Source organism: Photorhabdus kleinii (assembly GCF_025384885.1).
Taxonomy (GTDB): Bacteria; Pseudomonadota; Gammaproteobacteria; order Enterobacterales; family Enterobacteriaceae; genus Photorhabdus; species Photorhabdus kayaii.
This window is the reverse complement of sequence record NZ_JAJAFY010000005.1, coordinates 1-57,671: the sequence shown is the minus strand read 5'-3', so window position 1 is coordinate 57,671 and position 57,671 is coordinate 1. Positions and strand designations below refer to the sequence as shown.

Genomic DNA, 57,671 nt, shown 5'->3' with positions numbered 1-57,671 from the left:
GTCTTAAAGAAAACGATTCAATACTTGATGCTTGCAAATATTTAAGTACATATTTTTTGTGAGAATTTGATGATGATATTTTCCAAGTCATATTGGAAATGCCACCATGAAGAGGCTCAACAATAAAATCATTACCGATAATATCATTTAATTTCGAGATACATGATGTTGTAGATTCTATCGGATCTCTTCCAATAAACTTCATGATTGAAAGATCTTTACCACCCTTGTAATAATCAATTTCACCAGCATCATCTTCACCTTGAACGTGTAAAGTAATACTGAAAAAATCATAGAATTGTTTATTAGTAAAAAGTGGTGCTGTAATCACTTTATCAACAAAATCTAGAGACTTGATCATCATTATGCGTTGTTCATAAGGTATAACAGGTTTCCTTTTATAAGCTTGAGTATCTTCGTCTGTGGCAACACCCACAATCAAAATAGCATTATCATCGCTTTGAGCTTTAGCTGATTTCAAAGCTCTAACATGGCTAGCATGTAATAAATCGAAAACACCAGATGTATAGATAACATTTCTCATAATTACATCTTCAATTACTTATGTGGAAAGTTATAACAAAACTCAGCAAGTTCCTTTTCAATAAAACTGATTTCAGAATTATATTCAGGATATTTGATTTTTAAGTTTGTATTGTTTATTGATATTTTTGGATCGAAGTATTTATGTTTATTAGTATGTTTGCTACTTTCAATACAGCAAAATTTACATACTTGTTGTACTGTTTCATCATATTTATAGATGAAATCTTCAAAAGATAATCGAAAGATTCTTTCGCTATCTTCTTGCTCAAATTTTTGATGTTCTCTGAGAATTTTAAACCAATTAATGTAGTTGTGAATATTTCCAGTCGGAATCCATTTTTCATCCCAAAGACATTTATTTAAAAGATATAAATCACGAGGATCACGATCAATAATGATAACTTTTAAATCATCAAAATATTTTAAATAGTGGTTAGTATCATTAGGTGGGATAAGTTGATCAAATATTACATATTCTTTCGAATCATAATTCGATGCATTAATTAAATTTCTCAAATACTTGCGGGTTTCAATATAAAAATTTTCTCTTGGATAAGAGTAATACATATTCTTGTTAAAAATTTTACTGTAGATTTTGGCACTACCTTCGTTTATTCCTAGAATTTTTTTCTGGTAGAATCTTTCAAGATAATATATAAACTTTCCAAAAGGTTTTTCATCAATGATATCTTGATGCCAAAAACCGTTCCACTCTATATCTATAATATTTCTTAAATATTCATCTGTAATTTCTTTAAATTTCTTATTAAAAAAGCGCTCATATGAATAAACATTACTTTTACTCAGAAAATCTACATATTTTATATAATTATTGATATGATAACTTGTAGTTAGGCGATTATTATTTTGGACAATACCATAGTCTAAATCTCTAAGTCCATGAGGATCTTGTAAAAACCTAAATTCAAAATTCCCGAATGAGTAAACATTAGAAAACTCTTTCAGTAAATCTGAAACAACACTTGAACCTGTACCGCCATAGCCAGTACATGTGATTACTTTTGGTCCTAACATTTATTTATTGGCTCCAGATATGGCTTTTACGATATCAAAGACATTGTGAACTGATTCTTCAAGTTCTTGTAATTTTTCAGGTGTAATAAATGATAATTCATTTTTAATCTGAGTTGTTGAAATGTCTTTAGTTCGTTCTAAATAAACAACTTCGCATATATCGTTCAAATCATCAAAATGACCTTTCCAATCATCTCCCATTCCAAGTATATCTACTTTATTGCTAATGATATCTACTCTTTTTTGTTCCCATGTATTTTCGGGAAGAACCATATCAACATATTTACAGGCTTCAACAATTTCTTTACGTTCTTCATAGGAAAAAAATGATTTTTTTCCCTTAAGTCGATTAAAATCATCAGTGGAAATTACAACGATTAAATAATCGCCAAGGGATTTTAATCGCTTCAAAAGGCGAATATGCCCTACATGAAAAAGATCAAATGTTCCATATGTTATAACTTTTTTCATGTTTTTTCCTTATGAAGTAATATTTCCTAAGAATTGATCGGTGAACCAAAATCGATTTAATAAATAATAAAAATATAGGAACGTGTAACTAGCAAATAACATACTGAATATTAATTTTTGTTTTATATATGAAGATATATATATATATATGATTGGAATTATATATTGCAACATAATATAGTTCCTGATAGCTATTTCTCTATTAAAAGATAGACAAATAGATAGTGATAATATTAACCCATATAACTTTAATAAATCTATATATACTTTATTTTTTACCTTATTTTTATAAAAACATAGAAATATTAATAAATGAGAGGAATATAAAAAAATGTACATATATATAGTTGATGTTGAGCGGCGTTCGTTGAAATATATATGTCGAGCTAATGTTTTCTGTATTATATAATAATCTCCAAATTTATCTACAATAAATTGACCAAAACCACTAAAGAATAATAGTAATGAAATAATAAAAATGGAAAATACTAATTTAATATTGATAAATCTGGAGAAAATTAATAATAATAAAAAAATAGCATTTGAACTATGAATGAGTATAGATGATATGAATAGAAGGCATGAAAGAAAATTTGCTTTTTCCTTTTTTAAATAAATACCGAGACCTAGTAAATAAAATGAGAAACCAAAAGCTTGCCTAAAATAATTAATTGTTCCTGTAAGCATTCCTTGGCTAAATAAAACAGTCCATATAAATATAATTATATGGGTTTTTATATTTTTTCCAAATATTGAATAAGCAAAAAATATATTTACCCCATAAATCAATGATAAAGTTAGTAAATATTTAGTTGGATCACTAGTAAACATTTTTACTGAAAATGTTATTACTGTGAATAATGGCTCGAAATTCCAATTGTTATAAAGAAAGTTTTCTACATACGCTTTAGTATCAGAACCAATTGAATAATCACGAAGTCCAAATAATGTTACGTATACGATAGTCAGAAATAAGGCGATAAAATTAGAAAAAAACTCATTTTTCACCATTGTTGTAAAAATGGCGATTAATAAGAAAATTAAGGACAAGCTTAATAAAAGAGTTGAACTATATTCAGATATCATCGCTAAAAATACTGTCCCAGTTTTTCGCTATATATGATATTTCAAAGTTGTTAGCTTCTAAATAACCTTGTTTTATAATTCTATTTCTTAAACTTTCATCACTAATTAAAAGATCAATCTTATCAGCTAAATCCTGTACGTTTGAGATATCGACTAATAAACCATTTACCATATCATTAATTAATTTTCTTCCACCAGTTGTTTTTGTTGAAATGACAGCACATCCTTGAGATTTGGCTTCAATTATACTTAATGGCATTCCTTCAAATAGAGAAGGTAATACACTTATTGTTGCTCTTCTAAGGTATTTCGTTATATTATTTGTTGGCTCATAAAATAAAATATTTTTCAATTCTAGTTTTTGAGCTAGCGATATAAATCTTTCTTTATCAGCTCCATCACCAATAATCTCTAATTTCCAGTCATTATGTTTGGGTTCAATTATTTTCCAAGCTCTTATTAAATCGTCAACCCCTTTCTCTTTGGTTACACGTCCAATAAAAGTTACAACTTTAGTGTACTCACCAATTTCTTTTATATAAGTTGGGATTGAACATGGATTAGAGATGAATGTTATTTTTTCATTTTTTACAACATCTGGTGTAGTATCGGTATTTTTGAATAGACAAACTACATCATCAAATACATCAAAAATCATACTTACTCGATGCTTAGTAGCATGACGGGACATATAAAAGTTTTCGAACTCATTATTTCCACCATGAGAAAAATAAACAAGCTTAATGCCTTTAAAAAAACCCAATTTTCGCCAGAAATAGATAGGTTCTATATAAGCTGATTTATTAACAATTAGGTATGAGTCTTTTGCTTCTTTTAAAATAGGAAGAATTAGAAATAAATTTATAGGTAAAGCTAATATTTTATTCTTAAAGATATATTTTTTTATTTTGAAATTTATATTTTGATCTAAGTCAAAATATGACTTGCCCGGAATAACTGATAATATTTTACAATCAAATCCTATCCCGGAAAAATAATTGGCCCATGAGCTAATTACTCTAACGACGCCACCTGCGCCAACCATACTTTCAGTCAAAAATACTAGCTTTTTAGTCATAATTTTTATTGTTTAATCTAAATTATCAATGATAAAATTGTGTATTCTTTGGCAATTTCCATATTTCACTTCGTTGAAATAACTATTAATTTTATGTCTTTCAGCTTTATAATAAGTTTCGATATATAGCAGTTTAGATATTTCAGAAATAAATTCATTCTGGCTCGTTGGTTTTGGTCCAGGTGTAACAGTTTGATAATCAAAATTTAAGCCTACATTATTCTCATATACTTTTAAGTCATAAGGTAAGAATAAAATAGGCTTATTTAATATTAGAAAATCAAAATAAATGCTTGAATAGTCTGTTATTAGTAGATCAAAGCCTGCTATAACATCCATAACTTCATTACAAATATTGGATGAGAAATCTCTTATCCAATTTGAATTTTTTACCTCTATATTTTGTAAGTGATGAGGCCTTAAACAAAGTAAGATCTTATTTTTTTCTAGGTATTCTTCAAGTTCATCTTGATTAAAATCTGAAAATGGGAAAAATTTTGTGTCTTCTCCAATCCAATCATCACCATAAATTCCTGCTCTCCATGTTGGTGCATATAAAATGGTTTTCTTATATTTGGGTAAGTCAGCGATATAATCACTGATTGAATGGTGGTTTTCAAATAATGCATCATTTCTGGGTTGCCCTAATGGTTTTATTTTTTCTTTAGTGATTAAGAAACTTTTAGAATAAACTGATGATAAATTTGAGCTTGTCGCAGAAAATAAATTGTAGTGTTTCGCGAACATTTTGAGAGTTAAAAAAATTCTTAATTTTTGTAAACCTGAGTATCCCATAATACCTACTTTTTTCAGCGGGATGCCATGCCATAAATTAATTAGAATTCTGGTCTTATGTCTAAATGGTGTTTTAAGAGGGAAACCACCATCAGTAACCCAGACTTTTGCATTTGATATTATTATTATATCTTTTATCTTTTTAGTTGTTATGAACTTATCACCATACTTTTGGATAAGTTCTTTTCTCAATTTATCATTGTTTATAATATATCTGACGTCAAGAATATTCTCTTTGAGTGAATATTCAAATAATGCTTTAGAATTGAATTTAATATTGTTTTTATCAAACGTAAAAATTACTAATTCTTTTTTTGGGCGATATAATAGAGGTAAAAGAAAGCAAAGGAGGTAATTAAATAAATATTTCATTGTAAATACGAATATACATTGTTAATGGGTATGCTGTCAGTACATATTTTCTATGGAGGATTTGACTATTATTTCTTGGTATTTAGGTGTGATAAATACATTGTTTTAATTTTAAACCAAAGTGATTTTTTATTGATGGTAAAGCTACCGCACTAGGTTTTTGGCTCCCAGAGTGCCTGTAATATTCGGAAATCTTATCTATTGCACTGATTTCTCAATACTTTTGTCTGTCTTAACAAAAAGTAATGGGGGATAAGATTTTGTAACTAGTTGGGGGGAGATTAGACTGTAAACTTATCTGGGTCAAGCTTAACAGCCAACTTGTTTAACTAATTGGTAGAATACAGTTCGTTGAAATCTGTATTACTGCTCATGGAATGGCGGTTAGATCTTACCAACAACGTATTATGATGCCTTGCTTTTCAACAGGTTTCCTTCTATTCCATTCGCCTAGGGATGTAGCAGTATTTCCGTGATATCCATTCGGTAGTAAAGCTTAATTGTGACATCATGCTTATTTAGCATTGTGATTGGTGAGATAACGATGTTCCTATTCTTCAACCCAAAATCTTTGAAGGTATAGGTAAATCCAGCGGTGATTGTTGTTTAAAAGTGAGGGAAGGAGAGAGTGGTTGGTGTAGGTTCGAGAATACTTGGCGATATATTATTGATGGCCAACAGAGCCTTAGTGATTTTCTTTAACTATAGCATTAAAACAAACTTAAACTTGCTGTGAATAGAATCACATTCATTTAAGCGTTAAGATCAGTTTTTTGATGTTAAGTGGATTTACAGCAGTCAGGAATGAGCCAGCGGAGACGCCTACACATAGGAGCAATAGCTTGATAGAGATGGGTTCATCTACCAGCAAATAAGCAAAGATGACCGCCCAGATAGCGTAAGTGATGTTTAAACTCATAGCACGGATGGGTTGAAGCATGCTGATTGCTTTGTAGTAGAAGAGGTACGATAGTGTAGCGACCAGAGAAGTGAAGAATAATAGGGAGTATAATTCTATATTTGAGAAGATATGTGCAGCACCAGGAAAAGAGTGAATGAATAATACGATGATGATTAAGTAACCCACCGAGGATGATAATTGTCTTATAAAATAAGCGATATCAGCAGGTATATCTTTATTCATGCCATAAGAGCTGATAACAACTTCAGAACTCCAGCCTAGTGCGCATATGAAAGCGAAAAGAAAGCCTATCCAGCCAGATATTGTCTGAGTGGATGCTGAGTAACCTAGTATCATAGTAGATACAACGGCTAATATTAATCCCAATATTCCGATAAGGTGAATACGATCTTTAAGTAGAAAAAAAGAAATGAGTGCGCCAATAGCAGGATAAGTGGCTGAAATGGTTGCTGTGTAGCTAATACCAATGTATTGAATAGCTAAGATATAACAAGACATGCCCATTGGGCCGCCAAATATAGCCGCTAGTATGATTATTCCATTTTTCTTGTTTTTGGGGATAAGGCATATCTCTTGGTATTTTCCTTTAACTATAAGATATATAAACATATATCCGCATGAAATCATATCATTCAGGAAAGCGAGTACAATGGGAATGAAAAAGTAAGAGGAAAGAGCAGTGTTTTTTAATAATAATGCGAAAAGTACGCCGCTTAGCCCCCAGAAAACACCAGAGGATAATCCATAGGCATTAGCTGTTACTTTACGGCTTGTGAACATAGCTATTTGGGTACTTTTTCATAAATTTATAGGCTCATATTAAGAGGCTAGCTTCATAATTTCCAGATGTTTAATCATTCTCCTTTGTTGAAGGAAGAAATGAAGGAAGTATAATGCATATGATATATACCCGTCATCTTTCAAGTTGCCTCTTTGTTGGCTGCACTCGCTCACCCCGGTCACATCGTTATCTATGCTCCCGGGGATTCACTCCCTTGCCGTCGCGATGCATCTTGAAATCCATTGGGTATATCTAATAATGAGGTTTTTGTTAGCTTGTTATTTTAATTTTCGAATTATATGATTTTTAATTGCTCATGTGTTAAAAATTTCATGGGCTTATTATTTGTCCAGCAGGCTAATGTCGGTGATATGATTTTCAGCCAGCTTCATGACATGAATGTATTTATAGATATTATTTTAAAAGGTCGTAAATATAATCTTTAGGATGAAAGTCAATAGGAGCATTGATAAGGATCTTCCTAATATTTTCGAAATCATAATTTTCACAAGATGTTTTTAGGTCATTTAATAGTGGATTTAATTTATCCCAGGTCAGAAAAATTTCATTGGCGGTCATGATTCTCGGGTGGTTGGTGCCAGAGACATTATCACCAATTAATAACTCTTCATAAAGTTTTTCACCGGGTCTTAATCCGGTAATTTTGATTTCGATATCGCCATGAGGATTAGTTTCATCTTTCACTGTCAGTCCAGAAAGATGGATCATTTTCCGGGCGAGATCATAAATTTTTACTGATTCTCCCATGTCCAGAACAAAAACATCGCCATTATTGCCCAGTGCCCCTGCCTGGATGACTAATTGGGCGGCTTCTGGGATCGTCATGAAGTAACGGGTAATTTCTTTGTGGGTGAGGGTGATTGGCCCACCACTTCTTATCTGTTTTTCGAACAGGGGAACAACGGAACCGGATGAGCCAAGGACGTTGCCAAAGCGAACCATTGAGAATTTTGTATGGCTGTTCTCTTTAGCGAATGCTTGTAATATCAGTTCTGCAAATCTTTTTGTTGCGCCCATTGTGTTTGTCGGGCGGACGGCTTTGTCGGTAGAGATTAATACAAATTTGTCAACTTTTTGGTTAATTGCTGCTTTAGCAAGTGAGAGGGTACCAAAAATGTTGTTATTAATGCCCTCTATGGTATTCATTTCTACCAGAGGAACATGTTTATATGCCGCAGCATGGTATATGGTATTAATGTTAAATTTATTGATTATCCTATTTATTTTGTCTGAATCTTTTATGTCGCCTAAAATTGCAGTAATGGTTATATTTAGATCTCTGTCTGCATTTATCTTTTGTAACTCTTTTTCTATTGAATAAAGGCAATATTCGGTTAATTCAAATAAGACTAGTTGAGAGGGTGACTGAGTAATGATTTGTCTGCATAACTCTGATCCGATGGAACCACCGGCACCGGTAATAAGAACGTTTTTGTTTTTGATGTTTTTACTGAGTAAACTTTGTAATGGGTTTACTTGTTCTCTTCCTAGTAGGTCGTTAATGGAAACGCGTTTCAGTGAGTTTATTTGAGCTTTTCCTTCAACCAGATCATTGAAACTTGGAATGGTGAGGATTTCACAATGTTCTTTTTGAAGTCTTTCAAGTATTTTTTTTCTATTAGATATTGATGCACTGGGTATGGCTAATAGTATTTTCTTTATATGATATTTTTCTACTAAGATTGTTATTTTTTCTGGAGCGAAGACATAAACCCCATGAATTGATAAATTATGTAATTTAGTATTGTCATCAATAAAAGCAATCGGGTTGAATTCTCTATGTTCTCTTAATATGGGTAAGAGTTGCCGACCAGATTCTCCTGCTCCATATATAATAACAGGCGCGCCTTTATATTTTAGTAAGTTACGTAGCGTTCTATAGACAAATCTTGTGCCGCAGAGTGAGATAACTAAAAATGAAAAATAGATAATTGGTACCGTTCTGGGTAAAAATGCTTGCTGGTATAAGGAAATTGCAGTCAATAGTAGAGTAGATAGAAATGAACCAATAATGGCCCATTTCAATATACTCATATTAACATATTTTAATATCGATCGATAAAAGCCAATTCTTAAGAAAATAAATAACGTGAGAGGTATGGCGAATATAATGGTTAACCAATGTTGTAAGCTATAGATGGGCACTTCTCTATCAAGGCGTAGCCACATACTTAGCCAGTATGAAATAATGATAATAAATATGTCTACAATCAGAAGAATGATGGTTTTGATTAATCTGTCTTGGTTAAAAAACATTTTTTTGTTTATCATTGTTAATTACCTAAAAACTACTTTGTAAATGGTTTTAAAGATAATCTTCAGGTCATAGAAAAATGACTTTTTATCTATATATTCTAAGTAGTATTTGGCTTTTATCGGCATAATAATGTCGATATAGGCTTGATGAGGATCTTTATATTGACTCAATATCTGATTTTCATCGATCATTTCTATGGAAGCCAAATCTGTTATGCCGGGTTTTAGCGATAATATTTTGTTTCTGACATCATCTGGATATTTGTCCATAAATTGTGGTACTTCGGGTCTTGGGCCGACTAAGCTCATTTTGCCGCGAACAACATCAATGAGTTGCGCTAATTCATCAATTTTATATTTGCGTATGAATTTTCCAGAGTTGGTAATACGGTGATCATTACCTATAGTAAGTTGTCCTTTTTGCTCTGATCCAGTGGTCATGCTCCTAAATTTGTGAATATAAAAATCTTGATTATATTGGCCTACTCGTTTTTGTCGGAAAAAAATAGGCCCTTTCGAATCCATTTTTATCCAGATGGCAATAGTTATTAAGATAGGAAATAATATAATGAGTCCAATAAGAGAAGAAATAAAATCAAATAGCCTTTTTATAGCTAAATAATATGTCATCATTTATGCCAAGATCTCTTTAATTGTGTTGATAACGTAGATTTGGTCTTCTTTTGTCATCTTGGTATATAAAGGAATGGATACAATTCTTTTAAAATTTTCTTCTGCGACTGGGAAGTTATTTTCATCAAGAGAGTAGGTATTTTTCCATATGGGTTGTTTATGCAGTGGGATAAAGTGGACAGAGCAGCCGATATTTTTTTCTGCCATTTTTATGATAAAGTCATCTCTTGATATTTTGGCTTCATTATTTAACCTGATGGTGTATAGATGCCAGGCGTGTTGGCTATTAGGTTCTTTAGGTTTGGTGGGTAAGATAATGGGCAGATCTTTTAGTTCGTCATCATAGAATTTAGCCATCTCCTCTCTTTTATTGTGAAAAGTGTCTATTTTTTGTAATTGATGGATGCCGATAGATGCACAAATATCTGGCATATTATATTTATAGCCCGGCTCAATGACTTCATAATACCAGGCAGGTATTTTAGATTGATATCTATCAAAGGCGTCTTTGCTAATGCCATGGAGGCGCATTATTTTTGCTCTTTTTATGATATCTGGATGTCTGGAGACTAGCATGCCGCCTTCCGCCGTCGTCATGGTTTTATTGGCGTAAAAGCTGAATACAGTGACATCGGTATTTAGGGTGCCAATTTTCTTTCCTTTATATAAAGTCGGAAATGAATGAGCTGCATCTTCAATGACTCGCAGATTAAATTTTTTAGCGATAGTAATGATGGCATCCATATCACAGGATAAACCGGCAAAGTGCACAGGTATAATCGCTTTAGTTTTGGTAGTTATTGCTTTTTCTATTGCTGTTGGATCAATATTCAGGCTGTCAGGTAAGGAATCAACAAAAATGGGATGAGCCCCCAGATAACGGACAACTTCTGCGGTTGCCGTAAAGGTATAGGTAGGAACAATGACTTCATCACCCGGCTGAATACCAATGGCTTCCAACGCTAAATGCAATCCCGCCGTGGCTGAATTTACCGCAATGGCTTCAACATCAGACTCTAAATATTGGGCAAAATCTTGTTCAAATCTTCTGGTTTTAGGTCCGGTGGTTATCCAGCCCGTTTTAAGTGAGTCAATGACTTCATCAATTTCAGATTGTCCAATTTCAGGTAATGCAAAAGGAAGGAATTTATTATTCATGATTGATGATTGCCTTTATGAAATTGTCTGCTAATACGGAATAAGCGTGATTTTCTAAAGCGTAAATTTTGCCTCGTTGCCCCATTTGGTTTAATTCGTCAGTTGATAACTCACTAAGCCTTAATAAGGCCTGAGCAATGTCTTCTGGTTTGCCTGATTTAACGGTGATACCACAATTCACGTCAGAAACAGGATCATTACCGGCATCAATTGCACATAAAATGGGTTTTCCAGCCATCATATAATCAATAAGTTTATTCGGGCTGATGCCAAATCTGAATAATGATTGTTTTTGTAGTCCTATATAAGCAATGTCAATTTTATTGAGTAATGTGGGTATTTGAGTTTTGGGGATCGGATCAAAGAATATAACGTTATTTGTTCCCAGTGATTGAGATTCTTTTATTAAATTATCCTTTTCAAGTCCCGTGCCGACTAATAAGAATGTCATCGGTTTATCATGAAGAAGTGAAGCGGTTTTGAGCAGTTTTTCTAGCGCATTTGGGCGTCCGTGGGCGCCGCTATAGCATACAATTTTATGCCCTTTATTTTTCTCTGTTACAATAAGTTTTTCTAGTGAACTGTTTAACGGAGTAGGTTGATTTATCCAATCCTCTACAACCACGCCATTAGGGATAATATGTAATTTATTGAGATCTAATCCATGTGCTTTCGTATGTTCTTGTACATTTGGGAGCATGGAAATAACTATATCCGCATATTTATAAGCCGCGTTTTCAGCAAGTTGGCATAATTGAATAAATGGATGTTTAGGTGACATTCCACCTAATTCTATGGGCGAAAGAGGCCATAAATCATGCAGTTCAAAGACCAGTTTTGCATTAGCTTTTTTGGCGAGACGTTTTGCAATCCATATATCCATAGGATATGTACTTGAAGCAATGACAATATCAGGTCGATATTTTTTGATTAAATTATGGCTATCAAGCCAAATTTGTCGTAAAAAAGAGAAGATATTTTTGACTCTGGATAATCCATTTCCGTTATAGCTCGGGGTGGGATACCAGATATATTCTAAGCCGTTAATATTTTCGGTGGTTTTTTTATTATTTATCAGTTTAGGTTGTTTTGTCCGAACATGAGAATAAGAGGCTGCGAGTAAGGTAATATTATGTCCCGATTTAACCCATTCTTGCCCTAAATGATATGGACGAAACTCCATACCTAGGTCCGGCGAACCCGCATAATGGTTTATATAGACGATATTCATAGTAATTTTTCTAATTCGTCAGCAATGCGTGTTGCAGCGATACCACCACCATACATGGATTGAACCGAGCTTATATCAATACCCATCATGTCATGAACTGATTGGGTTATTTTGTTACTTTCAGCCTCTGAGAGTTTATTCACGTCTGCTGCAATTAATTCTACCCATTCAGTTTGATCCCTCACGGTGACACATGGTTTCCGGAAGAAGAAAGCCTCTTTTTGGAGTCCACCGCTATCGGTAATAATCAGGGCGGTGTTTTTGAGTAGCCAGATCATCTCTAAATATCCCACTGGCTCAATTAAATGGACATCTAACTGTAAGCCGTATTGTGCTAACACTTTTTTAGTCCTTGGATGAATCGGCATGACAACAGTAACAATCCTTCTATGTATGTCGTTTAAGGCGTTCACTATTTCAGTTAAACGTTCCTGATTATCGGTATTTTCAGCACGATGGAGGGTAGTTAATATGAAGTTTTGTATGGAATCCAGTCCATTGGGTTTTTTGGCTGTTTGGCTGAAATATAAAGCGGCATCTTCCATGACATCACCGACTTTTCTGATATGAACGGGCTTTGAATTGAAGCCTTCTTTTTGTAGATTATTGACGGCGGTGTCTGTTGGACAGAAGAGAATTGAGCTGACATTATCGGTTAATATTCTATTGATCTCTTCGGGCATTTGCATATTAAAACTGCGTAGACCGGCTTCAACATGGATAATGGGAATATGTAATTTAGATGCGGCTAATGCGCCCGCTAAAGTCGAGTTTGTATCACCATATACCATAACGGCATCCGGTTTTTCTGTGATAAGGACTTTTTCAACTTCGATTAACATCTTTCCGGTCATTTCACCGTGCGAGCCGCCATGAATATTGAGTGTGTAATCCGGTTTGGGAATGGCTAATTCATTAAAAAATATATCAGACATATTACTATCAAAATGTTGACCGGTATGAATGATAATTTCTTTAAATTTATTATGATTTTTTAAAGCGCGAGATACCGGGCTGGCTTTAATGAATTGCGGTCTGGCGCCTAATACGGTAATAATTTTTTTCATATCGATTAACGTCCAATTTGTTGATAAAATTTGGTTAGTTTATTTTGTTCAATATCCCAATTGTATTTTTCATTGACTGCCAAGAGACCACTGTTACCCATTTCTTCTGCTATATCAGGGTTATTTGATAAGTAATCTATCGCATCAGCTATTTGCTTAGGGTTTAATGGGTCGACACAAATGCCACAATGGTTTTTTACAACAATATCTTTCCATAATGTGAAGTTTGAAGCGATAACAGGGATGCCGGCACTCATATATTCGAATATTTTATTGGGTTGGGCATCAATATGATTGGGGAGAGGGTGATATAGAACGATACCCGCAATAGATTTAGATAAAAGTTCCTTGGTTTCTATGCGATTTAAAAATCCCAGAGCATCTATTTTGTGCCAATTTTTCATGCTTTTTATTTTGTTCTCTAAATCTGTGTCAGAAAAATTGCCCGCTAATTTCATTTTTGTATTCGTCGTGAGGTGAGAGAGGGATTCAACCATCTCGGCTATACCTCTAATGTCGGAAATGCCGCCGACATAGCAGACTTGTTTTTCTTTTTCGTGCCAGTTGGCATGTTTATTATGCAACTCGCCTAATATGGGATAGTTATTAATGTCTATGGTGTTGTTATTGAGTTTTAAGAATTTGTCTCTTATTGATGGTGTAGCTGTAATAATGCCATCAAATTTAGGTGCAGAATACTTTTCGTAGAGGGTAAATAACTTAGAGATAATAACTCGGGTAAATTTATTTAAATAAGGCTTGCTAAAAATTTGTTTAGGGACATCTTCATGGGCATCAAAAATGACTATTTTACCTTTCTTTTTCAGTTTTAATCCGATAGGGATGAGTTCCGGATCATGAAAATGATATAAGTCAGCGTCTAGTTCTAATGCTTTTTTATAAACTTTATCGGTTGTTTTAAAGATTCTATTTAATCGGCCGGGTAATATACCGACATCGATGATAGCAATGTTATTCTTGACTTCATTATCTTTACCATCTGCGACAATAAGCGAGACCTCATGTTCTTTTTGTAAGGCATAACATTCTTTTAGGAAAATACGGATGTCGAAACGTGAATGTACCGAGGTCATGTGTGTAATTTTCATAAGGATATTTTGTTAGTTTTTGTAGGGAATAAAAATAATAATATGCTTAATGCCAGCAGCCCATAGGTCAGTAGCAGTGCTGTAATTGCTGAGTTTGATATTGTGTATACAAAGGGTAGATAGAGTGTCGTTGAAAATTCAAATGGAACCTTTTTTGAGCTCAGGTTCATGGCAAAGATTAATATATTAAATATAAAAAAGTTTATTATTAAACCCAGTGTACCGTATCTGGCGATACCGTCTCCAATAAAGCCAGTATTCGCTGAACCTGAGGTACCATAATAGATTTGAGAAACTATTTGAGGAGCTTCTGTCGTAAATTCACTATTGTTGTTGTAGATATAATCATAAAAGTAATAGGTATTTAATGTTGGTGTGAAGAATACTCTGCGTAGCCAATGTATCAGTGGATCATAAAAATCGAAAATAAAATATAATATCCCGGCAGCAAGGAATAAATAGAGAATGATATTTATCACCGAGTTACTTATCGATCTTGTTCCTTTTATATAGAAGAATAGAATGATAACGGCGAGATTCATGAATGCTATGCTTTTTAATCCTGAGGAGCTGTAGATTAAATAGGAAATCATAATGCTTATTGTAATGAGGACATATTTAATCGGACCTCTGATATAGAGTGAAGCTAATAATAGCAATGGTGAGATAACATATCCCCCATTGGTGATGATGTACATAGTGAGTAGCGGCGTGTTGTCTTTAAAGTGCTGTCTCACGGAATAAACTTTAAATATATTAGGAGGTATTAAACTTAATCCAGGATTACTCATGACGAATAAGAGTACAATAATACCACATCCTATTATCAGTATTTTATATAAATCCCACGGGATTTTTAGTTTCGGCATGGTTATTCTATCTATTATCCGAAAGAATAATATAGATGAGAAAAATAATATGTTTATTGTGCATACGAAAATGATTGAATAGACAGAAGCTGAATTAATCAGTGGGAATATAATTGATACCGGTATAATGTAAGTGATATAGATTAACCATAAAAAAACCATCACGGGATTTTTTTGATTGTTGAGTAAAATGAGTGGTAGAAATGATATCCAACAGAAAAAAATACTTAAGTAACCTTGTGGGGTAATATTATAGCCTCTTACCTCATGGAATGTATCTAATATAAGCACTGAATTCAGGTAGATAATAACCTGATAGATAAATATTTTCAGGATTATTTTAATATTATTTTGCATTTTTGCTGATAAAAAAGTAAATGGATGATAATACTAAGATAGACAGAAAATACATAGTGATGAATTGATAGTATGCCCAACTTGTAGGGCCATGTTTTATGTAATAGTACCCGCCATTAGCGGCGGAGTTATTCCAATTATTATATAAGTCTATTATTTTTTTATTTTTAAAATTTTGATTTCTACCTATTAGATCTTTTAAAAGAAGGGTATGTATTTTATGATATTTAATGTTGCTTGGATTGCCAATTAAATCATAGCTGGACCATTCGTTTTTTATGTCGAACTTAAATATATTATGACTGATTGATTGATATAATTTATCGGATATTTTGGTATTTTCATCTATATTTAGATAATTTTCAAAAGATTCAATACCATAAGTAGAGTAGACCATACCGTTTAATACAAAAGCTAATTGGTCTGAATTGGCTTGAGGATCAACATATTCTTCAATCCAGGGCATATTATCTAATGTTGTTAAACTTCCGCCTTTATGGATAGGCGCGAGTGATGATTGATATAGTAATTTCGAAGTCAGCAAATATTTATCATCACCAAAATAGTCATAAGCTCTTAATAAGAGAATAATGGCATAGGCATCGGTTAGCCCAGACCACCAAGGGGCATAGAGTTTATTATTTTTGTAGCCTTTATATGACCAATCAAAATCATATAAGTAATGACTTTCACCATGAAATAATTTTATATTATTAAATAACCAATCGGCTGAAAATTTAAAATTAGTAATTAATTCATTTTGATTGAATTGAGGTGGCGGTACATTCCATCCCGGTAAGGATGAATCGGTTCGCCATAATATATTGGTGTTATCTTTATTATTTAAGCCTAAAGAAGAGTATATCAGACCATAGTGGACAACATAAAATGGGGATAAGAATGGCTCTGGAATATGAGGTGAGTGAGATAAAGGAAAACCATTGCTATTAAATTCGCGTTGAGTGAATTTCCCTTTCATGACTAGGTTTCTCACATTGCCATTGAATTCGTCTAGCTCATAAGCATATTTATTGAATGTATAGCTGACAATCATCACGATAATGATATAGGGAATTATTTTTATTATGATTTTCTTCATGTTAACCTTCTTTATGCATGAAAGATAATTTTAAAATATAAGCCGTACTTGTCATATAAAGAACAAAACTTGTGAGTGAAAATAATAACAGGGTAAGGTAAATATCGCCTAATAGATATCCAGCAAGGAGGGCGATTAATCTTAATATAATCGATATTGTTTGAATAAATAAATTGCTTTTCTGATGTTCATAAATGGATAAATATATCGATAACGATGAATATATTATTTGTCCGCATAAGTGCGGTATTAAACATAATAGATATTTACCTGATTCAAGCCATTCTTCACCGAAAATAAAGCTTATGATCGGTATGCCCGTGAAGTATGTCACTATAGCGAATAAAATAGCAATGAGCGTTAGACAATAAAATGTCTTTTTTATTTTTAAGAAAGGTGATATAAGTTTGTCTTTTAAGTATCCTTGTAATATAGACGAAACGGTTTGGGTTAATAGTGTAATTGGAGCGCCTGATATTCTGGATGCAATTAAATAAAATCCTGCCGATTTTAGCCCATAGGTGGACATGATAAATAATTGGGGCAGCTCATTACTAAACGTGTTAATTGAAGCCGCAGGAAAATCATAAACTGGAAATCGATAATATTTCTTAGCCAGTAGTCTTATTTTTCTAAGTTCATGTTTGCTGATAATTAAACGATATTTGGATCTTTTACTTAAAAATAGGACACCTAATGATTGACCTAATATTTGGCCTAAGATGAGACTGCTTGCGCCTAAATGGGCAATGCCGCCAATGATTTGGGTGCTAATCATGGCAACTGTTTGCGTTATTTTAGTGATAGAGAGTGCATAGTATTGTTTTTCTCTTATACTATTGAAACTCACTGCCCGATAAAACCCATAAGTGATAATACCTAGTGGGATATAGTATATATAGTTTCCTATAATTATTTTTTCTGGTGTTTTAGATATTGCAAAAACAGTGATAACTATTAGGCTAATGGTTATTGGAATAATGCAAGATAATGTGACTAATGAATTAATTTCACGATTTTTTTCTGATGAACTTATTGAAAATTCATAACGAAGACAAGCACCAACGGCAAAAACACTTAAAAGCGATGAAAAGGAAGCATAAATACCTAATTCTTCCGGTGAAAATAGTCTTGTTAATACTGGCGTTGATAGTAATAATAATATCTGGCTGAATAATGATGAGAGTAATAAGCCAGATATATTCCTCAATAATTTATAATTCATGGATTTTAAATTGAACTGGCAATTTTATTAATTAAATCTACGGATAAATAAGGATGCATCGGCAAACTAATCACTTCTTGTGCAATTTCGTCACCAACAGGCAGAACACTATGGCTGGCCACCGCCGGTTGTTTATTGAGTGGAATAGGGTAATGCACGGCGGTTGGAATGCCTTGTTCTTTTAATTTGTGTTGTAATGCATCGCGGTTTTTAACCCGGATAGTATATTGGGCATAGGCGGAGAGATTATGTGGCTCAATATATGGCGTGGTCAGGATGCCGATGTTATTCAATGCCTGATGATAGTTTTCTGCCACCGTCTGACGTAATGCCATTTCTTCCTCAAATATCTCCAGTTTGGGCAGCAGAATAGCTGCTTGCAGAGTATCTAAACGGCTGTTCACCCCGACTCTGACATGATGATATCGTCGGTCTTGCCCATGACGGGCTATTTGACGAATAATTTTCGCCAGCTCTTCATCATGGGTGAAAATAGCGCCGCCATCGCCGTAACACCCCAACGGTTTGCTGGGGAAGAAACTGGTACATGAAATAGTCGTTAAGTTACAGGAGCGTTTGCCTTTATAAGTCGCGCCAAAACTTTGGGCCGCGTCTTCTATGACGGTCAGGTTATGTTTTGCTGCGATGGCATTAATTTCGTCAAAATCGGCACATTGGCCGAATAAGGAAACCGGAATAATCGCTTTGGTTTTCGGGGTAATTGCGGCTTCGAGTTGCGCCGGATCTAAATTATACGTGGTGGGCTTGACGTCAACATAAACCGGCACCCCGCCCAGTAACGCAACAGTTTCAGCGGTGGCAATGTAGGTAAAGCCGGGGGTAATCACTTCGTCGCCGGGTTTAATGCCAATCGCCATTAAGGCAATTTGCAAGGCGTCGGTGCCATTGGCGCAGGTAATACAATATGGCGCTCCGGTGTAGGCAATCAGCTTTGCTTCTAATTCGTCGACTTCGGGCCCTAAAATATATTTTCCGTGTGTTAATACTTTCTGGATATTCGCGTCAATTTTATCTTTAATTTTAAGTTGCTGTGCTGCCAGATCGGTAAATTGCATGCCTTTATCCTTGCTTATTTAATTCGCACGACAATATGGTTATTGAGTTGATAAACATGATGAGTATGAGGGCAGGCGGTAGTGGCTTGCCCGTGCAGCGGTAAATCGAGTTGTTCACCAAATTCACTCATCCAGCCAATTTGTTTGGCCGGCACACCTACCATCAGGGCATAATCGGGAACATCTTTATTTACTACCGCGCCGGCGCCAATAAAGGCATAAGCGCCAATGGTAGTGCCGCAAATAATGGTACAGTTGGCGCCTAAGGTGGCGCCTTTTTTTACCCGCGTGTTTCGATATTCACTTTTTCTTTCAATTAATGAACGGGGGTTATAGACATTGGTGAACACCATGCTGGGGCCACAAAATACCCCATCTTCCAGATGAACATTGTCATAAACCGAGACATTATTTTGTATTTTGCAGTGATTGCCGATGGTGACTTTATTGCCAATAAAGACATTTTGTCCTAAAGAACAACCTTCGCCGATTTGCGCGCCAGAACAGATATGGGTGAAATGCCAGATACGGCTGTTTTTCCCGATTTGCGCTCCTTCATCAACAATGGCACTGGAATGTATCATTACGTGTTCTGCTGACATGAAACCGGTTCCATTGATTTAATAGGTTAAAGGTAAAGAGATGGTTTTATTATCTCTGGCGGATAAATAGGCGGCGATAAGCAGTTCTAAGGATTTTAAGCCTTCCCGGCCATCGGTTATCGGTTTGGCGTCGCCTTTCATCACCTCAATGACATTTTTATAATAAAGCGGGTGACCAAAGCCATAAACGGAAGTGGTTTCGTAATTGGCGGCTTTGACTTGTTGGTCATACTCTTTTTCGTCAGCGAAATGCCATTCCTGGATTTCATTGACGGCTAAACCCCCCACTCTGACCGTGCCTTTTTCCCCTAAGAGGGTGATTGAACCTTCGAGATTTTGCGGATAAGTGCACATGGTAACGGCCATCGAGCCTAATGTGCCATCCCGCCAGCGGATATTGAGTACCCCGGTATCTTCCGTTTCGATATCTAAGTGGGTCGAGGTCATGGCCTGAACATCTTTGACCGGGCCGATTAGCCATTCAATTAAATCCACATAGTGGCTCGCCTGATTCATGAAGGCGCCGCCATCAAATTCCCAGGTGCCCCGCCAGGCGGCCTGGTCATAATAGGCCTGGGGACGGGTCCAGAAAACATTGAGGTGGACCAGGTGGATTTTGCCAAACCGTTTTTCGCTGACTGCCCGTTTCAGTAATTGCAAGGTGGCATTTAAGCGGTTTTGTTTGACGACAAAGAGGTGTTTTCCGGCTTTATCCGCGGCCTTAACCATGTTTTCCCCATCAGCTAATCGGGTGGCCATCGGCTTTTCGGTGACGACGTGAAAGCCTTTATCAAAACAGGTTATCGCCTGTGCTGGGTGAAGGCCGGATGGGGTGGTCAGGATAATGATATCCGCTGTGATGTTATCTAACATCGTATTTAAGTCGCTGAAACCCGGGACGCCGGTTTTTTCTACTGCTGTGTTTAATGCGTCTTGATCGTTATCACAGACGGCGACTAATTCGGCCGCTTCTTGATGTATTTCCAGAGAATTGAAATGATTTTTAGCGATCCGTCCACAACCGACTAAAGCAAATCTTATCTTTCTGTCGTTGATCGTGCTCAGCATAATCTTATCCTAAGTTAAGCTTTGATAATGTTTGTGTGATTGGGGGAGTATTTACCACGAGTATCGACGACTAATTTGGCGTGATTGATAATTAATTCATAATCAAATTTATCGTGATCGGTGGCTAAAATAACGCAGTCGAAGGTTTTGAGACTATTTTCCGTGATGGGCTGACTGATTAAATTAAAATGATGTTCACGCATTTTCGGAAAGACCGGGACATGCGGATCGGCATATTCAATATTGGCCCCTAATTCGCTTAATTTTTCCATAATATGTACTGAGGGGCTTTCTCTCATATCATCCACATTCTTTTTATAAGCGATGCCGAGGATTAATATGCGGCTGCCATTAATGGATTTATTCGCTTTATTCAGCGCTAATACGGTTTTGGTGACCACATAATCGGGCATGGAGGAATTGACTTCACCGGAGAGTTCAATAAAGCGGGTATTAATACCATATTCTCGGGCTTTCCAGGTTAAATAGAAGGGATCAATTGGAATACAGTGCCCGCCTAATCCGGGGCCGGGATAATAGGGAACAAAGCCGAAAGGTTTGGTTGCTGCGGCTCTAATCACTTCGTGGATATCAATGCCCATTTTATCGGCAACGAGTTTCATTTCGTTGACTAAGCCGATATTGACTGCCCGATGGATATTCTCCAGAAGTTTTGTCATCTCGGCGGCTTTGGTTGAACTGACGGGAACCACCTGGTCAATGGCGTGTTGATACACGGCGATACCGGCTTTTAAGCAGTTTTCCGTGTGGCCGCCGATGACTTTAGGAATGGTGCGGGTTTCGAAATCAGGGTTACCCGGGTCTTCGCGTTCCGGTGAATAGACCAAAAAGATGTCTTCACCGACGGTTAACCCGCTCTCTTCAACTCTGGGTAATAATTCTTCTTCGGTGGTGCCCGGATAAGTAGTACTTTCTAAAGAGAGGACTTGCCCGGCTCTTAAATACGGTTTTACCCTATCGGTGGTGTTAATCACGAAACTAATATCGGGTTCACGGTATTTATTTAACGGCGTTGGGACGCAAAGAATAATGGCATCGCATTGAGCGATGTTGGTGAAATCTGTGGTGGCTTCAAAACCGGTATTTATCGCGTGACTGATTTTGGCGGAGGGAATATGTTCAATGTAACTTTGGCCTTGATTGAGTTTATCTGTTTTTTCTTTATCAATATCGAAACCAATCACTTTAAAGCCGATATCGTTATATCGGAGCATTAACGGTAAGCCAACATAACCCAGGCCAACAATGGCAATGGTGGCGGTTTTATTATCAAATTTCTCGGTGAGAATGTTGAGTGAGGACATATTTTGCCTTTTAAGTAAAAATAAAACTTATGAAAATAAATTACATTTTGTTTTTAATAGGGTGCTATCTATTGCCATAAGTTTTATTTGGCAGGTGAAACTTTAACAAGCTTTTTAAATAGATTGTGTAAGATATATTACTGAAATAATAAATAAGGTAATAATAAAGCTACCGCACTAGGTTATTGGCTCCCAGAACTCCATAGAACGTTATAATTTTATCTACTGTTTTGATTTTTTAATGCTTTTGTCTGCTGTAATAGAAAAGCAATAAAATATAAGGTTTTTTAATGAATAACGGGGGAGGTTAAACCGTCAGACTCATTGGGTCAAGTATAAATAAAATTTATTTATTTAATAAATTTGTATAATAAGCTTAGCGGAAATCTGTATTACCGGCCATGAAGTGGTAGCCAAATAACCAAGCGTAAGCCGCCGAGTGGGCTGTCCTCAGCACGAACCCAACCGCGGTGCTGGTTAATTGCGGTTTCAACAATGGCTAAGCCAAGGCCAGTGCCACCGGATTCTCGATCGCGGGCTTCGTCTGTACGGTAGAAAGGGCGGAATATGTGTTCACGGTCTTCCGGGTTGACGCCTGGGCCGTCATCATCAACGGTAATGGTGATCCCTTGATTATCGGTGTGAAATACGACCGCAATATGGTGGTGGGAGTAGCGTAAGGCATTACGCACGATATTTTCAAAAGCACTGCTAAGTGCTAATGGGTTGCAGTAAATTGCCCAGGAACTCGGTGGTAAGGTTACTTCAAGGGTTTTATCCATCTGTTCAGCTTCGAAGCGGGCATTGTCAAGAATATCGTTCCATAAATCTGTCATTTTGATGTTTTCTCTCAACAGTTCATTTTTATGCTGACTGCGGGAGAGTACTAACAGATCGTTAATCATGCTGTCTAGCCGTTGGGCTTCTGTCTCTATTCTTTCCAGTTCTTTATTTTCACCATGACGGCGGCGAAGTAATGCTGTCGCAAGTTGTAAACGGGTGAGAGGCGTGCGTAGTTCATGGGAGATATCGGAAATTAACCGTTGTTGTGCGGTGACCATTCTTTCCAATACACTGATCATCTGGTTGAAGCTGTTACCGGCGGCCAGAAATTCTTGTGGGCCGGCTTCCAGTTCTGGATGCTGGCGTAAATTACCTTTAGCAACATCGTCTGCGGCATTTTTTAATTTACGGGCAGGCTTAGCCAAACTCCATGCCAGCCATAATAGGAGTGGCGCACTGATTAACATGGTGGCAGTTAATAATAATAGCGGCCGGTCAAACATCAGATTAATAAAATCCGATTGTGGGCTATTCGCTGGACGAACTAAATAAAGTTGATAATGATCTTCTCCATCTCTAATGGAAAAGGGCCCTAGCATTTCAGAGCGGCCATATTTTTTCTTTTTAGGATGATCAGCGTTATCTGATTGTCCAATAAAGTTACGGACAACTTGCATTTCACTTCTTTGTGCGCCAATAACGCGCCCTTCGCTGGTGACCAGTATTAGGCGCTGACTTGGGGGGGCCCATTTTTCAATCGCGCGAAATAAACGGCGCCACCAAAGTAAATCGTTAGCGGGATCTTGAGCTAATTCAGCTTCGATATGTTGTTCCAGCATGACTCCCTGCCGGTATTCATTTTCCAGCATGACTCCCTGCCGGTATTCATTTTCCAGCAGAGAGGTCAGTTGTCTGGAATCCAGTTTCGGCACCATTAATACCAACATTAGGACTAACGCCAGAGTAAACCAAAAAATTGCGAAGATGCGTGCCGTCAAACTGTTTATCATGTCGCAGAAACCATTAAATATCCTCGACCACGTAAGGTCTTAAACCAAGGGAGTCCATCTTCCCGCTCAGGCAATTTACGGCGTAGGTTAGAGATATGCATATCAATTGCGCGGTCAAATGGCGTGAGTCGCTTACCTAATACTTCTTGGCTCAAGTGTTCACGGGAGACAACTTGACCTAAATGTTGAGCTAATAGATAGAGTAAAGTAAATTCGGTACCGGTTAAATCGAGAATTTGATTAGCAAAGTTGGCTTCCTGTCGGCCAGGGTTCAATTGTAGGTTATCGACCTGAAGCGTGGGTGGGCCATTGTCTGTTTGCTGTTGTTCACTCCAGTTTGAGCGGCGAAGAATAGCACGTATACGTGCCACTAGCTCACGATCATTAAATGGTTTGGCAAGATAGTCATCTGCCCCTAATTCTAGTCCCAGAACACGATCCAAATCACTTCCTCGCGCTGTCAGCATGATGACTGGAGTTTGATGGTGTAGACGAAGCTCCTTTAATGTCGTAATGCCATTTTTACGCGGCATCATAATATCGAGTAGTAATAAGTCGATAGAATCGTCAAGGAATTTTAATGCCTGCTCTCCGTCATGAGCGACAACAACGTTAAATCCTTCCATTTCAAGTAATTCTTTTAATAGTGATGTCAGTTCACGGTCATCATCAACTAATAGGATTTTATGCATCGATTACTTCCTCCAAGAGCAAAAATACGATAACAAACTTTGCTATTCCACGACTTTACGTTCTTTTACAAGCCTCTGACGCTAGTTTGCAGCCGCGTAGGTATAGTTGTCCACATTGGACCTAATAGCATCGTTCGGGGAAACGAGGAATTGTTTAATGCGTAACATAGCAGCGTTAGTTTTAGCGTCAATATTTGTTCTTAGCTCGACTGCATCTTTAGCTGGAACAGCAAGTACAATGCACGCTGCTACGGTACCTGGTCATTGTGCACCTTGTGAGTATAAAAATGTAGGAAGTTATCATTATCGTAATAATAACGATATTGGTGATAACGACCATATGTTTAGCGGTATCACTTTAACTGAGCAACAGCGTCAACAGATGCGTGATTTGGTAGGGCAGAAACATCAACCGCACTCATCGATGTCAATGAGTCCCACAGAGCGAGAAGAGATGCGTAAGCTGGTCACTGCGAAGGATTTTGATGGAGTGGCTGTAAAGGCTCTGATTGAAAGGATGATTAGATGTAATGTGGAACACCAGGTTGAAATGGCACGAATCCATCACCAGATGTACCAACTGTTGACGCCTGAGCAACAAGCACAATTGGAACAACATTATCGGCAGCGTATGTCTCAGTTACCGAACTGATTTGTAGTACCCATAGAAGCAAAGTAGTAGCAAACGAGAATTTTTCCTTGCCATAGACACCATCCCTGTCTTTTCCCCCGCCTTTTGGCGGGATTTTTTTATCTGGCTAAGATTAATTCATTTTAAAATCAATCAGATAAAATTTTTGTAAGCAACTGTAAGTAGCGTGGAAATTTTTAAGTGTGGGCACTTTTGAGTGCTACGGTTGCTTGTTACTGCTAAATTTCCATGCCGCCATTCAGTGGGTTTAACGTGATTGCAAATTGCAAATAGTCGGGTGCTAGATGAGCATACGCCATAGTTTGTTGTATATTGGCATGACCGGGTATTTGTTGCAGTGCAACAATGTTTCCACCTTTCATCACAAAATGACTTGCGAATGTGTGGCGTAGAACGTGTGTTGCTACCGCTAAAAACTTCAAGTTTTTGCAATGTCGTTATCATTCCTGATAGACGATACATATCCCGATTTATCGTTGACGCTTTGATCCCATCAGCCAGACGATTACTGCGGTGTTCCAATAAAACATGCTTGTTGAGACGGTTTATAGATGGATCATTTAACTGCCTGATTGTCTTCATCAGTTGTCGTTTTTCTATAGTGTTGTTCTCTGCGGTTTGTCCGTGATATAGCCACCATAAGTTCAGTAAATCACTAAGGTCTTGTCTATCAGTTCTTGTACTGAGTTTTTGAGCATTTGCCATTGAATGACGTTCGAAGGCAATAGCTTCTGTCTTCTTGTTGAATGTTCTCCTGATGCGATTTCCTTGTCGCCCAAGAGGTCTAATGTCCACCATATAACGACCATCATCGAGCTTCTTAATTGGCATAGTGAAGCCCTCCGATGCAACAAATTGATTGACTGTCGATCCAGTCGATTAATTCCTCATGTAGTGTTAGCCAGTTTTCCGGTCTGAGTGGTGTGACGTTTTGATGTCTGCACCATCAGGGGAGAGCGTTGGGCTAATTTGCCCTGATTCTGGGGCAATCTTTCCCGTCATTAGCCAGAGTGTGTATTTTTCAAATTTGGGGTGATTGGTAATTTGTAGGACGGCACTTATTGCTGCAACAGTTTCTGTAAAATAGTTACCCTTTCTTCACTTAATTTTATACTTGGATATCAATGCGCAAATTTGGCTTTTAAATCACCATTTAATACCTTTGTTCGAGTCTGTAGTAAATAATGTGTGCCCCGTTGGCGCCATTGCATTTGCTGTTTTTTCACCATGTGCTTAGATATGACTTCATTGATCGTGGATTCAACGAACGTAGAAGAAATAGGTTCTCCATATCGGTACATTTCCCCATAATTTAGGATCATTACCAGATTATTGATAAAGTCCAGCAGATTTTTGATGTTGTATCAGTGATGGCAGCTCGCAGGACGAGACAGCTACGCTGGCTTGATGCACAGCACAACGTAGCACCTGCCCGCTCAAAGAAGATGACGGGGGTGATTCATCTGTTGATGAAGGATACGCGCAATCAGAATATCGGTATCCCGGATAGTATAGAAAACCGTGTGGCGGTGAAACTCAACCCACATTACACCTGGGACAGATAGGTTATATGTGGCATCTCTGCTAGCGTGTCAAAAAATGCTTCCAGTGCCTCCGTATAATGGTCAGCCTGAGCTTCACCGAACTGCAAAAGTGTATAATCATAAATCCCAGCAAAATCTTCAGCAGCCTGATCCGTGAGCTTATACATTATGTCTGCGTTTCCGTTGTTCCGCTATATCCCGTAGAGTCAGCGAGCTTTCCCCACTTTCCAAGCCAGCAATAACCGCCTTGCGTACAATCTCATCGTAAGCTTCTTGTTGCTCCAGCAAACGCAGCGCCGAACGTATAACTTCACTGGCATTTCCATAACGGCCACTTTCAACCATGTGCTGTACGAACCCGTCAAGTTGTTCGCCCATACTGACAGTAGTAATTTTTCTCATATCTCACCAATGTATTAATAGTTAATACATCATGTATACAGCAGATCAGGCGGCATTACCAACGTTCTGCTTAGTCCGTCCTACCAACCCGATCAGCAATGCCTTCTTTGACCAATAAATTTTGCAGACAATAGTTGCGTTAACTAATTGCCATTTGAGGAGATTTGGCAATAGCTTTTTGCAATGGATAAATCACTGATCTATCGGTCAGAAGAATGGGATTGCACAAATGAATGTTTTTATTCTTATGGTTGATGTAGAGAAAAGTTGGCAGTTATTGCAGCTACCCGGTCACTACCTATATTTATGATAATTAAAGATTTAATTGCTATATATTTTATTTAATATAGTTGATTTATGTAAAGATGGCTTGTATATAAATTTTTTGGCAAGGTGAAGTGACATGAATATCAGTTACTAAAAACGAATATTTTTGGTGCTTGAGCACGTTATTTTAGCTATGAACAATTTCAGCCATATTTGACGTGTGAAGATGTTGAAAAGATACAACGTGCAATAATCAAAATCATCGGCACATCAAGTCTTATCGGTAAATCTGAAAGTTGGCTTTTGGATTCTATCAACTAGAGTATGATTATTCCCCATGAGGGCTTTGTTAGAAATTTTTCCCGCAAAGGGCTTATAACCCCTCATACATATATGAGGGGTTTCAAACTGCTGACAAACCTCGTTGAAAATAAAGGGGTTTCTTTCATTATGAATCATAATGTCTCCATTTTCCTCATTAACCCGGTCTAATCCCCCGTTAGGGCGTTATTTTCACTTCTCCTGCAATAAAATGCTTGTTCTCCAGAAATAAAAGCAACAAAGCATTGCGATCAGCAATGTTATCTTCTTGATATTTTGGGCTGTTGCTGCCAAAAAACACTGTATTTGCACTTTCTGCAACCCACGAAAACGGGTATAACGGTGTCTGTGATGTTGCTTCGTATCCGCGAAACTGCGCTCTATCACCTCCTTTCGTCGTTTGTAGATCTTTATTCCCCCATAGGGTTAATCGGTTTTCTCTGGCCTGCTCTTTACTGGTCTCCCAAATATGGCGGGTTATCATTTTTCAGATTATTGGCAAAGTGCCGGATAAAAAACCAACACTTTGTCAATAATCTGATTGTTTTCTTTGAAAACAACATTGTTGTTATAGGTTATTGTGCTAATGTGACAACACAAATGACAACATTCTTTGAGGCAATAGTGAACGAAGGAGGGTGAATGGAGACGATTCATTTTCGTATTGATGAAGAAACTAAGCGTTTAGCCATGCAAGCTGCCAAACGCCATCAGACAGACTTAACAAAGTTAATGAGACAAAAAGCCGAAGAGTTGGCGAATGAAGAACGTGAGTATCAAAAAAATACCCATGCTCACTGGTTAGAAGCGGAAATTGAGAAAGCAATTGACCGATGTGAAAATGGCTTGGCTCATTTCATCGATGATTCTGAAAGTCATCATCGGATGGCTCTACTGCGTAATAAGCTGAGCAGGGGATAAAGTGATACGTATTTCATGGGAAGAAACCGCCCAAACTGACCGGGAGCAAATTTATTTCTACTTCTTTGAACAGGCTGGGCTGTTATTGGCTGATAAAGTTGATACAAAATTTTCGGAAATGGCTGAACTTCTGAAAGTTAGCCCATATGCAGGCATAAAGGCTCGTAACAGCCCAGATAAACGTTATAGAAAACTCGTTGTCCCTCATTTTCCTTTCATCATGCTCTACCGTTACGATGAGGATATAGAAAATATAAAAATTCTCAGAATATTGCACACCTCCAGAAGAATAACCGGGCTTTTTTAAGTAAAAAACTTTGAGGTGAATCTCAAAAATATTCCAGCCAGATAACTGGGAGCATTTCTTTGTCTGACAGTAAACTGAGTTATAAAAAAGCCCCTCGGCATGCGAAGGGCTTTTTTTGTATATCGATGTGGTCACGGTGTGGATATTTTTGTTTTTAAATCCTTTTATTACAATGTGTTATGTTTGGAAAACAAACACCATCCCTGTCTTTTCCCCCGCCTTTTGGCGGGATTTTTTTATCTGGCTAAGATTAATTCACTTTAAAATCAATCAGATAAAATTTTTGTAAGCAACTGTAAGTAGCGTGGAAATTTTTAAGTGTGGACACTTTTGAGTGCTACGGTTGCTTGTTACTGCTAAATTTCCATGCCGCCATTCAGTGGGTTTAACGTGATTGCAAATAGTCGGGTGCTAGATGAGCATACGCCATACAGGGGCCGTAACCCAAAATCTCAAAAAATTTTGCAGACAATGGTTGTTTAACTAATTGCCATTTGAGGAGATTTGGCAATAGCTTTTTGCAATGGATAAGCCACTGATCTATACGGTCAGAAAAATGGGATAGCACCAAACGAACGTTCAGTGCCTTATATACTAGAATAATATCCTGCCCGTTATAAAAAAAACTTAACTGAGCAGCATTACCTATGTTGAGGCGGCTTTTTACGATGCAATAGTAAGTTTGATTTCCTTTACTCCGCAAACGCTAGCATATTTTAAAATTCTCTCAATGCTTGCCCTATCTGCGTTTTTTTCAAGCCTTGAAATTGTTGGAGGCTTAACTCCCATTCTTTCCGCTACCTGTGCACTTGTTAACCCCGCCTGTTCTCTCCATGATCTCATTTCCTCTTGCAATTGAATATGTAGGTCTAAAGCCTGTTTTGTTTCTTCAAATGCCTTGATAAATGCAGGGTTTCCCTCTCTTTTCTTGGCTTCCAATTTTTCGCGGAAAGTCATTATCTTACTCATTTTAGATCCCCTCTTTCATGCATTTTAATCATGTCTTTTTTTCTATTTATAGCTGTTTGTTTGTCTCTTACATCTGTTTTTTGTGACTTTTTAATAAAGAAACTAAGCATGTAAATAGTGTTTTGTTCTTCCCCGTAGCACCATGTAGCTCGTGTTATGTTGTCTACGTCACTTGTCCTTAATTCGAAAATTTTGTTTCTTTTTTCAAGTAGCTTGCAGTGTGGTTCTCGTAAATCATGCTGTTTATCAGATAATGTATCTATTAACGCATAAAACTTACCTTGTAGTTCTTCTGATAATCCATCTACTTCAGAGTTTGCGGATGGATGGAAAAAAATTTCTATCATGGTTAATCTCCCATTCCACAGTAAATATTAGCCTATAGAGTAATATAGAGCAAAAGGTAATTTTGTATTTAATGTAACTTAAAGGTAGCTGTAAGATCGGGAGATTAATGTACTTGTAGTAGTGATAGTTAATTTTTATTAAGATTTTTTATGATGTTCTGAATTGATAAGCCCCAATTGAACTGCACCCAAAAAGTTGAATATTTCTTTAAATAAATCCTTTTATTACATAGTATTGCGTTGTAAAAATGAACGCTATCTTCGTTTTCCCTCTTCCCACCGGCAGGTTTTTTTATTGTTGTTATTCTAACCAATCCTGTTTATCTTATTTCATTTAACTTAAGTAGATTTGATTGTTCATTTGTGCTCAAAAAGGGAAAAGGTATGTCTGGTAACGAGGTAAAAGATCGGCGTCCGATCAAGACACGCAATGCAGTGTGGGCCAGTAAGATGGCTAAATGGTTGCAATGTAAAGGGGCGACACCAAATGGCATATCTGTTGCCAGCGTTGTTTTTGCTGTATTAGCTGGCGTGTGTTTTGCCGTGTGTTTTTTAGTCGAGTCTTTTTGGTTGACTTCAGTTTTATTGATTATTGGTGCCTTGCTTATTCAAGGCCGACTAATGTGTAATTTATTGGATGGCATGGTTGCTGTTGAAGGGGGATTGAAGACGGCTGCCGGTACTGTTTTTAATGATCTTCCTGATCGTATTGCTGATTCTTTTATTCTGATTGGGGTGGGGTATGGTTTAACACTTTTTCCATTTGCGGTTTCTCTTGGCTGTATTACTGCATTATTAGCTGTTTTGACCGCTTATATTCGCTTATTAGGTGGGACTTGCGGTTTACCTCAGCGTTTCCTCGGTCCGATGGCGAAACAGCATCGGATGGCGTTAATTACTGTTAGTTCAATTGTTGCCGCTTTTTTACCTCAGTTATGGAGCCAGTATCTTTTATTGGCGGTATTAGTCGTTATCACGTTGGGTTGTCTCTGGACATGTGTTCGGCGAACCAGAGTCATATTGAATGAATTACAAGAGAAGGATGCTTGTAATGAATAAACCACAAGCAGGGACACTGGTAAGTAAAGGTATGGGTTCGTTTCTGTCTGGGCTTTGCCGTTTGTTAACAGGAGTGAGAATTCGTTGGATTGGGTGTAAGCCATCGGTAGTTTCCCGAATTTATTATGCTAATCATAGCAGTCATCTGGATGGATTAGTTATCTGGGCTGGATTTCCTCGGGTGTTACGTTCACGGGTGCATCCAGTTGCTGCGCGTGATTATTGGAGTAAAACTTATCTGCGCAGATATTTTATTAATAAAGTTTTTCGGGCTGTGCTTATTGATCGTAAAGGAGAGGATTGTTTAAAGGGAAATACCCTGACACCCATGGAGGATGTATTAAAACGAGGGGAATCTTTAATTTTGTTCCCGGAGGGAACGCGAGGGAGTGGGGAACAAATCAATAAGTTTAAAGGGGGGCTATATTATTTAGCGAAGAAATATCCTGATATTGAGCTTATTCCAGTTTATCTGGAAAATTTAAACAGGGTTTTGCCAAAAGGCTCGGCACTTGTTGTTCCTGTTATTTGCTCGGCAACATTTGGGCAACCTTTGGAAAAGTTAGGTGCAAAAGAGGAAAAAGCTGACTTTTTGCAGAGAGCTCGTCAGGCATTGGAGGCGTTAATATTATGACTATGCTTAATAATAAACTACTCCTGTTGTTGGGTGGTATGTTCGTGCCGTTAATTATTGCCAGTATTGTTGGTGCAATACTTTCCTCCAAATATTCAAGGGATAACAGTAATGCGACAATCGATAATCTGAATGCCCGTATCCGTGGCTGGTGGGGGATGTGTATTATTTGTGTGTTGTCGGTGATTATTGGGCCAATCGGTTCAGTGTTATTATTTGCGAGTATGTCATTTTTCGCTTTACGGGAATTTTTCACTTTGACACCAACACGACGAAGTGACCATGAGGCCATGTTCTGGTGTTTCTTTATTTTTATGCCATTGCAATACGTTGCCGTTGGTATTGAGTGGTATGGCGTATTTTCTATTTTCATTCCTGTTTATGTTTTCCTGTTTTTACCTGCTCGTATTGCATTGGCTGGAGATACAACGAACTTTCTGGAACGGACAGCCAAAATACAGTGGGGTATGTTAGTTGCTGTATTTTGTATTAGCCATGCCCCCGCTTTATTGATGTTAGATATTCCAGGTTATGAAGGGGAGAATGTCGAGTTATTGTTGTTTTTAATGATTGTGGTGCAGATGTCAGATGTCTTGCAATATGTGTTTGGTAAATTATTTGGCAAACATCCTATTGTGCCTAAATTGAGTCCAAATAAAACAGTTGAAGGTTTTGTTGGTGGCATTTTGGTTTCAGTGTTATTAGGAATGTCACTTTATTGGGTGACGCCATTTTCTCCGTGGGAGGCAGGTTTGATGTCATTAGCGATTACGCTGATGGGCTTTATTGGTGGCTTGTGTATGTCGGCGATAAAACGTGATAGTGGCATTAAAGATTTCGGTGAAATGATTGAAGGTCATGGTGGCATGTTAGATAGGATCGATTCGTTATGTTTTGCCGCCCCAGTCTTTTTCCATCTGACACGTTATTTTTATACATAAAGATTAAATAAAAGATCATTTAAAGGTGCTCTTAAATGATCTAGTGTTGAATTATATAATTGCATGAGGTGGTGTATGGCATATCAAATCTTAACAAACACAGCGGCGAGTATTACCGATCTGAAACGTAACCCTATGGGAACATATTTACAGGGAGAAGGTGAGGCTACCGTAATCCTAAACCGAAATGAACCAGTGTTTTATTGTGTGCCGCCTGAATTATTCGCTTACTATCAGGAATTGGCTGAGGATGCTGCATTGAACAAAGTTGCCGATAATCGTTTAAAAGATGCTGAATTTGTTAGTGTGAGCCTTGATGACCTATAGTCTGAAATTTGAAAAGCGAGCTTTAAAGGAGTGGAAGAAGTTAGGTTATCCAGAGGTGAACGACAATGAGATTATCTTGCTCGTCATTGCTATTGGTAAACGGGCCGGAGATTTGGTTTATAAATTGTCGCTCAAGACAGTTGCCCAGTGCGAGCGGGGATATAAGGATAGGATTTCTCGGAGGTTGGTTGATGACCTTAAGAGCTATAGGAGCATAATTAAATGGCTTTTTAGCCAACTTGATCTCAAAAAAGGGACTTATTGTTAATGCAGACTTGGTTTTTTACCGTATTATATGAAAAGTTGAATCAATTCAGCTTGATTGTTTCAGTACGCTGGGTGGTAGCAGGTTAAAAAGGCAGATTTCTCAGGCAAAGTGATCGCATACGGAGTCCGCCGTTAGCGGGTTTGCAATTATTACATCTACAAGTCAGAGGTCGTCATGAGCAATGAGATCAAAAGAATCGGTGTCTTAACGAGTGGCGGTGATGCGCCGGGTATGAATGCAGCTATTCGTGGTGTGGTCCGTGCGGGATTAGCCGAAGGGTTGGAAGTTTTCGGTATTTATGATGGCTATCTTGGCTTGTATGAAAACCGCATGAAGAAACTTGACCGTTTTAGTGTATCCGACATGATTAACCGTGGTGGTACTTTTCTAGGTTCAGCTCGTTTCCCAGAGTTCAGGGATGAGAAGGTTCGTACTGTCGCTATTGAGAACATGAGAAAAAACGGTCTTGATGCTCTGGTTGTTATCGGCGGTGACGGTTCCTATCTTGGCGCGAAAAAACTGACAGAAGCGGGTTTCCCCTGCATTGGTCTGCCGGGCACGATTGATAATGATGTGGCGGGTACCGACTATACCATCGGCTATTTCACGGCGCTGGAAACGGTGGTTGAAGCGATTGACCGTCTGCGTGATACCTCGACTTCCCACAAACGTATTTCCATTGTTGAAGTCATGGGACGTTATTGTGGTGATCTCACTTTGTCAGCCGCTATTGCAGGTGGTTGTGAGTTTATTGTTCTACCGGAAGTCTCATTTAGTTGTGATGAGCTCGTAGCTGAAATTAAAGCGGGTATCGATAAAGGTAAACGCCACGCCATCGTTGCAATTACCGAACATGTTTGTGATGTTTATGAACTTGCGAGACATATCGAAAAAGAGACGCATCATGAAACCCGTGCCACAGTCTTAGGCCATGTTCAGCGTGGTGGTTCCCCGGTTGCCTATGATCGTATTCTGGCTTCCCGTATGGGGGCATATTCCATTCAATTACTGTTGGAAGGTTATGGTGGTCGTTGTGTTGGTATTCAGAACGAGAAACTTGTTCATCATGACATCATTGATGCAGTGCAAAATATGAAACGTGTGTTTAAACAGGATTGGTTGGAAACCGCGAAAAAGTTGTATTGATCACGTTAATCCCGGCAAATCTAAATCCGTTGCAGCCTCGTTGGAGGCTGTAATGTCTCCTTAGTATATTCCTATCGCATATAAATAAATGCTTTTAATTATTTCTGAGTGATAACGCTTTCTGTCAGCCTTGAATTTCATAACAGTTAAAACAGCTTGTGGAGAGATTCAAATGAAAGTCAGATGGCGTGTGGCATTGGCGTTACTATTGATTACCAGTAGCAGCGTATGGGCAAAAGATCTTCAGCTTCTTAATGTTTCCTATGATCCAACCCGCGAGTTATATCAGCAATATAATCAGGCTTTTAGTAATTATTGGCAGCAGAAGACTGGGGATAAAGTGATAATCCGGCAATCTCATGGTGGTTCGGGTAAACAGGCAACTTCTGTTATCAATGGCCTTGAGGCGGATGTGGTGACACTGGCTTTGGCCTATGATGTGGATGCCATTGCGGAACGTGGCCGGATAGCGAAAGCATGGATTAAGCGTTTGCCAGAGAATTCTGCCCCCTATACTTCAACCATTGTTTTTTTAGTGCGGAAAGGTAATCCAAAGCAAATTAAAGACTGGTCAGATTTAGTTCGTCCAGGAGTATCTGTTGTGACACCTAATCCAAAAACATCGGGCGGTGCACGCTGGAATTATTTGGCTGCATGGGGTTATGGGTTGATTCATAACAATCAGGAACAGGACAAAGCGAAAGCGTTTGTTAAAGCCCTTTACCGGAATGTTGAAGTGCTCGATTCTGGCGCAAGAGGAGCGACCAGTACTTTTGTCGAGCGTGGAATCGGTGATGTATTAATTGCCTGGGAGAATGAGGCATTATTAGCGATTAATGCGCTTGATAAAGATAAATTCGAAATTGTGACACCTAGTCTTTCAATTCTGGCTGAGCCGACGGTTTCTGTTGTTGATAAGGTTGTTGATAAACGTCATAGCCGTGAGTTAGCAACAGAATATCTGCAATACCTTTACTCGCCAGTTGGGCAGGAGATAGCGGCTAAAAACTATTATCGACCACGTGATAAAGCGGTTGCTGATAAGTACCGCTCCTCTTTTCCTGCGTTGGAATTATTTACTGTCGATAAGATATTCGGCGGTTGGGGTGAAGCTCAAAAAGTGCATTTTGCGACTGGCGGTGTGTTTGATGAGATTATTCAGCGATAGAAATGAGTAACCGCCGTAGGTGTACGGCGGTCAGTTATCGTTGAAATATGAATTAGGCTTTTTTCGCAGTGGCTGCGGCTTTTACGATAACAGCGAAAGCATTAGCTTTTAGAGATGCACCGCCAACTAATGCACCGTCAATGTCTGGCTGAGCGAATAGTTCAGCGGCATTATCTGCGTTTACAGAGCCGCCGTACTGGATAATGACCTGTTTTGCGATTGCTGCATCTCTCTGCGCAATATGATCACGAATGAATTTGTGCACAGCCTGAGCTTGTGCTGGTGTTGCTGATTTGCCTGTACCAATCGCCCAAACAGGTTCGTAAGCAATGACCGCATCTTGAAATGCTTCTGCGCCCAATGTGTTCAGAACCGCATCAATTTGCCTTGCACATACGCTTTCAGTTTGGCCGGCTTCATTTTCCTGTTCAGTTTCGCCGATGCACAAAACAGGGATTAGACCTTGTTGTTTAAGAATGGAAAATTTTTTCGCAATGAATTCATCACTTTCTTGGTGGTAAGTACGGCGTTCAGAGTGGCCGATAATAATGTATTCTGCGCCAATGTCTTTCAACATTGTGGCGGAAGTTTCACCGGTAAATGCACCAGACAGGTTAACGTCAACGTCCTGTGCACCTAGAGCAATGCGGCTGCCAGCCAGTGCTTGTTTAGCCTGAGAGAGATAAAGCGCTGGTGGCGCGATAGCGACGTCACAGCCGGTAACACTGCTTAATTCTTGACGCAGGCCAGTGATGAGTTCGTTAACCATATGGGTGCTGCCATTCAATTTCCAGTTACCCATAACTAATGGATGTCGCATGTTTTTTCCTCCAACCAGAGAATGTTTAAGTAGTGAGTTGAATGAAATTCATTCTTAAGATCGATTCGGTAGATCGGCGCTCCACAGTATAGTGATCATTGCCAACAATAGCTTTTTTTTATTGCTAAATTTGATTAGTTATCGGGTTCAAATAACCATAGCTTAATCGGTTCAATAGCGAAAGTAAGCGTTTTTTCACTACTATTTACCACAATATAGCGAATAGCGCCGATGTTGTGGCTGTAAAATGGCGATTTTTTGCTGTTTATGAGTAAGTTATCAATATTCTCTTTGCTTTGTTCCTGTGAAAGCGTTGGGTTAAAGTGGCGCATTAGGGCGGTCATGTACTGCTCTGCCAACATTTGGTTTTGCTGAGTTTCAGCGGTATTTTCTGATGGTAGTAATGTCAGTTGCAGGCTTTTGATTTTTTCGCTTCCTCGCTCAAGTACGGCGGAAGAATAGAGTTTTTCATTGATTTTGCTGGCAGCTCGTGTCAGTGGAGGATAAATGTTTTTACTTATGATTACCCGATACTCGCGTAGTGGCAATGTCGGGTTGCGGCGATTATATTTTTCGCGAAATCGCGGGATAGTTTCATCGAAAGAGGGGGCATTCGGCAGAAGATAGGTCGCTTGTACTGTGGGTTCTGTGGTTGTAGATTTATCAGCATTGGCTACCAATGGCAAACCGACGCTGTTTGCCGCTAATATTATGGCTAGAAATTTATTAACGTCCATTTTCATGTTGCCGCTCGCTTAGGTTAAACTGCGCAGAGAAACAGAATACACGATTGGAAAAGAATAGATGACATTACAACAATGGGGTTTTTCATTCAAAGGACGAATTGGGCGTTGTGAATTCTGGATTGGCATTGGTGTTTGCTTGGCTTTGATGTTTGTTATCTTGACTATTCAGGGAATGAATTCTTTGACCATGCACTATGCTGTTTTTGCACTTGTCTTGGTGATGTATCCCGTAGCGGCAATGATGGTTAAGCGTCTGCATGATCGAAATAAGCGAGGAGGCTGGTCGCTGCTTTTATTACTGGCAGGGCTGTTGATTGCTGTTGACTGGGGTGGCATGGCACCGTTCTGGCAATGGGGGATTGGCCGTTTTATCCCCACATTGATCATTGTAATGATGGTGCTTGATTGCGGTGTATTCCGTGGTACGGATGGGCCAAACCGGTTTGGTGAGGCGACAGAGAAAGTGGATTTTATTTCTGTCAAAGATGATTGAAATTACCAATATTGCTCACTGGTGATATGCCCCGGTTTGCGGCGTAAGTGTTTTATCATTCCGCGCTGCTCTTTTAGTAGTTGCTGGGTATCTTTCACCATCTGAGGGTTACCGCATAACATAATATGGCTGTTGTCACTGCTCATCGTAAGTCCGACAGCGGACTCAAGTTCGCCGTTCTCGATCAATGGCGGGATACGGCCAGTCAATGAGCCGGGGTTTTGTTCACGACTGACGATAGTCTGAATTCGTAACTTGCCATTGAGACGTTCAACTAATTGCTGCATTAAGGGCAGATAGCTTAAATCTTGTGTTAGTCTGACCGCATGCACCAATACGATGTTCTTGAATCTATCCAGATGATCGCCTTGCTGGAGGATTGACAGATAAGGGCCAATGGCAGTCCCTGTTGAAAGCATCCATAATGTTTCACAATCAGGTATTTCATCAAGAATAAAAAAGCCTGCGGCTTGTTCTGTTACTAAGAGATCATCACCCGGTTGCAGAGCTGCTAACCGTGGGCTGAGTTTGCCTTCTGGAACCGTCACTAAGTAGAATTCAAGATTATTATCTATCGGGGCATTAACATAAGAGTAGGCCCGTTGCACCCGTTCATCATCTATTTCCATCGCCAGTTTTGCAAACTGACCCGCAGTAAATTCTTCAACCGGTGCATGTATCCTGATGCTGAATAAGGTATTCGTCCAGTGAATAACTTGTGTAACTTTTCCTGTAACCCAGTTTGCCATTGGAACTTATCTCCTATCCCGAAAGAAATCTCCGAACAGTTTGTTTTTACGTCGCTATTTTAATCCTATAGAGATAAATACCATTATCGATTCTGTGTCATAGAAAAATTAACTATTATTTTATTAATGCTGGGTTTATATGTGCATATTTGTTGCCATATGTGGCGTAATTGACTGCAATTTTTTCTGAAAATAAAATTGCGCACTGCTTTTTTCTTTGGTGCAGGAATGTTGTTTCCACTAGCAATAACAGGGGTAATGGAGCCATTTCCTTATCTGGCTGGTGCAGCGGGAGCGCTGGTCGGTGGTTTGCAGAATGTTGGCTCTGGCTTAGTAACCTGGTTATCTGCAATGCTGCCGCAAAATAATCAATTCAGTGTAGGCATGCTGATATTCTTTACGTCAGTTTTGATCTTGCTTTGTTGGTTACCATTGGCACATAGGATGCAACGCCAGGGACATGTCGTTTAATCATATAGTAAAGAAAGGGTGGTAATTTCACCCTTTCTTTATATTAATTAGAATGCGTTAGCCTTTATCTTCCCAATCCTGCGCACGGGCAACTGCTTTTTTCCAGCCATTGTATTTGTAATTACGTTCAGTGGTTTCAATGCTTGGACGGAATTCTTTTTCAATGGTGGCTTTACTTTTCACTTCATCCAGGTCTTTCCAGTAGCCAACTGCCAATCCTGCGAGGAATGCTGCACCCAATGCAGTGCTTTCACGTACCACAGGGCGTTCTACACGGGTGCCAAGAATATCTGATTGGAATTGCATCAGGAAGTTATTGGCAACGGCTCCACCATCTACCCGTAGTGCTTGCAGCCGGGTGCCTGCATCAGCTTGCATAGCGTCCAGTACATCACGGGTCTGATAGGCGATAGATTCCAGCGTCGCACGAATGATGTGATTACTGTTGGTGCCGCGGGTTAGGCCGAAAATTGACCCTCGGGCATAGGGATCCCAATAGGGAGCGCCAAGGCCGGTAAAAGCAGGGACCACATACACGCCGTTACTATTTTTAACTTTAGTGGCAAAATATTCGGAGTCAGCCGCATCTGCAATAAGTTTCAGTTCATCACGCAACCACTGAATAGAGGCACCACCAACGAAAACCGCACCTTCAAGTGCATAGTTCACTTCGCCGCGAGGACCACAGGCAATGGTTGTCAGTAGGCCGTGATTGGAGCGTACGGCATCTGTACCCGTGTTCATCAGTAGGAAACAGCCTGTCCCGTAGGTGTTTTTCGCCATACCCGGTTGGACACAAAGTTGACCATATAGAGCAGCTTGCTGATCACCTGCGATACCTGAGATAGGGATCCGGGTGCCGCCTTTACCGCCGATGTTGGTCTGACCATAAATCTCAGAAGATGAATGAACGCTAGGCAGTAGGGATCGCGGGATTTGTAACTCATCAAGAATATGCTGATCCCACTCCAGATTGTGAATATTGAACAGCATTGTTCGGGAGGCGTTTGTGAAATCGGTAACGTGGACACGGCCTTGAGTCATTTTCCATACCAGCCAAGTATCCACAGTACCGAATAGGAGCTCACCCTTTTCAGCTCGTTCACGGGCGCCTGCGACGTTATCTAAGATCCATTTTACTTTGGTGCCGGAGAAATAAGGGTCTACTACCAGCCCTGTATTCTGGCGAATATATTCTTCTAATCCCTCTTTTTGTTTGAGTTTAGTACACGCGTCTGCGGTACGGCGACATTGCCAAACGATGGCATTGTAAATAGGTTTACCGGTTTCTTTTTCCCAAATAATCGTTGTTTCACGTTGGTTGGTAATCCCAATACCGGCAATCTGATCAGAACTAATATCCGCTTTCGCCAATACTTCTACTAAAGTTGAGCTTTGGGTTGCCCAGATTTCCATTGGATCGTGTTCTACCCAACCCGGTTTAGGATAAATTTGCGTAAACTCTCTTTGGGAAATTGAGATAATATTGGCGTCGTGATCAAGAATTATTGCTCGGGAACTGGTGGTTCCCTGATCAAGAGCGACAATATACTTTTTCTCAATCATATTTTCTGTTGTCATGATAATAACCTGTTCTGGTAATGCTCTACTTTAGGCTTTCTTATTCTTCTGGTCTTCAGTCTTATGAACATCAGATGGTAAATTGCGACCAATAAGTTTGCGGTAGCCAAATGCTCCCACAATACCGCCGATAATAGGGGCGGTCAGAGTAACCAGACAGTAAGGGATTTCACGCCCACCCGTCAGGGCAATATCTCCCCAACCAGCCAGATAAGCAACTAATTTGGGGCCAAAGTCACGGGCCGGGTTCAGCGCGAAACCGGTTAATGGGCCAAATGCACCGCCGATAACGGCAATCACAATACCAATCAGTAACGGGGCCAGAGGACCGCGGGGAATACCGTTGCCGTCGTCAGTCAGCGACAGAATCAAACAGAGCAGAATGGCGGCAATGATAACTTCTATCATAAAAGCCTGAGAAATGGACAGTGGCGCCATTGGGTAAGTAGAGAATACACCTGCTGTAAACAGGCTTTCAGGCGTACCACGAATGATATTGTGTACCTGTTCGTAATCAAGGAATACGCTGTAGTACATCATGTAAATGAGAACGGCAGCGATGAAGCCACCAATCATTTGGGCAATAATGAAAGGGATAACCTTTTTGCCATCAAAACGGGCAAACAACCATAAGGCAATCGTCACTGCTGGGTTAAGGTGAGCACCGGAAACACCTGCGGTGAGATAAACAGCCAACGCAACGCTCATACCCCAAATAATACTGATTTCCCATAAGCCTAATTGCGCGCCGGCAATACGTGCAGCGGCAACACAGCCTACTCCAAGGAAAACCAATAGTGCGGTACCAAGAAACTCAGAGATACATTGTCCGGTTAATGTCGTGCTAGTGGTTTGGCTCATATGTTCTATCCTACAAAGAAGATTTTAGAGGCGTAATTATTATTGTCACCTTTCAGAAATTGAAAAGGAGATTATGTAAATTTATCGTTAATGAGCGGAAACGAGAAATAGCGAAATTAAAATGTGTGTGTTGTGTCAACAAAATGAGCGAATCCGCATTTATCCGCTATTTTGCTAAAAATTAAAGTGTGAGACATTTTGAGCTTTTTATTTGGTAGTTATTTTTCATGTGTTGGGGATGTTGCTAGACAGGGGAGCTTTGGCTACATACAATCAGACAATTGCTTATAAGGGGGAACCGAGAATGTCATTTGAAGTGTTTGAAAAGCTGGAAGCCAAGGTTCAGCAGGCGATTGATACTATTACCCTGCTACAAATGGAAATTGAAGAATTAAAAGAAAAAAATCGATCTTTGTCTCAGGAGATCCAGAATGCAACCAGCGGCCGTGAGTCTCTGGCTCATGAAAATGAGCAATTAAAACAAGAGCAACAAGTATGGCAAGAACGTTTGCGTGCCTTGTTAGGCAAAATGGAAGATGTTCAGTAATTAAAATTTCCAACAGACAAGAGAAGGGCGATCTGAAAAATCGCCCTTAGTTTTATCATACGTTATCATCAGATGATCTCATCTTCTTCGTTATCATCAAGTCCCAGTGGTTCTTCAGACAAAATGATACCGGTGTTATCGGCATACAAATAATCGCCAGAGAAGAAGGTGACACCACCAAAATTCACCCGGATATCGCTTGCACCGGTCCCTTCATCACGACAGCCAGCAGGAATAGCGGCTATAGCTTGAATGCCGAGGTCGAACTCTGCTAACTGGTCAACCTGACGTACAGCACCGTAAACAACAATGCCCTCCCATCCATTTTGCACAGCGAGTTGTGCCAACTCAGCGTTAATTAATGCTTGGCGTACAGAACCACCACCATCTACCAGTAAAATGCGTCCATGACCGTTGTCTTCAAGCAGGTCGTACAGTAACCCGTTGTCTTCAAAGCATTTAACCGTGATGATTTGACCACCAAATGAAGTACGCCCGCCAAAATTGGAGAACATAGGCTCTACCACATTTACTTCTTCTTGATAGATGTCACAAAGCTCGGAAGTATCATATTTCATAGGATTTACGTCTGGTTAAGGTATGGAACAGTAAGTATATCCCTTTCAGGCCGATGTTAGCAAAGTCATCAATTATTAAATTGATATTGTTAACAGGTATCCAGAATGATTAAGTTACAACACCTTCGGAAAAACAGCACAAATATTGTCTAATTAAAAATAAGACCAACTGAAAATAGAATATTAGTCAATAATGCCGCCTTAACCATCTGTCCCAACATTGGTCGCATTCCCTCCGGTGTGGGTTCATTAAGTACATACCACATATGTTTGAACAACCAAGGCAGAGCGAGCAGGAACAACCAGCTTGACCAGCCAGACGGGTTTTGTATGGTGAATAATACCAAGCAGAGTATTGCTGTGATTATTAAACATCCATGATAATGACGGGCTTTTTTAGGGCCGAGACGGACGGCCAGGGTGTTTTTGCCATGCCGTTTGTCATCTTCAATATCACGCAAGTTATTGATATTTAAAACAGCAGCAGAGAGAAGACCACAGGCTGTCGCCGGGAGTATGACAACCGAGTCAAAAAAACCTGCTTGAAGATAATAAGTACCGGCAACACTTAACCAGCCAAAGAAAATCAGTACTGAAATATCGCCAAGTCCCATATAGCCATAAGGCTTTGTACCGACTGTATAGGTAATTGCGGCAATAATTGCTAGCAGGCCAAGTGCCAAAAAACCGAATATATCGCTAGGTTCTTCACAGGCAACGGCAATCAAGGCGCCGCCAGACAGACAAGTTAGCAGGACAATAATCTTCAGCGCTTTTTTCATCTGTGAGATGGTAATAATGCCTTTTTGCATACCCCGTAGTGGCCCGATACGCTTTTCAGTATCACTGCCTTTGATAACATCACCGTAATCATTGGCGAGATTGGACAGAATTTGCAGTATGGCAGCTGTTAATAGCGCTAGTAAGGCGACCGGTAGCTTGAAATGCCCTGTCCAGGCAGCAAGGGCTGAGCCAGTAATAATGGCGGCAAGGGCGAGTGGTAGCGTTTTAGGGCGCAAACTTTCCAGCCATGCTTGAGTTTGACTGATGGAAGTTGATGAGTTCATTTCTGAGTTCACTTACTCCTGTAAATTTATAATGAATCATGGGAGGCAAGCCTCCCATGATTCATTATAGCGGATCAGAAATCGTATATACCGATTATAGGATAAAGCGGCTCAGATCTTCATCTGCAACCAATTCATCTAGATGTTTTTTAACATAGTCGGCATCAATATCAACTGACTGGCCACGGCGTTCGCTGGCTTCGAAGGAGATATCTTCTATCAGCCGCTCAAGCACAGTATGTAGGCGACGGGCCCCGATATTTTCGGTCGATTCATTTACCTGCCATGCGGATTCTGCAATTTTGCTAATGCCATCATCCGTGAAACTGATGATCATACCTTCCGTTTCCATCAGTGCTTTGTACTGCTCCGTCAGGGATGCACTCGGTTCAGTCAGAATACGCTCAAAATCTTTTGTAGTTAGTGCCTGTAACTCCACTCGGATCGGCAGGCGCCCTTGTAATTCAGGGATAAGATCGGAAGGACTGGCAACCTGGAATGCACCTGAGGCGATAAACAGAATGTGGTCTGTTTTTACCATGCCGTGTTTAGTGGATACTGTACAACCTTCCACCAATGGCAACAGGTCACGCTGAACACCTTCACGGGAAACATCAGGGCCTGAAGTCTGACCTCGTTTGCAGATTTTGTCGATTTCATCAATGAAGACAATACCGTGTTGTTCAACGGAATCAATAGCCTGTTGTTTCAATTCTTCCGGGTTAACTAGTTTAGAGGCTTCTTCTTCGATCAGTAGCTTGAAAGCATCCTTGATTTTTAGCTTACGAGATTTGTGTTTCTGACCGGCAAGGTTCTGGAACATAGATTGCAACTGATTTGTCATCTCTTCCATACCCGGAGGCGCCATGATCTCGACGCCCACAGGTGTGGTAGCAACATCAATCTCGATTTCTTTATCATCAAGTTGACCTTCACGTAGTTTCTTACGGAATGCCTGGCGTGCGGCTGATGGCTCGACTTGCGTCTCCGTTTGTCCCCAGTTATTTTTGGCTGGTGGGATCAGGGCATCCAGAATACGCTCTTCTGCCAATTCTTCTGCCCGATAACGGTTTTTTTCGATGGATTGCAGGCGGACCATTTTAACCGCGGCATCGGTCAGATCACGGATGATAGAGTCGACTTCTTTACCAACATAGCCAACTTCGGTGAATTTTGTCGCTTCGACTTTGATAAACGGCGCATTTGCCAGTTTTGCCAGGCGACGGGCGATTTCGGTTTTACCTACCCCAGTCGGACCAATCATCAGGATATTTTTAGGTGTTACTTCGTAGCGCAGCGTTTCATCTAGCTGCATACGACGCCAGCGGTTACGGAGTGCGATAGCTACAGCGCGTTTCGCTTTGTCCTGACCAATAATGTGTTTGTCAAGTTCGCTGACAATTTCGCGTGGAGTCATTTCAGACATACTATCTACCCTTACGCTTTTGAAGGAAGTTCTTCGAAGTTGTGATTATGGTTGGTATAAATGCAGATATCACCGGCAATGGTTAACGCTTTCTCTGCAATTTGTCTGGCGCTGAGATCGGTATTATCCAGCATTGCTCGTGCAGCAGATTGGGCGTATGGGCCACCGGAACCAATGGCAATTAGGTCATTTTCTGGCTGAATGACATCGCCGTTACCTGTAATGATCAGGGAGGTATTTTCATCTGCGACTGCCAGCAGAGCTTCCAGTTTGCGTAGCATGCGATCAGTGCGCCAGTCTTTAGCAAGCTCAACCGCTGCTTTGGTCAGATGCCCTTGGTGCATTTCAAGTTTACGTTCAAACAGTTCAAACAGAGTAAAAGCGTCTGCTGTACCGCCGGCAAAACCCGCGATTACTTTGTCATTATAGAGGCGGCGAACTTTACGGACATTGCCTTTCATGACGGTATTACCCATCGTTGCCTGTCCATCACCACCGATTACGACTTGGCCATTACGGCGAACACTTACGATTGTAGTCACGAGTAAGCCCTTGGTTACAAAAATAGATAAATGTGACGCACGGTACTTTCGACAGTGTATATACCCGTTATCTTTCAAGTTGCCTCTTTGTTGGCTGCACTCGCTCACCCCGGTCACATAGTTAGCTATGCTCCCGGGGATTCGCTCCCTTGCCGTCTCGATGCATCTTGAAATCCATAGGGTATACGGCTATCGAAAATACCGTGTGCACGGTGTTGGCAGTATAGATGGGGGAGAATTATCATTTTTCAACCCCCAGTAACACGGAGAATGCAACCTGATACGCCAGCGCCTTTCAGACGTTCCCGCATTTTTTCTGCGGTGTTTTTACTGTAGGGACCAAGAACAACACGATGCCAGCCGTCTCCCGTTGTGATCTGGCTTTCAATACCCGCAAATGCCAGATTGGCACGTACTGATTCAGCTTGGTCCATATTGCGGAATGAACCACATTGTAAAATCATACGCTGGGCCTTTTCTACGGGCTTAGGTTTACTGGTTTCAGCCGGTGGTAGAGTTTGTGGCTGAACTGGCTGAGTCTGCATTGGTTGTTGTGGTAACGTTTGTCGAGGCTGTAGTTGTGGTCTTGTTTCCAGCAGCTGTTGTGTTTCCGCTGATGGCTTGATGATCACTTGTGAACGCGGCACTTGAACGCCATTGTATGGCACTTCTGGCAGCGAAGTCGCCGGTTGGCGCATATCCGCTTGCATTTGTTCAAGTAACTGCCGTTGCTCTGCGGTCAGCTGAGTTTGTGAATTGATTTGCCCCCCGGATGAGGGATCACGTGGTGTCTCGATGCCAACGGGGCGATTTTCCAATTCTTTGATATAGCGCCAACGTTCTTCTGGTTTTGGTGGTAATCCATTGTTTTGTTGAGAATGTTTTGGCAGTATTTCTGGTTCGCTTTTCTGTTTATTGTGGGTAATAAAGTAAAGGCCACCAATAAAGATAACGACTAAGGCTACCGCGATGGCCAGCGTTGCTTTTGGCAGCCCCTGGGCTTGGTGTTTTTTCTTATCGGTATTTTTACGGCGGGTGTTTGAACGCCCGCGACTCACATAATCTCGTTGTGCCACTGTCTAATTCGCTGAGTAATTTAAGTAAAAGAAAATAAACGATATGTTACTTAACCTGCGGTTATTTGCCTAGCTTTTAGGCGAACAGGTGCTTTGCCGAATAATTAATTCCGATTCCAGTAACTGAGAACCGCCTGAAGTTGTGTGACCCTGGATTTGATCTAGCAACAGTAACATTGCCTTGTGGCCAATTTGATAACTGGGTTGTCCAACGGTTGTCAACGGCGGATCGCTGTACATGGCGAGACTTAAGTTATCAAACCCAATGATTGATAAATCTTCCGGTATTTTTAAGCCCATTCTTTTAGCCTGCCACATCACGCCAATCGCCATAACATCGCTGTGGCAGAAGATGGCTGTAGGGGGATCCAGCAGAGAGAGCAACTGTTCAGTCAGCTTTGCGCCGCTTTCATGGGTAAAGTGACCTTGGACAATATAATCTTCACGAATTGTCCCACCAGAGCGACGCAATGCTTGGATATATCCCTGAAGGCGATAGCGGCAAATCGGTATATTTTCCGGACCGGAGAGGCAGGCAATGCGTTTATGTCCCAATGTTTGTAGATAATGAGTCGCATTGAATGCGGCGGTCAGGTTATCAATATGAATAGTCGGCAGTTCTAGCTCTGGTGCAAATTCGTTTGCCATTACCATTGGTGGTAGGTTTTTTTGTTCTTCTTTGCTGGCATCAAACGGGATATTCGAACCCAGTAGCAACAGACCATCAATTTGTTTGGTGACAATCAGGTTGAGAAACGCGTGTTCCTGTTTTTGCTGATGTTGGCAATCACCGATTAAAACCAGATAGCCATGTTGTTCCGCTGTCTCTTCAATGCCGCAAATCACGTCAGTGAAAAAGGGATCGCTGATATTTGGCACTATCACTAAAATAGTTTTTGACTCACCGCGTTTAAGATTACGGGATAAATTATTTGGGTAATAGCCTACAGCCAGTACAGCTTGTTCCACTTTTTGTCGGGTCTGGGAAGAAACCTTTTCTGGATTCATGAGTGTTCTCGATACTGTTGCGGTAGAAACGCCAGCCACTTCAGCGACATCTTTCATTGTTGCGGAGGTGCCATTCTTTTTCTGCTCCAAAACTCACTCCTCATTTCCTGACTGATTAGTTAAATGATTGTCATTTTCTGGTTGCCGGGAAACCGTCAGTGACTTTAAGGAAAGTAACGACATGCGGTTTAAGGTTATGACAATGTTATTAAGGGATCATTCTAAACAGTTTGGCAAATTCATTTATTCCTTAGTTTGTAAAAAAGTGTGATATAAATCATTTATTCGATATGGCTCGCAAATTAGTGAGTAATTTTTCATTGGTTACGGATTGTTGGGTGTGATTTTTTAAATAGTAAATAAGAGTATGTTTAATCTGCTCAGGTTATGTGTTTTAAAATAGAGGCGATTAATTACTAACTGTCAGTTGGATCAACATCGATATTCCATTTCACTTTTCGGGTTTGCGGTAAAGCTGTTATCTGTGGATAAACCAGTGCCATGATTTTTTGTAAAACAGTTCTGGATGGATGTTGAATTAATAGTTGCCAACGATAACGACCACTTCTTTTTGACTGTAATGCAGGAACCGGGCCCATGATCCATAAGTTATCATCCCGCAAAGGGTGGTGTTCAAAAAGCAGGCGCAGTTGTTGTAAAAAAGCAGGTGCTTGCTGATTATCGTGATCTTCTGACCGTAAGATAATATGGCTGGTAAATGGTGGTAAAAACACACTTTTGCGTTCATCCATAGCTTGAATAGCGAAAGCATCGTAGCCTTTATTGAGCAAAATTTGCAGTAATGGATGGTCAGGATGATGAGTCTGAAGAACCACTTCTCCTCGTTTACCAGCCCGACCAGCCCGACCAGAAACCTGTGTATAAAGTTGTGCGAAACGTTCTGCTGCCCGAAAATCTGCTGAAAATAAGGCACCATCAACATCGAGTAACGCGACCAGTGTGACATCAGGAAAATGGTGACCTTTTGCCAGCATTTGGGTGCCAATCAGTATACGGGCATTTCCGGCGTGAATGTCAGCCAGTTGTTGTTCCAGTGTTCCTTTGCGGCTAGTGGTATCCCTGTCAATGCGGGTAACAGGTACGTTAGGGAATAGGGCTGAAATACCGTCTTCAAGCTGTTCTGTGCCAAGGCCAACAGGTTGAAGATGAGTAGAACCGCATTGCGGGCACTGACGGGGAACGGGGCGCTGGCTGTCACAATGATGGCAACGTAACTGACGATGGTATTGATGCAGCGTGTAATAATGGTCACAGCGTTGGCATTCTGCAATCCAGCCACATTCATGGCAGAGTAGGGCAGGTGAGTAACCGCGGCGGTTAAGGAAAAGTATGACCTGATTATTGGCTTGTAGGTGTTCTTCAATACGCTTTATTAGTGGTTGAGATAACCCGATTTTGAGTGGTAAGCCTTTTAAGTCCAACAGATGCTGAGTCGCTGGCTGAGCATAACCTGCCCGTTTGGACAATGTTAGCGGGCGGTATTTGCCTTGTTGCACGTTGTAAAGTGTTTCCAGTGCTGGGGTCGCAGAGCCCATGATTACCGGGATATTCTCTTTTTTTGCTCTGAATACCGCTAAATCACGGGCATGGTAACGCCAGCCCTCCTGTTGCTTATAAGAGCTGTCATGTTCTTCATCAATAATGATGATGCCAAGGCAGGCGAAAGGGGTAAATAGGGCTGAGCGTGTACCGATGACAATGGCGTTTTCACCTTGTCGCGCTCGTAGCCATACAGCAAGACGTTCACTGTCATTCAGGGCTGAATGAAGAACATCAACCGGTGCGTTGAAACGTTCACGGAAGCGACGGATGGTCTGTGGTGTCAGGCCAATTTCCGGTACAAGTATCAGCGCTTGTTTACCTTGCTCCAGAATATTTTCCAACACACTGAGATAAACTTCTGTTTTACCTGATCCGGTGATGCCCGCCAGTAACCAGGGAGAGAATTGCTGGTCTTCTGCACGGATAGCACCAACTGCTGTGGCTTGTTCGGTATTCAATTTCAGGCGTTCGCCGGTGATTTGGAAGTGATTTCGCCAGTTCTCAGATTCAGGTTGCACAGGGTATAAATCGATAAGTGACTTCTTTTTGAGCGATTGGAAAGCGCTTTCGCTCAGTTCCAGTTCTGTAATCTGATGGCGATATATTGCTTTACGGCGTAGGGTTGCCAGTACTTGCTGCTGTTTTGGCGAGCGTTTCAGTTGTGCTAGCGGTAATTCAGCGCCTGTTGGCGTGACTTGCCATTGCCATAGTGGAGTTGATTCTGCGGGTTTTCCCTGACGAAGCAGCACCGGCAATGCATGGAACAGGACTTCACCGATGGGGTAATGGTAATAACTGGATGCCCAGAGCAATAATTGCCAAAGGTTTTCTGGAAATAAGGAGTGAGTATCGAGAATAGATTCTATGGTTTTCAGTTGTTCTGCTGGAATATCACTGTTGTCAACTATCCCGGTAACGATACCAATCGCTTTACGTTTGCCAAAAGGGACTGTTACCCGCATTCCTGCAACGGGTAATTGACTCTCTGCGGGTAGCAGATAGTCAAAAGAGCGGGTGAGAGGGACAGGCAGAGCAACCTGAACAACAACCATAAAATTATTCCGTAAAATCAATGGGTAAGTTAAAATGTAATCAAAAATTGATTATAGAGTACCATAGGTGTTGAGTGGATTTCATTGCGAGATAGGCAGATATTCTGTATGATCCGCCGCCTTTGGTACGGAAGATACCAAACTCATTTTATCAACACGACGTGTGGTGTCTGGCGGCAACAGGGCTGGATAGCGACACGGCCTTAACAGAGGTTATCCCATGAAAAAAGGTATTCATCCTAAATATGAAGAAATTACTGCAACCTGCTCTTGCGGTAATGTAATACAAGTTAGATCTACCGCTGGTCACGCTCTGAACCTGGACGTATGCGGCCAATGCCACCCATTCTATACGGGTAAACAACGTGATGTTGCTACTGGTGGTCGTGTTGATCGCTTTAAGAAACGTTTCAATGTTCCAGGTGTCAGCAAATAATTGCAGAATTGAGCCTGTCCATGATGACAGGCCGACTGGTACTAACGCCCGGTGTTTTGCATCGGGCGTTTTGCATTTTAGCCAAAATAAAAAATCCCTGAATTTTTACAGGAGTTTTTTTCGCTACTATCAATATTCCCAGGTATCAGGATCAATACCTAATTCCCGCATGATTTTTTTGGCTGCCTCTGGGATTTCATCATTACGCTCTTTACGTAAATCAGCATCATCGGGTAGCGGCTGTCCAGTAAATGCATGCAGGAATGCTTCACACAGCAATTCACTATTAGTTGCATGACGCAGGTTATTGACCTGGCGACGAGTGCGTTCATCAGTGAGGATTCTCAACACTTTCAAAGGAATCGAGACTGTGATTTTCTTCACTTGTTCGCTTTTTTTGCCATGTTCAGCATAAGGGCTGACATATTCACCGTTCCACTCAGCCATGGGGTACCTTAAATAGTCGTAAAATCATAAAATTAAGCCAGATAACAGCACCAGCTTTCGTTGTGACATATTGCCATTTTATCGTGATTTCCTTATCAATTATACAGTTATAGTATATGCGATAAACTAATGGCTACTGATAAATAAAGCAGCATTAGTTATGATGAATAATTATCCCATTGTCTAATCTAACCGTAAAGAGGTTTAGATGTCTAGATGTATTGACGTCTACTGTGGCAGCGGATATTCTTCCCTGACTTAATTTATGACAGATAGTGGTAGCTGATATGACACGCAAGCCGGCAACAATAGCAGTTCGCAATGGGCTGAATAATGATGAACAGTATGGTTGTGTTGTTCCGCCTATATATCTTTCCAGCACATATAACTTTACTGATTTTAATCAGCCAAGGACACATGATTATTCTCGCAGGAGTAATCCGAGCCGCGATATGGTGCAACAGGCATTAGCTGAGCTGGAGGGGGGAGCGGGTGCTATCATGACCAGCAGTGGAATGTCAGCCATTCACCTGTTATGCACGGTTTTCCTTCAACCTGGCGATCTGTTGGTTGCGCCTCATGACTGTTACGGTGGTAGTTACCGTTTATTTGACAGCCAGACTAAACGCGGTGCTTATGAAGTGGCTTTTGTCGATCAGAGTGATGAACAGGCATTAAAGCAAGTCTTGTCCAAAAAACCAAAGTTGGTATTGATTGAAACGCCCAGTAATCCTTTATTGCGTATTGTCGATATTGCTCATATATGCCAGCTTTCCCATGAGGTAGGTGCGACAGTCATTGTTGATAACACTTTCCTGAGCCCTGTACTACAGAAGCCTTTGGAGTTGGGGGCAGATCTGGTTGTGCATTCCTGTACTAAATATCTTAATGGACATTCTGATGTGATTGCCGGAGCCATTATTGCAAAGGATGAAGAGGTTGCAACGGAGCTCGCTTGGTGGGCGAATAATATTGGTGTGACCGGTGCGGCGTTTGATAGCTACCTGCTGTTGCGCGGCATGCGCACTTTATCGCCACGGGTCCTGCTACAGCAAAAGAATGCATTGGAGATCGTCAATTATCTTCAACAGCAACCGTTAGTGAAAAAACTTTTTTATCCTGCTTTGAAAGATCATCCTGGGCATGAAATTGCTTGTAAGCAACAATTTGGTTTTGGCGCAATGATAAGCTTTGAGTTAGATGGTAGTGAACAGGCGATACGCCGTTTTCTGTCTGAGTTAAAGTTATTTACTTTGGCGGAATCACTGGGCGGTGTGGAAACCTTAATTTCTCATACGGCTACCATGACTCACGCTGGCATGTCAGCACAGGCAAGGGCGGAAGCGGGGATTACGGATTCACTATTGCGTGTTTCTGTGGGTATTGAAGATAGTCAGGATTTAATCGCTGATTTGGAAAATGCATTTCAGGCAGTAGTAAAGGAGTGACCATGAGTGCACTGGTAGTTGCAACGGCGGAAAATGACCGCCAATTACATAAGTTTGGTGGAAGTAGTCTCGCGGATGTGAAATGTTATCAACGGGTAGCCAAGATTATGGCTAATTACAGCCAACCCGGTGATTTAATGGTGGTATCCGCGGCAGGCAGCACGACTAACCAGTTAATTAATTGGCTTAAACTTAGCCAGAGCGACCGTATTTCTGCCCATCAGGTACAGCAGGTTCTGCGCCGTTATCAGCAGGATCTGATTAGAGGTTTGCTACCTGAAACTGTTGCTGAAGAGTTGGTGAAGCGTTTTATTGCCGATCTTGAAAAGCTAAGTGCATTACTGGATAAACCCGTTAGTGATGTGACTTATGCAGAAGTGGTGGGGCACGGAGAGATCTGGTCCGCGCGTTTGATGTCGGCTGTGCTTGAAGTTCAGGGTATTCCTAGCGCTTGGGTGGATGCTCGCCAGTTTTTACGCGCGGAACGGGCGGCTCAGCCGCAAATTGATGTTACCCTTTCCCAACCATTGCTAAATCAGTTGCTAACACAAAACCTAAATAAACGACTGGTGGTGACCGGTTTTATCTCCAGTAATCATGATGGAGAAACGGTGTTATTGGGGCGAAATGGCAGTGACTACTCCGCAACTCAGGTTGGGGCTTTGGCAGGGGCGAGGCGGGTAACCATCTGGAGTGATGTTGCTGGTGTCTACAGTGCTGATCCGAGAAAAGTCAAAGATGCCTGTTTGTTACCACTATTACGCTTGGATGAAGCCAGCGAACTTGCTCGTCTTGCCGCACCCGTGTTGCATGCTCGTACCTTACAGCCTGTTTCCTTCAGTGATATTGATTTGCTATTACGTTGCAGCTACCAGCCGGAGCAAGGATCAACGCGTATTGAAAGGGTTTTGGCTTCTGGGACTGGCGCAAAAATTGTTACTAGTCATGATGATGTTTGCCTAATTGAGTTGCATGTGGCCGCTCATCATGATTTTAAACAGATATACAAAGATATTGATCTGTTGTTAAAGCGAGAACAAATTCGCCCATTGGCGACAGGTATCCATCTAGACTGTAATTTGATTCAGCTCTGTTACACTTCCGAAGTGGTGAATAGTGCATTGTGTGTGCTGGAAGATGCTACGCTTCCGGGGAAACTTTCCCTTAGAGAAGGTTTGGCGCTGGTGGCACTGGTTGGAGCTGGTGTATGCAAGAACCCATTACATTGCCACCGTTTTTATCAGCAACTTAAAGATCAGCCGGTAGAATTTATCTGGCATGCGGAGGATGGCATCAGCCTTGTCGCTGTGTTGCGGACTAATCAGACTGAACATGTGATTCAGGGGTTGCATCAGAGTTTGTTCCGGGCTGAAAAGCGGATTGGTCTGATTTTGTTTGGTAAAGGAAATATTGGCTCTCGTTGGTTGGAGTTATTCGCTCGTGAGCAGAAAAACATTTCGGCTCGCAGTGATTTTGAATTTGTTCTGGCCGGTGTGGCGGATAGTCGCCGGAGTTTACTCGACTATCAAGGGATTGATGCTAGTCGAGCATTAGCTTTTTTTGATGACGAAGCGACAGAATATGATGTTGATGAATTATTTCTGTGGATGCGAGCGCATCCTTATGACGATTTGGTGATCCTAGATGTGACGGCGAGTGAAGAACTAGCTCGATGTTACAGTGATTTTGCCAGTTATGGTTTCCATGTTATCAGTGCCAATAAAATTGCCGGTGCTTCCAGTAGCAGTGATTATCGTTTCATTCGTGATGCATTTACTAAAACAGGTCGCCATTGGTTTTACAATGCAACAGTTGGCGCTGGCTTACCTATCAATCATACCGTGAGGGACTTACGGGAGAGTGGTGATACCATTTTGTCCATTAGTGGCATTTTCTCCGGCACATTATCTTGGCTGTTTCTGCAATTTGATGGTTCAGTACCGTTTAGTGATTTAGTTGAACAGGCGTGGCAACAGGGATTGACAGAACCTGATCCGCGTATTGATTTGTCTGGTCAGGATGTGATGCGTAAATTGATTATCCTTGCCCGTGAAGCAGGGTATGAGATTGAGCCAGAGCAAGTGCGTGTTGAGTCACTGGTGCCGAAAGAAGCAGAATCAGGCTCTATTGAACAATTCTTTGATAATAGCGGTGCTATCAATGCGCAGATGGTGCAGCGATTAGCTGCGGCGCAGGAAATGGGCATGGTGCTGCGTTATGTTGCCCGTTTTAATGCGAATGGTAAGGCAAAGGTGGGTGTTGAGGCGGTACGTCCTGATCACCCATTGGCGTCTTTGCTACCGTGCGACAACGTGTTTGCGATTGAGAGCCGTTGGTATCGTGATAATCCGTTAGTGATCCGTGGGCCGGGGGCAGGTCGGGACGTGACCGCCGGAGCGATTCAGTCTGACCTTAACCGTTTGTCACAACTGCTTTAAGCTTTGTGACTGCTCCCCGCCGTAAAAAACGGCGAGGCTTCCCACTTCTCAGGCCGCCACCGTCTTTATGACGGATTTACGCTGGCCTCCGTGGGCAGAAACGACGAGTCCCGCCGCCTGTAATGCTGTTATGCCCTTGCGCTGGATGTTGATCGCCGCATTGATATCGCGGTCATGTTCGACTCGACAGAAAGGGCATTGCCAGATCCGCTTACGCAGCGGCATTTCCGACACTTTGTGACCACAGCAATGACAGGTTTTCGAGCTGGCGAACCACTGATCCAGTTTGACCAGATGGACCCCCGCCGCTGCGGCTTTGTATTCCAGTTTCATGAGGAAGCCATGCCAGCCCGCATCCCCGATAGCGCGGGCATGGGCTATCCGCTCATGGACTGCGGCCAGACGTAATCGGGCCTTGCTGCGGTTAGCTCTGCCCTTTTGTTTGCGGGACAGCGATTTCTGCTTTCGACGCAGGTTACGGGTGGCGTTGACAATTTCGGGATCTTCACCGCGCTCAAAGCCCTTTGGGCTTTTCGCCTGATATCCCCGCACTGAGCAAGGGTTTACGGCGGTTTTTGCTAAAGATTCCTCGATGAATTTTTTTCCGATTCAGGGTGAATATTCCTCACCGATTTAACTCAACTTTGTTGTTGACTAAAAAATGCCGATCCCTCATCTTATTTGGACGTCTAAACGTATAGGTGTTTAGATGTGCAAATAAAAGTAACTGGCAAATTATTAAGATGGGAAATTATTCCGCTTGTTAACGAGGTGCAGGATATGAGTTTTTTTCACGCAAATCAGCGCGAGGCGCTGAATCAGAATCTGGCTGAACTGGAAGGACAGATCCGTGTTTCATTTGAATTCTTTCCACCGCGTACAGCCGAGATGGAAAAAACCCTGTGGAAATCCATTAATCGCCTGAGCACCCTCAAGCCTAAATTTGTTTCTGTTACTTATGGCGCTAACTCTGGCGAGCGTGATCGTACCCATAGCATAATCAAGGGAATAAAAGAAAAAACCGGCCTTGAAGCGGCTCCGCACCTTACTTGTATTGATGCCAGCCGCGATGAATTGTGCGAAATTGCCCGTGATTATTGGAAAAATGGTATTCGCCATATTGTGGCTTTGCGGGGTGATTTACCGGAAAACAGTGAAAAACCCAAAATGTATGGAGTTGATCTGGTTGAATTACTTAAGAAAGAGGCTGATTTTGATATTTCCGTTGCGGCTTACCCTGAGGTGCATCCTGAGGCAAAAAGTTCTCAGGCTGACTTGATTAGCCTGAAACGAAAAATTGATGCGGGGGCGAACCGTGCTATTACTCAATTCTTCTTTGATGTGGAAAGTTACCTACGTTTTCGTGACCGCTGTGTGACTGCCGGGATTGATGTGGAAATCGTACCGGGAATTTTGCCGGTATCCAATTTCCGTCAGCTTAAACGTTTTGCTGTAATGACTAATGTGCGTATTCCAAGTTGGATGACCAGAATGTTTGATGGGCTGGATGATGATCCTGAAAGCGCAAATTTAGTTGGTGCTTCTATCGCAATGGATATGGTGAAGATTTTAAGCCGCGAAGGTGTGAAGGATTTTCATTTTTATACCTTAAACCGCGCAGAACTGAGTTATGCAATTTGTCATACTTTGGGTGTTCGTCCTTAATCATTGGCTCTTATTAAGAAATGTTGCTTAGTAAGAGCATATTTTTTTCTCAGTATTGTTATAAAGAGTGAATTCTTATTATCGGCGGATTCGACTAATAAATGCAATTGGAGAGCGATTACCCGGACAGCATCGTTGGTGATAACAAGATTCGTCGTATCAAGCAAATCAGTGTTGCATTGCCTGCATTGGTTGGGCCTTATTAGGATATTCAGGCTATGCTCAGCTATGGTGGTGGTATTAAATTACCGATGGCTGTTCAGAATTGGCTGTATCTCATGGCACCAATGATAGTGGTCAGTTTCAACTGGATTTCAATGACGGCAAATATCTGCCATTTGAAGATATTACCTTTGATGATGACGATAGATTGAATCTTCAATTCCTGAATGCCACCGACAAGCAAAAAGCAATATTGCAAACCACGAATGATATTATTTTGCACATTCGTTACACCATCCGTTAATTAATTTCATTATTATATACCCGTTATCTTTCAAGTTGCCTCTTTGTTGGCTGCACTCACTCACCCCAGTCACATAGTTATCTATGCTCCCGGGGATTCTCTCCCTTGCCGTTGCGATGCATCTTGAAATCCATAGGGTATAGAATATCGGATCTCCTTTGGGGGAACCGGGACAAAAGCAATTTGTGAGATATTTATAGAAGGTAAATTTTAAAATTAACTTGATGTTTTATATATTATTTAATATAATA

At 40.4% G+C, this 57,671-nt stretch carries 54 protein-coding genes and 7 pseudogenes (1 of these 61 running past the window's edge); 18 read left to right on the top strand and 43 right to left on the bottom strand.

Annotated elements, in window-relative coordinates:
• From LG003_RS04890 to cpxR, 22 genes are all read right to left on the bottom strand, one after another.
• Positions 1–544, bottom strand: the 5' end (the start) of a protein-coding gene (locus LG003_RS04890) for an adenylyltransferase/cytidyltransferase family protein (protein WP_262980295.1). Its footprint begins 575 nt before the window's first position; the window shows 544 of its 1,119 coding nt (coding positions 1–544); it begins with the start codon at positions 542–544; its stop codon lies off the left edge, out of view.
• 14 nt (positions 545–558) lie between these two features.
• A complete protein-coding gene (locus LG003_RS04885; protein WP_262980294.1) occupies positions 559–1,581 on the bottom strand; it encodes a sulfotransferase in 1,023 nt (340 codons plus the stop codon).
• On the bottom strand, positions 1,582–2,052 hold the full coding sequence (gene tagD, locus LG003_RS04880; protein WP_315903373.1) for a glycerol-3-phosphate cytidylyltransferase: 471 nt from the start codon (positions 2,050–2,052) through the stop codon (positions 1,582–1,584).
• 9 nt (positions 2,053–2,061) lie between these two features.
• On the bottom strand, positions 2,062–3,063 hold the full coding sequence (locus tag LG003_RS23350; RefSeq protein ID WP_390894099.1) for an EpsG family protein: 1,002 nt from the start codon (positions 3,061–3,063) through the stop codon (positions 2,062–2,064).
• Between the two features lie 64 nt (positions 3,064–3,127).
• Positions 3,128–4,216 carry a glycosyltransferase gene (locus LG003_RS04875; protein WP_262980293.1) on the bottom strand — a complete coding sequence of 363 codons (1,089 nt, stop codon included), beginning with the start codon at positions 4,214–4,216 and terminating at the stop codon, positions 3,128–3,130.
• A 12-nt stretch (positions 4,217–4,228) separates the two neighbouring features.
• Positions 4,229–5,383, bottom strand: a complete 1,155-nt coding sequence (locus tag LG003_RS04870) for a CDP-glycerol glycerophosphotransferase family protein (RefSeq protein WP_262980292.1) — start codon at positions 5,381–5,383, stop codon at positions 4,229–4,231.
• 748 nt (positions 5,384–6,131) lie between these two features.
• On the bottom strand, positions 6,132–7,085 hold the full coding sequence (locus LG003_RS04865; RefSeq protein WP_262980291.1) for a DMT family transporter: 954 nt from the start codon (positions 7,083–7,085) through the stop codon (positions 6,132–6,134).
• 415 nt (positions 7,086–7,500) lie between these two features.
• Positions 7,501–9,378, bottom strand: coding sequence for a polysaccharide biosynthesis protein (locus LG003_RS04860; RefSeq protein WP_262980290.1), 1,878 nt, complete (start codon positions 9,376–9,378; stop codon positions 7,501–7,503).
• A gap of 6 nt (positions 9,379–9,384) precedes the next feature.
• On the bottom strand, positions 9,385–9,996 hold the full coding sequence (locus tag LG003_RS04855) for a sugar transferase (protein ID WP_262980289.1): 612 nt from the start codon (positions 9,994–9,996) through the stop codon (positions 9,385–9,387).
• On the bottom strand, positions 9,997–11,154 hold the full coding sequence (locus LG003_RS04850; RefSeq protein WP_262980288.1) for a DegT/DnrJ/EryC1/StrS family aminotransferase: 1,158 nt from the start codon (positions 11,152–11,154) through the stop codon (positions 9,997–9,999).
• Positions 11,147–12,385 (bottom strand): glycosyltransferase family 4 protein, encoded by a 1,239-nt coding sequence (locus tag LG003_RS04845; protein ID WP_262980287.1) that lies wholly within the window; start codon positions 12,383–12,385, stop codon positions 11,147–11,149. Before LG003_RS04845 ends, LG003_RS04850 begins: the two co-directional genes overlap by 8 nt.
• Positions 12,382–13,452: a non-hydrolyzing UDP-N-acetylglucosamine 2-epimerase gene (gene wecB / locus LG003_RS04840; RefSeq protein WP_262980286.1), complete on the bottom strand. Its 1,071-nt coding sequence runs from the start codon at positions 13,450–13,452 to the stop codon at positions 12,382–12,384. Before wecB ends, LG003_RS04845 begins: the two co-directional genes overlap by 4 nt.
• A 5-nt stretch (positions 13,453–13,457) precedes the next feature.
• On the bottom strand, positions 13,458–14,546 hold the full coding sequence (locus LG003_RS04835; protein ID WP_240000778.1) for a glycosyltransferase: 1,089 nt from the start codon (positions 14,544–14,546) through the stop codon (positions 13,458–13,460).
• Between the two features lie 11 nt (positions 14,547–14,557).
• On the bottom strand, positions 14,558–15,430 hold the full coding sequence (locus LG003_RS04830) for a hypothetical protein (protein ID WP_240000777.1): 873 nt from the start codon (positions 15,428–15,430) through the stop codon (positions 14,558–14,560).
• A 346-nt stretch (positions 15,431–15,776) separates the two neighbouring features.
• Complete coding sequence (locus tag LG003_RS04825) at positions 15,777–16,886, bottom strand: D-glucuronyl C5-epimerase family protein (protein WP_262980285.1); 1,110 nt, start codon at positions 16,884–16,886, stop codon at positions 15,777–15,779.
• Position 16,887: 1 nt separating this feature from the next.
• On the bottom strand, positions 16,888–18,111 hold the full coding sequence (locus LG003_RS04820) for an oligosaccharide flippase family protein (protein ID WP_262980284.1): 1,224 nt from the start codon (positions 18,109–18,111) through the stop codon (positions 16,888–16,890).
• A gap of 5 nt (positions 18,112–18,116) precedes the next feature.
• Positions 18,117–19,187, bottom strand: coding sequence for a DegT/DnrJ/EryC1/StrS family aminotransferase (locus tag LG003_RS04815; protein ID WP_262980283.1), 1,071 nt, complete (start codon positions 19,185–19,187; stop codon positions 18,117–18,119).
• A 14-nt stretch (positions 19,188–19,201) separates the two neighbouring features.
• On the bottom strand, positions 19,202–19,789 hold the full coding sequence (locus LG003_RS04810) for an acyltransferase (RefSeq protein WP_112877776.1): 588 nt from the start codon (positions 19,787–19,789) through the stop codon (positions 19,202–19,204).
• An 18-nt stretch (positions 19,790–19,807) separates the two neighbouring features.
• Entirely contained in the window at positions 19,808–20,857 is a 1,050-nt protein-coding gene (locus tag LG003_RS04805) for a Gfo/Idh/MocA family protein (protein WP_112877775.1), read from the bottom strand.
• Positions 20,858–20,871: 14 nt separating this feature from the next.
• Positions 20,872–22,182, bottom strand: a complete 1,311-nt coding sequence (locus tag LG003_RS04800; protein ID WP_112877774.1) for a nucleotide sugar dehydrogenase — start codon at positions 22,180–22,182, stop codon at positions 20,872–20,874.
• A gap of 392 nt (positions 22,183–22,574) precedes the next feature.
• Positions 22,575–23,975: an envelope stress sensor histidine kinase CpxA gene (gene cpxA, locus LG003_RS04795; RefSeq protein WP_262980282.1), complete on the bottom strand. Its 1,401-nt coding sequence runs from the start codon at positions 23,973–23,975 to the stop codon at positions 22,575–22,577.
• Positions 23,972–24,667 (bottom strand): envelope stress response regulator transcription factor CpxR, encoded by a 696-nt coding sequence (gene cpxR, locus LG003_RS04790; RefSeq protein ID WP_112877772.1) that lies wholly within the window; start codon positions 24,665–24,667, stop codon positions 23,972–23,974. The genes cpxA and cpxR overlap by 4 nt, the downstream gene beginning before the upstream one ends.
• A 157-nt stretch (positions 24,668–24,824) precedes the next feature.
• Between cpxR and cpxP the strand changes: the two genes are divergently transcribed.
• Positions 24,825–25,319 carry a cell-envelope stress modulator CpxP gene (gene cpxP / locus LG003_RS04785; RefSeq protein ID WP_112877771.1) on the top strand — a complete coding sequence of 165 codons (495 nt, stop codon included), beginning with the start codon at positions 24,825–24,827 and terminating at the stop codon, positions 25,317–25,319.
• Positions 25,320–25,537: 218 nt separating this feature from the next.
• Here the strand turns inward: cpxP and LG003_RS04780 are convergent.
• The 5 genes and pseudogenes from LG003_RS04780 to LG003_RS04760 all read right to left on the bottom strand — a co-directional run.
• Positions 25,538–26,150, bottom strand: a pseudogene (locus tag LG003_RS04780) (phage integrase).
• A gap of 299 nt (positions 26,151–26,449) precedes the next feature.
• A pseudogene (locus LG003_RS04775) lies at positions 26,450–26,653 on the bottom strand (ISKra4 family transposase); the annotation flags it as partial.
• A 102-nt stretch (positions 26,654–26,755) separates the two neighbouring features.
• A pseudogene (locus LG003_RS04770) lies at positions 26,756–27,030 on the bottom strand (type II toxin-antitoxin system RelE/ParE family toxin).
• Complete coding sequence (locus LG003_RS04765; RefSeq protein WP_262980281.1) at positions 27,023–27,265, bottom strand: type II toxin-antitoxin system ParD family antitoxin; 243 nt, start codon at positions 27,263–27,265, stop codon at positions 27,023–27,025. Before LG003_RS04765 ends, LG003_RS04770 begins: the two are co-directional and overlap by 8 nt.
• Before the next feature lie 780 nt (positions 27,266–28,045).
• Positions 28,046–28,340: pseudogene (locus LG003_RS04760) on the bottom strand (transposase); the annotation flags it as partial.
• A 155-nt stretch (positions 28,341–28,495) separates the two neighbouring features.
• Between LG003_RS04760 and LG003_RS04755 the strand changes: the two are divergent.
• Together LG003_RS04755 and LG003_RS04750 are read left to right on the top strand one after the other, a co-directional pair.
• The gene (locus tag LG003_RS04755) at positions 28,496–28,774 is read left to right on the top strand and encodes a damage-inducible protein J (RefSeq protein ID WP_112878970.1); all 279 of its coding nucleotides are present in this window, start codon (positions 28,496–28,498) and stop codon (positions 28,772–28,774) included.
• Between the two features lies 1 nt (position 28,775).
• Positions 28,776–29,081, top strand: a complete 306-nt coding sequence (locus LG003_RS04750; RefSeq protein ID WP_023043869.1) for a type II toxin-antitoxin system RelE/ParE family toxin — start codon at positions 28,776–28,778, stop codon at positions 29,079–29,081.
• A 663-nt stretch (positions 29,082–29,744) separates the two neighbouring features.
• Here LG003_RS04750 and LG003_RS04745 read toward each other — a convergent pair.
• A complete protein-coding gene (locus LG003_RS04745) occupies positions 29,745–30,050 on the bottom strand; it encodes a helix-turn-helix domain-containing protein (RefSeq protein WP_238399218.1) in 306 nt (101 codons plus the stop codon).
• Positions 30,047–30,397: a type II toxin-antitoxin system RelE/ParE family toxin gene (locus tag LG003_RS04740; protein ID WP_112878969.1), complete on the bottom strand. Its 351-nt coding sequence runs from the start codon at positions 30,395–30,397 to the stop codon at positions 30,047–30,049. The genes LG003_RS04745 and LG003_RS04740 overlap by 4 nt, the downstream gene beginning before the upstream one ends.
• Positions 30,398–30,781: 384 nt before the next feature.
• Here LG003_RS04740 and LG003_RS04735 point away from each other — a divergent pair, with 384 nt between their 5' ends.
• The 7 genes from LG003_RS04735 to LG003_RS04705 all read left to right on the top strand — a co-directional run bounded on the left by LG003_RS04735 (position 30,782) and on the right by LG003_RS04705 (position 35,940).
• Positions 30,782–31,456 (top strand): CDP-alcohol phosphatidyltransferase family protein, encoded by a 675-nt coding sequence (locus LG003_RS04735; RefSeq protein ID WP_112878968.1) that lies wholly within the window; start codon positions 30,782–30,784, stop codon positions 31,454–31,456.
• On the top strand, positions 31,449–32,090 hold the full coding sequence (locus tag LG003_RS04730; RefSeq protein ID WP_112878967.1) for a lysophospholipid acyltransferase family protein: 642 nt from the start codon (positions 31,449–31,451) through the stop codon (positions 32,088–32,090). Before LG003_RS04735 ends, LG003_RS04730 begins: the two co-directional genes overlap by 8 nt.
• A complete protein-coding gene (locus LG003_RS04725; protein WP_191214902.1) occupies positions 32,087–33,031 on the top strand; it encodes a phosphatidate cytidylyltransferase in 945 nt (314 codons plus the stop codon). The genes LG003_RS04730 and LG003_RS04725 overlap by 4 nt, the downstream gene beginning before the upstream one ends.
• A gap of 75 nt (positions 33,032–33,106) precedes the next feature.
• Entirely contained in the window at positions 33,107–33,358 is a 252-nt protein-coding gene (locus tag LG003_RS04720; RefSeq protein ID WP_112878965.1) for a plasmid stabilization protein, read from the top strand.
• Positions 33,348–33,626, top strand: coding sequence for a hypothetical protein (locus LG003_RS04715; RefSeq protein ID WP_240000850.1), 279 nt, complete (start codon positions 33,348–33,350; stop codon positions 33,624–33,626). Before LG003_RS04720 ends, LG003_RS04715 begins: the two co-directional genes overlap by 11 nt.
• Positions 33,627–33,800: 174 nt before the next feature.
• Entirely contained in the window at positions 33,801–34,772 is a 972-nt protein-coding gene (gene pfkA, locus LG003_RS04710; protein WP_112878964.1) for a 6-phosphofructokinase, read from the top strand.
• A 172-nt stretch (positions 34,773–34,944) separates the two neighbouring features.
• On the top strand, positions 34,945–35,940 hold the full coding sequence (locus LG003_RS04705; protein WP_112878963.1) for a sulfate ABC transporter substrate-binding protein: 996 nt from the start codon (positions 34,945–34,947) through the stop codon (positions 35,938–35,940).
• Between the two features lie 52 nt (positions 35,941–35,992).
• On the opposite strand, the gene tpiA is transcribed toward LG003_RS04705, so the two are convergent.
• Together tpiA and LG003_RS04695 are read right to left on the bottom strand one after the other, a co-directional pair.
• On the bottom strand, positions 35,993–36,760 hold the full coding sequence (gene tpiA, locus LG003_RS04700; RefSeq protein WP_112878962.1) for a triose-phosphate isomerase: 768 nt from the start codon (positions 36,758–36,760) through the stop codon (positions 35,993–35,995).
• A 134-nt stretch (positions 36,761–36,894) separates the two neighbouring features.
• Complete coding sequence (locus LG003_RS04695) at positions 36,895–37,497, bottom strand: YiiQ family protein (protein WP_370446074.1); 603 nt, start codon at positions 37,495–37,497, stop codon at positions 36,895–36,897.
• A 67-nt stretch (positions 37,498–37,564) separates the two neighbouring features.
• Here LG003_RS04695 and LG003_RS04690 point away from each other — a divergent pair, with 67 nt between their 5' ends.
• Positions 37,565–37,999 carry a DUF805 domain-containing protein gene (locus LG003_RS04690; RefSeq protein WP_112878960.1) on the top strand — a complete coding sequence of 145 codons (435 nt, stop codon included), beginning with the start codon at positions 37,565–37,567 and terminating at the stop codon, positions 37,997–37,999.
• 2 nt (positions 38,000–38,001) lie between these two features.
• On the opposite strand, the gene fpr is transcribed toward LG003_RS04690, so the two are convergent.
• Positions 38,002–38,748, bottom strand: coding sequence for a ferredoxin--NADP(+) reductase (gene fpr, locus LG003_RS04685; RefSeq protein ID WP_112878959.1), 747 nt, complete (start codon positions 38,746–38,748; stop codon positions 38,002–38,004).
• A gap of 210 nt (positions 38,749–38,958) precedes the next feature.
• Here fpr and emrD point away from each other — a divergent pair.
• Positions 38,959–39,219, top strand: a pseudogene (gene emrD, locus LG003_RS04680) (multidrug efflux MFS transporter EmrD); the annotation flags it as partial.
• 57 nt (positions 39,220–39,276) lie between these two features.
• Here emrD and glpK read toward each other — a convergent pair.
• Positions 39,277–40,800, bottom strand: coding sequence for a glycerol kinase GlpK (gene glpK, locus LG003_RS04675; protein WP_112878958.1), 1,524 nt, complete (start codon positions 40,798–40,800; stop codon positions 39,277–39,279).
• A gap of 30 nt (positions 40,801–40,830) precedes the next feature.
• Positions 40,831–41,661, bottom strand: a complete 831-nt coding sequence (locus tag LG003_RS04670; RefSeq protein WP_112878957.1) for an MIP/aquaporin family protein — start codon at positions 41,659–41,661, stop codon at positions 40,831–40,833.
• A gap of 304 nt (positions 41,662–41,965) precedes the next feature.
• Here LG003_RS04670 and zapB point away from each other — a divergent pair, with 304 nt between their 5' ends.
• Positions 41,966–42,208 (top strand): septal ring assembly protein ZapB, encoded by a 243-nt coding sequence (zapB, locus tag LG003_RS04665; RefSeq protein WP_011148831.1) that lies wholly within the window; start codon positions 41,966–41,968, stop codon positions 42,206–42,208.
• Positions 42,209–42,276: 68 nt separating this feature from the next.
• Here zapB and rraA read toward each other — a convergent pair whose 3' ends face one another.
• The 7 genes from rraA to priA form a co-directional block, all read right to left on the bottom strand.
• Positions 42,277–42,786 (bottom strand): ribonuclease E activity regulator RraA, encoded by a 510-nt coding sequence (gene rraA / locus LG003_RS04660; RefSeq protein WP_112878956.1) that lies wholly within the window; start codon positions 42,784–42,786, stop codon positions 42,277–42,279.
• Between the two features lie 149 nt (positions 42,787–42,935).
• Entirely contained in the window at positions 42,936–43,853 is a 918-nt protein-coding gene (locus LG003_RS04655; RefSeq protein ID WP_262980326.1) for a 1,4-dihydroxy-2-naphthoate polyprenyltransferase, read from the bottom strand.
• A gap of 94 nt (positions 43,854–43,947) precedes the next feature.
• Positions 43,948–45,279, bottom strand: coding sequence for an HslU--HslV peptidase ATPase subunit (gene hslU / locus LG003_RS04650; RefSeq protein ID WP_112878954.1), 1,332 nt, complete (start codon positions 45,277–45,279; stop codon positions 43,948–43,950).
• 11 nt (positions 45,280–45,290) lie between these two features.
• Positions 45,291–45,821 carry an ATP-dependent protease subunit HslV gene (hslV, locus tag LG003_RS04645; protein ID WP_112878953.1) on the bottom strand — a complete coding sequence of 177 codons (531 nt, stop codon included), beginning with the start codon at positions 45,819–45,821 and terminating at the stop codon, positions 45,291–45,293.
• Positions 45,822–46,069: 248 nt separating this feature from the next.
• Entirely contained in the window at positions 46,070–46,897 is an 828-nt protein-coding gene (gene ftsN, locus LG003_RS04640; RefSeq protein ID WP_262980280.1) for a cell division protein FtsN, read from the bottom strand.
• A gap of 69 nt (positions 46,898–46,966) precedes the next feature.
• Positions 46,967–47,995: a DNA-binding transcriptional regulator CytR gene (gene cytR, locus LG003_RS04635; protein WP_112878951.1), complete on the bottom strand. Its 1,029-nt coding sequence runs from the start codon at positions 47,993–47,995 to the stop codon at positions 46,967–46,969.
• Between the two features lie 326 nt (positions 47,996–48,321).
• Complete coding sequence (gene priA, locus LG003_RS04630) at positions 48,322–50,520, bottom strand: primosomal protein N' (protein WP_112878950.1); 2,199 nt, start codon at positions 50,518–50,520, stop codon at positions 48,322–48,324.
• Positions 50,521–50,740: 220 nt separating this feature from the next.
• On the opposite strand from priA, the gene rpmE reads away from it, so the two are divergent.
• Positions 50,741–50,956, top strand: coding sequence for a 50S ribosomal protein L31 (gene rpmE / locus LG003_RS04625; RefSeq protein ID WP_112878949.1), 216 nt, complete (start codon positions 50,741–50,743; stop codon positions 50,954–50,956).
• A 129-nt stretch (positions 50,957–51,085) separates the two neighbouring features.
• Here the strand turns inward: rpmE and metJ are convergent, their stop codons facing one another.
• Entirely contained in the window at positions 51,086–51,403 is a 318-nt protein-coding gene (gene metJ / locus LG003_RS04620; RefSeq protein WP_036780112.1) for a met regulon transcriptional regulator MetJ, read from the bottom strand.
• 287 nt (positions 51,404–51,690) lie between these two features.
• On the opposite strand from metJ, the gene metB reads away from it, so the two are divergent.
• Both metB and LG003_RS04610 read left to right on the top strand, forming a co-directional pair.
• Entirely contained in the window at positions 51,691–52,851 is a 1,161-nt protein-coding gene (gene metB, locus LG003_RS04615; RefSeq protein WP_262980279.1) for a cystathionine gamma-synthase, read from the top strand.
• A 2-nt stretch (positions 52,852–52,853) separates the two neighbouring features.
• Complete coding sequence (locus tag LG003_RS04610; protein WP_112896532.1) at positions 52,854–55,289, top strand: bifunctional aspartate kinase/homoserine dehydrogenase II; 2,436 nt, start codon at positions 52,854–52,856, stop codon at positions 55,287–55,289.
• A gap of 48 nt (positions 55,290–55,337) precedes the next feature.
• Here LG003_RS04610 and LG003_RS04605 read toward each other — a convergent pair.
• Positions 55,338–55,784 (bottom strand): annotated as a pseudogene (locus tag LG003_RS04605) (RNA-guided endonuclease InsQ/TnpB family protein); the annotation flags it as partial.
• Positions 55,785–56,069: 285 nt separating this feature from the next.
• On the opposite strand from LG003_RS04605, the gene metF reads away from it, so the two are divergent.
• Together metF and LG003_RS04595 are read left to right on the top strand one after the other, a co-directional pair.
• Positions 56,070–56,954 (top strand): methylenetetrahydrofolate reductase, encoded by an 885-nt coding sequence (metF, locus tag LG003_RS04600; RefSeq protein ID WP_112878974.1) that lies wholly within the window; start codon positions 56,070–56,072, stop codon positions 56,952–56,954.
• 101 nt (positions 56,955–57,055) lie between these two features.
• Positions 57,056–57,420 (top strand): annotated as a pseudogene (locus tag LG003_RS04595) (Tc toxin subunit A-related protein); the annotation flags it as partial.
• Positions 57,421–57,671 lie beyond the last annotated feature (251 nt).

Excerpts from the sequence above, each read along its gene's own strand:
- LG003_RS04845 (WP_262980287.1), bottom strand. The coding sequence starts at position 12,385 with ATGAATATCGTCTATATAAACCATTATGCGGGTTCGCCGGACCTAGGT.
- LG003_RS04740 (WP_112878969.1), bottom strand. The coding sequence starts at position 30,397 with ATGATAGAAATTTTTTTCCATCCATCCGCAAACTCTGAAGTAGATGGA.
- LG003_RS04730 (WP_112878967.1), top strand. The coding sequence starts at position 31,449 with ATGAATAAACCACAAGCAGGGACACTGGTAAGTAAAGGTATGGGTTCG.
- LG003_RS04855 (WP_262980289.1), bottom strand. The coding sequence starts at position 9,996 with ATGATGACATATTATTTAGCTATAAAAAGGCTATTTGATTTTATTTCT.
- LG003_RS04695 (WP_370446074.1), bottom strand. The coding sequence starts at position 37,497 with ATGGACGTTAATAAATTTCTAGCCATAATATTAGCGGCAAACAGCGTC.
- LG003_RS04745 (WP_238399218.1), bottom strand. The coding sequence starts at position 30,050 with ATGAGTAAGATAATGACTTTCCGCGAAAAATTGGAAGCCAAGAAAAGA.
- rpmE (WP_112878949.1), top strand. The coding sequence starts at position 50,741 with ATGAAAAAAGGTATTCATCCTAAATATGAAGAAATTACTGCAACCTGC.
- LG003_RS04870 (WP_262980292.1), bottom strand. The coding sequence starts at position 5,383 with ATGAAATATTTATTTAATTACCTCCTTTGCTTTCTTTTACCTCTATTA.
- zapB (WP_011148831.1), top strand. The coding sequence starts at position 41,966 with ATGTCATTTGAAGTGTTTGAAAAGCTGGAAGCCAAGGTTCAGCAGGCG.
- cpxP (WP_112877771.1), top strand. The coding sequence starts at position 24,825 with ATGCGTAACATAGCAGCGTTAGTTTTAGCGTCAATATTTGTTCTTAGC.
- LG003_RS04610 (WP_112896532.1), top strand. The coding sequence starts at position 52,854 with ATGAGTGCACTGGTAGTTGCAACGGCGGAAAATGACCGCCAATTACAT.
- LG003_RS04860 (WP_262980290.1), bottom strand. The coding sequence starts at position 9,378 with ATGATAAACAAAAAAATGTTTTTTAACCAAGACAGATTAATCAAAACC.
- rraA (WP_112878956.1), bottom strand. The coding sequence starts at position 42,786 with ATGAAATATGATACTTCCGAGCTTTGTGACATCTATCAAGAAGAAGTA.
- LG003_RS04655 (WP_262980326.1), bottom strand. The coding sequence starts at position 43,853 with ATGAACTCATCAACTTCCATCAGTCAAACTCAAGCATGGCTGGAAAGT.
- LG003_RS04820 (WP_262980284.1), bottom strand. The coding sequence starts at position 18,111 with ATGAATTATAAATTATTGAGGAATATATCTGGCTTATTACTCTCATCA.
- metF (WP_112878974.1), top strand. The coding sequence starts at position 56,070 with ATGAGTTTTTTTCACGCAAATCAGCGCGAGGCGCTGAATCAGAATCTG.
- priA (WP_112878950.1), bottom strand. The coding sequence starts at position 50,520 with ATGGTTGTTGTTCAGGTTGCTCTGCCTGTCCCTCTCACCCGCTCTTTT.
- LG003_RS04725 (WP_191214902.1), top strand. The coding sequence starts at position 32,087 with ATGACTATGCTTAATAATAAACTACTCCTGTTGTTGGGTGGTATGTTC.
- LG003_RS04765 (WP_262980281.1), bottom strand. The coding sequence starts at position 27,265 with ATGAGAAAAATTACTACTGTCAGTATGGGCGAACAACTTGACGGGTTC.
- LG003_RS04875 (WP_262980293.1), bottom strand. The coding sequence starts at position 4,216 with ATGACTAAAAAGCTAGTATTTTTGACTGAAAGTATGGTTGGCGCAGGT.
- LG003_RS04810 (WP_112877776.1), bottom strand. The coding sequence starts at position 19,789 with ATGTCAGCAGAACACGTAATGATACATTCCAGTGCCATTGTTGATGAA.
- cpxR (WP_112877772.1), bottom strand. The coding sequence starts at position 24,667 with ATGCATAAAATCCTATTAGTTGATGATGACCGTGAACTGACATCACTA.
- LG003_RS04670 (WP_112878957.1), bottom strand. The coding sequence starts at position 41,661 with ATGAGCCAAACCACTAGCACGACATTAACCGGACAATGTATCTCTGAG.
- hslU (WP_112878954.1), bottom strand. The coding sequence starts at position 45,279 with ATGTCTGAAATGACTCCACGCGAAATTGTCAGCGAACTTGACAAACAC.
- metB (WP_262980279.1), top strand. The coding sequence starts at position 51,691 with ATGACACGCAAGCCGGCAACAATAGCAGTTCGCAATGGGCTGAATAAT.
- fpr (WP_112878959.1), bottom strand. The coding sequence starts at position 38,748 with ATGGCAAACTGGGTTACAGGAAAAGTTACACAAGTTATTCACTGGACG.
- LG003_RS04735 (WP_112878968.1), top strand. The coding sequence starts at position 30,782 with ATGTCTGGTAACGAGGTAAAAGATCGGCGTCCGATCAAGACACGCAAT.
- LG003_RS04830 (WP_240000777.1), bottom strand. The coding sequence starts at position 15,430 with ATGCCGAAACTAAAAATCCCGTGGGATTTATATAAAATACTGATAATA.
- LG003_RS04825 (WP_262980285.1), bottom strand. The coding sequence starts at position 16,886 with ATGAAGAAAATCATAATAAAAATAATTCCCTATATCATTATCGTGATG.
- LG003_RS04690 (WP_112878960.1), top strand. The coding sequence starts at position 37,565 with ATGACATTACAACAATGGGGTTTTTCATTCAAAGGACGAATTGGGCGT.
- metJ (WP_036780112.1), bottom strand. The coding sequence starts at position 51,403 with ATGGCTGAGTGGAACGGTGAATATGTCAGCCCTTATGCTGAACATGGC.
- tpiA (WP_112878962.1), bottom strand. The coding sequence starts at position 36,760 with ATGCGACATCCATTAGTTATGGGTAACTGGAAATTGAATGGCAGCACC.
- LG003_RS04835 (WP_240000778.1), bottom strand. The coding sequence starts at position 14,546 with ATGACCTCGGTACATTCACGTTTCGACATCCGTATTTTCCTAAAAGAA.
- pfkA (WP_112878964.1), top strand. The coding sequence starts at position 33,801 with ATGAGCAATGAGATCAAAAGAATCGGTGTCTTAACGAGTGGCGGTGAT.
- LG003_RS04885 (WP_262980294.1), bottom strand. The coding sequence starts at position 1,581 with ATGTTAGGACCAAAAGTAATCACATGTACTGGCTATGGCGGTACAGGT.
- LG003_RS04705 (WP_112878963.1), top strand. The coding sequence starts at position 34,945 with ATGAAAGTCAGATGGCGTGTGGCATTGGCGTTACTATTGATTACCAGT.
- LG003_RS04800 (WP_112877774.1), bottom strand. The coding sequence starts at position 22,182 with ATGTCCTCACTCAACATTCTCACCGAGAAATTTGATAATAAAACCGCC.
- wecB (WP_262980286.1), bottom strand. The coding sequence starts at position 13,452 with ATGAAAAAAATTATTACCGTATTAGGCGCCAGACCGCAATTCATTAAA.
- LG003_RS04815 (WP_262980283.1), bottom strand. The coding sequence starts at position 19,187 with ATGCAATTTACCGATCTGGCAGCACAGCAACTTAAAATTAAAGATAAA.
- LG003_RS04755 (WP_112878970.1), top strand. The coding sequence starts at position 28,496 with ATGGAGACGATTCATTTTCGTATTGATGAAGAAACTAAGCGTTTAGCC.
- LG003_RS04805 (WP_112877775.1), bottom strand. The coding sequence starts at position 20,857 with ATGCTGAGCACGATCAACGACAGAAAGATAAGATTTGCTTTAGTCGGT.
- LG003_RS04850 (WP_262980288.1), bottom strand. The coding sequence starts at position 11,154 with ATGAATAATAAATTCCTTCCTTTTGCATTACCTGAAATTGGACAATCT.
- LG003_RS04720 (WP_112878965.1), top strand. The coding sequence starts at position 33,107 with ATGGCATATCAAATCTTAACAAACACAGCGGCGAGTATTACCGATCTG.
- cpxA (WP_262980282.1), bottom strand. The coding sequence starts at position 23,975 with ATGATAAACAGTTTGACGGCACGCATCTTCGCAATTTTTTGGTTTACT.
- LG003_RS04865 (WP_262980291.1), bottom strand. The coding sequence starts at position 7,085 with ATGTTCACAAGCCGTAAAGTAACAGCTAATGCCTATGGATTATCCTCT.
- glpK (WP_112878958.1), bottom strand. The coding sequence starts at position 40,800 with ATGACAACAGAAAATATGATTGAGAAAAAGTATATTGTCGCTCTTGAT.
- LG003_RS04715 (WP_240000850.1), top strand. The coding sequence starts at position 33,348 with ATGACCTATAGTCTGAAATTTGAAAAGCGAGCTTTAAAGGAGTGGAAG.
- tagD (WP_315903373.1), bottom strand. The coding sequence starts at position 2,052 with ATGAAAAAAGTTATAACATATGGAACATTTGATCTTTTTCATGTAGGG.
- LG003_RS23350 (WP_390894099.1), bottom strand. The coding sequence starts at position 3,063 with ATGGTGAAAAATGAGTTTTTTTCTAATTTTATCGCCTTATTTCTGACT.